Consider the following 57,671-nt stretch of genomic DNA (forward strand, 5'->3'; position numbering starts at 1 on the left):
TAAAGATGTCCGGATCAATCATTGCTTGGACGGCAAATGCCAATCGCACCACCATACCGCTTGAGTAACTTTTGACAGGCTGCTCGATAAATTCACCGATGTCCGCGAAAGCCGCGATTTCATCGAAACGTTGATCAATCTCTTCCCGCGCCAGCCCAAGGACTGCGGCATTCATGTAAACGTTGTCGCGTCCAGTGAACTCGGGATCGAAACCCGACCCCAACTCAAGCAAAGCAGCGATGCGCCCATGGGTTTTCACGGTGCCGGTCGTAGGGTTCAGCGTTCCACAAATCATCTGCAGAAGAGTGGACTTACCGCTGCCGTTACAACCGATTATTCCGACCGTTTCGCCTCTCTTCACTTCGAAGGAAACATCACGCAGTGCCCAAAACTCTCGGTAGAACCGACTAGGTTGCATACGTACCGTGGCCTGTAGGCGAGGCACAATAAATTGCTTGAGCCGATCACGCGGCTGATCGTAGATTTCGTAGCACTTGCTCAGGTTCTCAACCTTAATCGCGACTTCAGAGGACATCAGCAAATCCTTTACGTGTTTTCTGGAACCAGGCAAAACCCAACCAGGCAATGCAAGTAGTGGCGATCCAATAGATTCCCAATATTTCAAAATTCGGCAATTTTCCCCAGAACAAAACATCCCGGGTCATCTCGATCGCTGGCGTCAGCGGATTAAGGTACAGCAGATGACGGTACGCCTCGGGAAGCGCAGTCGCTGGATAGAAAATCGGACTCAGGAACATCAGAACAGTTGTCAAAATACCTATGAATTGAGACACGTCGCGCAGGTAAACGCCCAGCGAAGCCAATGCCCAACTGACGCCCATGATGAACATTATAAAAGGGATGACGATCAGCGGCAGGTAAAAAGCCGTTGCATGTGGCATGCCGAAAAATATCCCGTAGGCTATGAACCATACACCGAGACTGATGGCGGCATGAAACAACGCTGAACCCAACACGACCACCGGAAGGATCTCAAGCGGATAAACAACTTTTTTCACGAAATTGACCTTGCCAAGAATCAGGCCAGGAGCGCGGTTAATACACTCGGAAAAAAGGTTGAAAATGATCAACCCCGCAAACAGGATGAGGGCAAATTCGGTCTTCGAGTCACTGTCCACACTCCACCGGGCACGAAGCACGGCACTGAATACAAAAGTATAAACCGCGAGCATCAGCAACGGATTAAAAAACGACCAAAGCAACCCCATCGCAGAACCGCGGTACCTGCCGAGCACCTCCCGAATTGTCGACGCTTTGATCAGAGCAACGTTTCGCCAGAGACTGACGAACATTTCCAATGGGTTGGCAGAGAACTGGCGCATCAAGCAAAAACCTCAGCAAAAAAAAATGCAGGTCGGCACGCATACCGAGCGGCGAGCGTGGGGGTCATACCCAAGGAGAAAAAGCAGAAGCTTCGATGGAAAATACCGCGTTCCTCTGCGTACGGTTCGAGGTACGTCGGCGTGTAGCTGTACATAATCAGGGGATTCCATTCATGAGAGAAAACGATTCCTTGGGAAAAACAGTCCGCTCCACTGCTGCGCCGCAAATTAGACCAACTGACTCCAAGAGTACCGTTAGTCGCATAGAAAAGAGGGCGTGGCAAAACTGTTCCTTCCTCAAAACCGCATGACAGCGGGGCGGTGACAACCGTGGCCGGAATAAAAACCGGCTCTACCTTTCCAGGCAGCATGTCGGAGCGATGGCATGGTTTGAGCCCCTTGCCCTGCAGCCCTACGTGACAAATCCGACGACTGAAAATCAGACAACTGGCCCATGATCATGGAGGTCAATATTCTGTCGGATGATATCACTCAATACGACATAGAAACACGGGTTTTCCCTTGGCAATACGTATGCCGGATGTAGACACATGGCCCAAAGAAACGCGCAAATTTTACCCGATTGTTTATGGCGCAAAGCGAGGGAATCTCATAGGTAAACCACAAGCGTCTGCGCCATAACACAAGAAGACCAAACCCTATCGGCACCCAGTCAAAAAATTTAAATCGTGAGCGCCAAGCCATTCGCAAAAATAAAAAAGCTGCCTGAAAAGGCAGCTTCTCCTAGACACCAAGACTAACCAATCTAGAAAATCACTGGTAACGTTCGCAAGACTTCAGTGCGCGGCTCTTGGCGACAAGATAGGCATCATGAAGCTGCTTGTGGCGAGCAACCCTCACGTCCGACTGTGCAGGAGTTCGGAACAACGAGGTGGTCTTTGGAACATAGAAAAATTTATTCCTGTAAGCATAACGCAACCAGAGATTCCAGTCCTCAAGGTTGCTCATATCTGTTTCGAAGCCACCCCGCTCCAAATACAACTCACGCTCAAACATAATAGATTGAATCGGAATATAGTTATGATCCAGTAGCACCTCATAATCAAATGGCTGCTTAAACGAATCAGGCGTTTCATAACTAAGCTCTACATAACGCCCGCCACTGTCGTTGACCGTACCAACTTCCATAGCCAGCGAATAGGCCGCCACCGCTTCCTCATTCTGTAGCAGAGCCGCAACTAAAACTTCCACATGATCGGCAAACAGCAGATCGTCATCATCCAGAAAAATGCAGTATTTGCCTGATGCCATTTCCAGACCATAGTTTCCGGTTACCGAGCGTCCTACTTTTTCCAACCCGAAAAAACGTACATTGCGCCCTTCAGAAAACGGAGTATTTTCGACAAGCGACTTCATTGTCGCTCCTCCATCTTCAACTACAATCAGCTCAATATGAGGATACGTCTGATTGAGCACCGACATGATCGACTGCCTCAAAAACTCATCCCTCTTCTGATAAGTGCGCGTGACAATAGTGACTAACGGCTGCACGACAAAAGTTTCGCCAACATTCCAAAAAGCCCCTTCCCTGATCATTTCGTAGTCAAACCCCCGGAAGGGAAAGCTGACATTCTTTTGCAGTCCTTTTCCCGCCAGGAAACAAGGTGTCTTTTTTATCAAACGGAAGACACTGCCCACTACATCTCGACGGGATCCCGGATATACCTGCGGCCTGAGCAGCAATAAAAACTGCAATGCAATACCACCCACCTTGTCGATAAAATTGCCGTAACGCAGCCGCAGGTAAGCATTCGCCAAAGTGCTGCCGGTAAATTGAAGCGGCTTTATCTGATTCTCGTGCTCATAGGTGTAGTGATAAACCATCGCGCCAGGACAATATTTAAGTCGGTACCCGTAGGACCGGAATCGATAGGATAATTCGACATCCTCCCCGTACATAAATATCTGACGCTCATACCCTCCTACCTGAACATAAGCAGCACGACGAATCAATATACAAGCATGTGAGGACCAGTTGGTTTCGAGCGTTACCGGATCGTAATATTTTGGGTGTTCAAAAGGCGCCTGCCTTATCTCCCAAGACGCTACATCGTCCTGCCCTGACGCTAAAGCCATGCCGACAACTTTTTCTAGCGCATCCACCGAAAACTGAATATCGATATTGCTCACCAGAAAATAATCCGCCGACCCCAGGGAAATGGCTCGATCATGCCCGGCGCCAAACCCTATATTTTCTCCCTGTGTAATGCTGAAGCATCCAAAGAGGTCGGCACAACGAGTTTTCCAACCTTCAAGTTGAGCAACCGTATTATCCGAAGATCCGTTATCTACAAAAAACAGATTCAGCTTTTCACAAGGATAGTTTTGCGCTTTCAAAGACTCGAAGAAACCGTCAACCCATTTTCCGCTGTTGTAGGTAACGATTGATATATCGACAGCCGGTTGCTCGCCACTACCTAAGCGAGGTACGGCATACGAAAAACGACGCTCCGCTAATGCCTGGAGTGCCTCCAAATTGTTCTTGGAATCAATCACAGCAAAAAGACACGAACGAACCCTGCGCGAAAATAGCCCGACTCGCACTCGAAGACTCGCCAAAAAAGGAAATTTCTGATATAGCGGCCGAAGGGCCGCTTTTGGGTTCGAGAGTAACTGGCGCGACCCTGTCAGGAAGCAGCTGACAAACGATTTTTTCGAAGACCTCATACCGAGCAATTTATCCTATAAAACGACTTTTCAATTTTGAATATTTTGAACTGTATACCGCTTGACTGCGAAACTTCGAGTCTTTGATCCTGCGTAAAAACCGTCCATCAGTTTGAATAATTTCATTTATTCAACAGCGCTCAATCAGCATCCAATGCGTTATCTTTCAAGATAACCGGCAAATATACGACTGTCATCGATTACTTTCCAGACAGGACTGGCCCGGTTTACCTCCTTGAGGATTCGTCACCTACCCAACACGGAGGAGTCGCTCGGTTATCCTGGAACTTCCAACATGCCGGCGTTGTATTTTTTAGCAATGAACACCAGTGGAATATAAGCAACGAGAAGCGCCACGACACCAGGAAGCACACCGATTGCAGTCAAGAGAGCAAGCGGCGCTAGCCAAAGCAGATTGATCGCCAATACGCCATAGACGACTATCTTGTGGCTTCCATAGTGACGAGAGGCATATTGATAAGCGTGGCTTCGGTGCGCCTCGTAAATTTTATCCCCACGAAGCAGGCGCTGCGCGAGTGTCCATGTAGCATCTACAATGAACACCCCCAACAAAATCAGCCAGCACCAGAGTAATTCCGGGGCCTTAGCACACGCGATTATCGTCAGCAGCCCAATAATCAATCCAAGAAAGCCACTGCCGGCGTCCCCCATAAAAATCCTGGCGGGAGGAAAATTCCAACATAGAAAACCCCAGACAGCACCGGCCAACAACAAAGGCAACCACGCCAACTCTAGGTGCCCACTCACCCAGTAGACGAGACAAGCGGACAAGCAGACAGTGATAGCCTCTACACTTGCCAACCCATCAATTCCGTCCATGAAGTTGTACAGGTTGAGCATCCAGACGAGATAGATAGAAAAGAACAAACTGGTAAACCACGTCCAATCGAGCAGCCAACCGAGCAGTGATATTTGCACTTCCGAGCCTAACCAATACAAGGCCCAGCCAGCTGCCAGGAAATGTCCGAGAAGTCGCCATTTGGCCGCAACATGCCCATGATCATCAGTGAACCCCAAAATCGCGACCAAAGCGCCGGCTCCAGACAATCCGGCCATCGCGGGGAAGTCAATCAACTGCGTGTAATACGACACGGGCAGCATCACCAGAAAGGAAACAACTATTGCAACGCCCCCACCTCGCGGGGTGGGCAGAGTGTGAGAACTTCGTGAGTTTGGAACATCAATCAGGCTATTGGCCAAGGCATAGCGTCGCAAGACATATGTCAGCAAGAGCGAAACCACGAATACTGAAAGCAACAGCACACAAAACATCATTTTATTTGAGCATCCAGGTAGTGCCTGACCGTCTGAAGAATTGCACGATCCACACTCACTGGAGGCGACCATCCGAGAACCGAGCGGGTTCTGGCAATATCAACTTCGAGAGAATCAAAAAGGCGCTGAGCTATGAGATTCTTGCCGAGTAATATCAGCGAACCCTTCAGCATCCAGATCGGGACAGGGATCAACAATGTTGGGCGATTAAGCGACTTTTTTATCACTTTCAGCAACTGGGTAGTCGAAATAGTCACACCATCACTGACTAGAAAAGTATTACCCGGGGCAGCGGGATGATCAACGCAATGAACAATCAAATCCACCAGATTACCTAGCGAAACCAAGCTGCGGCTGTTGTCCACCCCCCCAATGGCAGCGGAAAACCCTTGTCCAACCAGCTCATCATGCTCAAGAAGTTGGCTTTCACCCCGGGACCGTATACCAGCGGCGGACGTATAATCACCAGCTCCATACCGGTATCCAGACTGATTTCTCGCAAGCGCTGCTCCGCCTCATGCTTGGAATGCGCGTATGGATCATGAGGAGCCGGAGCGTCGTCGTACTTGAAAGGAGCCCCACTCACGGTACGCTCACCGTTCACCTTTATCGAACTGATAAATATGAAGCGCTTGACACCCGCCGCAGCTGCTTTGAGCGCCAAAGCAACGGTGCCCTCCACATTTACTTTTCGAAACTCGGCCAATGCATCCTGCGCGACCTCGTTCATAACATGAACGCGAGCTGCGCAATGGATTACAACTTGAATTCCGTCCAGGGCCGGCAGCTGCGAATGCCCGCCTAACGGACAGTTCAATACTCGACAAAGCCCCGATAAGCGCGAGGCACGGCGAACGGCGGCAATGGGGGTAAACTTGCGATCGAGTAGCAGGCGCATCACTACCCCCTCACCAACGAAACCCGAAGCCCCTGTGACTAAAACATTCGGTGAGTTCATTTAACTTTTTTCCTGACGATCGCCGTTGTCCAGCAGATGAGGAAAAAAAATATCTTGTCACGAACGCGCCGCCGACAACGCCAAGCACTTAGAGAGAGCCTAAGCAACTGCCTGCGCCGCAAGCAAAACCATGACTGAACAAAGGGATCGGCGTACTTACCCACCAGCTCGGCGATGAGTTGTACCTGGGAAAACCACCAACCGTCATGAATCGTTTTATAGCGTACCGCGAGCGAATTGATGCCGATGTTTGCACCAACCTGATTGCGCTCATGCTGACGATATCGCATGGCAGGGACGGGATCAGTAAACCAACGAAAGCCATTACTTCTAGCAAATGCATAGCAGTACCAGTCATGTAGACTGACGCCCTGCAATGCTTGCCAATGAAGACATACCGCCGCTTTTAGATTCGTGGCCAGTCGATGATTGAGGACGTAAGTACAACCTGGCCCCGCAGCCTCGAACAGAAAATCCCAGGCAACTTGAGGCTGTGCCTTGTCAATCAGATGTGTTTTCCCACCCTCCCAGAACGCAACAACATTGCTCGAATAACCATCCACCTTCAATTCGTTGAGCTTTTCGTGCGCTCGGCGGAGCTTATTGTTATCCCAAATATCATCTTGATCTGCAAAGGCGATCAAATCGTAGCCGTCAAAATCTACGTCACGGATCAACCTGAAAAAATTACGCGAAGCACCGCCAAAGCTACCAGCTGGCGGCAAGACGATTACACGGGGGTGAACAAGACCATACTGAGCGCACCAAGCCTCAGTGCCGTCGGTTGAAGGGTCAATACTGACGAACACCTGCACATCGACCCCGGACTGCTCAAGAATCGAGGCCATCTGCTCCTCAATCCATTGCATACCATTAAAGGCAGCCAGCAAAACTGCAACCTTGGGATGTTTCACTGGCATACCGATCCTGTTAGAAGCTGTTCGAGCGTTGCCGCCGAAAAAGGCGAAGAACACCTTTTAGTGAGAAGGTGCATCCAGCAGCTTCTGCAGATACTGACCATAGCCAGTCTTTTTCAGCGCATCAGCCTGACGGGCTAATTGCTCTGTGGAGATCCAGCCGTTGTGAAAGGCAATTTCCTCGAGGCAAGCCACCTTCAGTCCTTGGCGCTGTTCGATCGTGTGCACGAAGTGACTTGCTTCCAGTAACGAGTCATGAGTACCCGTATCGAGCCATGCAAATCCACGCCCCAGCATCTCGACGCTCAGGGTCTTGCGTTCCAGATAGGCGCGGTTTACATCAGTGATTTCCAACTCACCGCGATCCGAAGGCTTAATATTTTTGGCTATTTCTACAACGTCATTGTCATAAAAATACAGGCCAGTGACTGCATAGTTAGACTTCGGCTTCAGTGGTTTTTCTTCGATACTCAAGGCGCGCCCGGAAGCGTCAAACTCTACAACGCCGAAACGCTCTGGATCGGACACGTGGTAACCGAATACGGTTGCACCTTGCTGCTGAGAACTTGCCGAACGCAGATTGTCCGAAAAGTGCTGACCGTAGAAAATATTGTCGCCCAAAATCAGGCAGCAAGGATCCTCGCCAATGAACTCCTCACCGATGATAAACGCTTGAGCGAGCCCGTCCGGGCTTGGTTGCTCGGCATACGCCAACTTGATGCCATAGAGGCTACCATCCCCCAGCAATTTGCGGAAACATGGAAGGTCTTCAGGCGTAGAGATAATCAAGATCTCGCGCATACCCGCCAGCATCAATACCGACAGCGGATAGAAAATCATCGGCTTGTCGTAGATTGGCAGCATCTGCTTGGACACGCCAAGAGTCAGCGGGTGCAGGCGCGTGCCCGAGCCGCCGGCGAGAATAATGCCTTTACGATTTTTCGTGGTCATTTGTTCAGAACTTCCCTAAGCATTCGGGTCACACCACTTTGCCAATCCGGCAAGTGTAGAGAAAAATTGTCGCGCAGCTTCTGGGTATTCAAGCGTGAATTTAAAGGCCGACGCGCGGGGGTAGGATAAGCGGTTGTATCGATCGCACTTATCGTGGTCACCGCAAGCTGCTCGCCATTGGCCTGAGCAAACTCGATAACGTAACTTGCGTAACCGTGCCACGACACCTCGCCAGCGGCGGCCAGATGATATAAACCTGACAGTTCCGGCCGTTGGAGCACTTGGCGAATCGTTAACGCAGTGACATCGGCAATCAGATCGGCACCCGTTGGCGCACCAATCTGATCAGCAATAACACTCAGTGTCTCGCGATCTTCTGCAAGACGCATCATGGTTTTGGCAAAGTTATTGCCTCGGGCGCCGTAGACCCAGCTTGTACGGAAGATCAAGTGCTTGCATCCCGACACTGTGATCGCCTGCTCACCTGCCAGCTTGCTCGCGCCATACCGATTGACCGGAGCGACCGCATCGGTCTCTTGCCAGGGGCGGTGGCCTTCGCCGCTGAAAACATAATCAGTGGAGTAATGAACCAGCAAGGCACCCAAAAGTGCGGCCTCTTCGCCCAAGAGCCGGCTTGCCTCACCATTCACACGATCGGCCAGCTCTACGTCGGACTCAGCCTTGTCGACTGCGGTGTATGCGGCGGCGTTGACGATGATATCGGGTTTAATCTGCCGAATCGTTGCCCGCAATGCTTCCAGATCGGACAAATCACCGCACAACCCATCGACAGAGTGACGATCCAGGGCGATCAACTCGCCAAGCGGCGCCAAGGACCGTTGCAACTCCCAGCCGACCTGGCCGTTCTTGCCCAGCAAAAGGATTCTCATGCCTTGCTCGAACGATCCGCATAGTTCTGATCAATCCACTGCTGGTAGCTACCGCTCTTAACGTGCTCAACCCACTCGGTGTTATTCAGATACCACTCAACAGTCTTGCGAATACCAGTCTCAAAAGTCTCTTCCGGAGTCCAACCCAGTTCACGCTGAATCTTGCTCGCATCGATTGCATAACGCACATCATGACCAGGACGGTCCTGAACATAGGTAATCAGGCTGGCATGCGGACGGTGAGCAGAATCAGGACGCAATTCATCGAGCAATGCACACAGTGTATGCACTACTTCGATGTTTTGTTTTTCGTTATGACCGCCAATGTTGTAAGTCTCGCCGATCACACCTTCGGTGACGACTTTGTATAGCGCGCGGGCGTGATCTTCGACGTACAGCCAGTCACGAACCTGGTTGCCTTTGCCGTACACCGGCAGGGGTTTGCCTTCCAGCGCATTGAGAATGATCAGCGGGATCAGCTTCTCAGGGAAGTGGCATGGGCCGTAGTTGTTCGAGCAGTTGGTGACCAGTGTCGGCAGGCCGTAAGTGCGGGCCCAGGCACGGACCAGATGGTCGGAGCTGGCCTTACTGGCCGAATATGGCGAGCTTGGCTGGTAAGGGGTGGTTTCGGTGAAGAGGTCTTCCGGACCTTCGAGGTCTCCGTAAACTTCGTCAGTCGAAATGTGGTGGAAGCGGAAATTGGCTTTGCGGGTGTCGTCCAGCGCAGCCCAGTAGTGGCGCGCTGCTTCTAGGAGTGTGTAAGTGCCAATGATGTTGGTCTGGATGAACTCGGACGGGCCGGAGATCGAGCGGTCGACGTGAGATTCAGCGGCCAGGTGCATGATTGCATCCGGTTGGTGCTCACGCAGAACGCGGTCGATCTGATCACGATCGCAGATATCGACGCGCTCGAAGGCGTATCGCGAATTCTGGCTGACTTCTGCCAGGGACTCCAGATTGCCGGCGTACGTCAGCTTGTCGACGTTAACGACTGCATCGGAAGTGTTGGAGATGATGTGACGGATGACTGCCGAGCCAATGAAGCCGGCACCGCCGGTAACTAGAATTTTCACGCGAAACGATACCCTTGAGCTGCGGACAGCGCTGCCAGCGAGCGCGGTCTAATCCATGAATGCAGAAGCCACTATCAGTTGGCATCCGTCAGAGTCAGTCTGAATCGACATGCATTAAGGCACGATCGAACAAGGGACGCATTTTACAGCTTAATGATGGTTTTACTAATGGATAAAGACAGGCTGAGGCGCAATTTCGACAGATGCCGTGCGCCTGTCGTTTTCAGACCAGTCGCTTGCGTGCAGCTCTGGACGAACGTCCAAGAAACCAGCCCAAAATTGGACCGATGAGCATACCAATCAGCAACGCCAACACTGCAACTACCGACACCGGCAACTGCGGGCCGGAAAAACCCAGAAACAAAAGCGAAACCGATTGCTGGTTTTCCAGCACAAACGCCAGAACAACCAGAACCATCAGCAGAAGAAAAACGCCAAGCAATATGCGTTTGAGGTTACGCATCCACGCCCCCTTGAATTTGAATAGCGAAGATCAAGCGCCCTCCTCCTCTTCCTCGTTCACGCGGTCACGCAATTCCTTGCCCGGTTTGAAATGCGGAACGAATTTACCGTCCAGACTGACAGACTGGCCGGTCTTTGGGTTGCGGCCGACACGTGGCGCGCGGTAATGCAGGGAGAAGCTGCCGAAACCACGGATCTCGATACGATCACCGGTGGCGAGGCACTGAGACATTTGTTCAAGCATGGTCTTGATGGCCAGCTCCACATCCTTGGATGAGAGTAGCCCTTGATGGGTGACAATTCGTTCGATCAACTCCGACTTCGTCATATTTTTCCCTTCTTTTTCAAGCAGCTAGATCAGCGCTTGAAAGGTTTTAGCATGCCCGGAAGATTTTGAACAGCCCAGGGATTGACATATCTTTCCCGGGGTCAAAACGCCCATTTTCAGGGCACTCCAGTGGCGAGCCGGATCGCCGCTACCCTAACGACACATCACCAGCATGGTCCGGGTCACGAAGCCCGCCGGATTAAAGCCAAACGGGTATTCGTCTTCATCTTTGGCATCGTCAGAACGGGTGATGACCTTATAGCCCTTGCCTTTACACTCCTTCGCTGCACGCTTCTGGCACTTTTCCCAACCGGAACCCAACCCGGAGCAATCAACCTCGATACCACTGACGCCGCGCACCGCATGGGTTTTCGCACTGGTGGTGCACCCTGCCAGCGCCAAGACCACTGCAATAACAAATAACTTGTTCATCCACTTCCTTATGCCAGGCAAGCCTGACGACTAATGCTCAAGATCAAGCTTAGTCGCGAATAGGCGATTGATCCGATTAAAGAAACAGACCCGCAGCCGAAGCCATTGGTTTCATGCACGGACGTACAAGAGCCAAATCGCAGGCACAAAAAAGGGCGACCGAAGTCGCCCTTTTTAATGATCAAGCAGAACTCAGTTCTGTTTGGCCATTGCTTGACGCAGCAGTGCCGCCATAGTGGTGTCAGCTGCTTCGCCTTCCGGAGCTGCTTTCAGGCTCTGGATGGCTTCTTTCTCTTCAGCATCGTCTTTCGACTTGATCGAGAGCTGGATTACGCGGCTCTTGCGATCAACGCTGATGATCTTGGCTTCAACTTCCTGGCCTTCTTTCAGGACGTTGCGCGCGTCTTCAACGCGGTCACGGCTGATTTCGGAGGCTTTCAGGGTAGCTTCGATGTCGTCGGCCAGAACGATGATGGCGCCTTTGGCGTCAACTTCTTTCACGGTACCGGTCACGATAGCGCCCTTGTCGTTAACCGAGACGTACTCGGAGAACGGATCGCTTTCCAGTTGCTTGATGCCCAGGGAGATGCGCTCGCGCTCTGGGTCAACCGACAGGATGACGGTGTCCAGCTCGTCGCCCTTCTTGAAACGACGTACGGCTTCTTCGCCCACTTCGTTCCAGGAGATGTCGGACAGGTGAACCAGACCGTCGATGCCGCCGTCCAGACCAATGAAGATACCGAAATCGGTGATCGACTTGATGGTGCCGGAGATCTTGTCGCCCTTGTTGAACTGGCCAGAGAAGTCTTCCCATGGGTTCGACTTGCACTGCTTGATGCCCAGGGAGATACGACGACGCTCTTCGTCGATGTCCAGAACCATGACTTCCACTTCGTCGCCGACTTGTACGACTTTCGAAGGGTGGATGTTCTTGTTGGTCCAGTCCATTTCCGAAACGTGTACCAGACCTTCAACGCCTTCTTCCAGCTCAGCGAAGCAGCCGTAGTCGGTCAGGTTGGTAACACGAGCGGTAACGCGAGTGCCTTCTGGGTAACGGGCTTTGATAGCAACCCATGGATCTTCGCCCAGTTGCTTCAGGCCCAGGGAAACACGGTTGCGTTCGCGATCGTATTTCAGAACCTTGACGTCGATTTCGTCACCAACGTTGACGATCTCGGAAGGATGCTTGATGCGCTTCCAGGCCATGTCGGTGATGTGCAGCAGGCCGTCCACGCCACCCAGATCGACGAATGCGCCGTAATCGGTGAGGTTTTTGACGATACCTTTGACTTGCTGGCCTTCCTGCAGGGATTCCAGCAGAGCTTCACGCTCGGCGGAGTTCTCGGCTTCGAGGACGCTGCGACGGGAAACGACAACGTTGTTGCGCTTCTGGTCCAGCTTGATGACCTTGAATTCCAGCTCTTTGCCTTCCAGGTGCGTGGTGTCGCGCACTGGACGGACGTCAACCAGGGAACCTGGCAGGAACGCACGGATGCCGTTAACGTCGACAGTGAAGCCGCCTTTAACCTTACCGTTGATAACGCCCTTGACCACTTCCTCGGCTGCGAAGGCTGCTTCCAGAACGATCCAGCATTCAGCGCGCTTGGCTTTTTCACGGGACAGCTTGGTTTCGCCAAAGCCGTCTTCAACCGAATCCAGAGCAACGTGAACTTCATCACCAACGTTGATGTTCAGTTCGCCAGCATCGTTGTAGAACTGCTCAAGCGGGATGAGTGCTTCAGACTTCAGACCAGCGTGAACGGTTACCCAGCGAGCCTGGTAATCGATATCAACGATAACACCGGTGATGATGGAGCCTGCCTGAAGGTTCAGGGTTTTCAGGCTTTCTTCAAAGAGTTCCGCAAAGCTTTCGCTCATTTTAATTCCTGTAGATGAGGGCGAAGTAAACGCCCATCTCCACACCCCAGACGGTGTGGGTTAGTTTCATTTAAAAGAAGCACCGCAGGACTATGACTGGTCCCCTGCGACCTTCTTGGTCACCCGGCGATATCGCGAATGGCGATCTCGCTCATGATGCGTTCAAGCACCTGATCGATGGAAAGCTCCGTTGAATCCAGCTGAATCGCGTCGGCCGCCGGCTTGAGCGGGGCTACTGCGCGCTGGGTGTCACGCTCATCGCGTGCACGGATCTCATCTAGCAGACTCGACAGACTAACACCCTCGACTTTGCCCTTCAACTGCAAATATCGACGGCGCGCCCGCTCCTCGGCACTGGCGGTGAGGAAAATCTTCAGCGGTGCATCCGGAAATACCACCGTGCCCATGTCGCGACCGTCCGCCACCAGACCCGGCGCTTCCTGAAACGCACGCTGGCGCTGCAGCAGCGCCTCGCGTACGGCGGGCAGCGCAGCCACTTGCGAGGCCCCGGAACCGACGCTTTCGGTGCGAATGACATCGCTGACTTCGTCGCCTTCGAGAATGATCCGCTGCAGCTGACCTTCGGTCGCGGCGATGAACTGCACATCCAGATGAGCGGCCAATGTCTTCAGCAGCTCTTCATTGGTCAGGTCGACGCCATGGTTATGCGCAGCAAACGCGAGCAAGCGATAAAGCGCACCGGAATCCAGCAGGTTCCAGCCCAGACGCTTGGCCAGAATCCCGGCGACCGTGCCTTTGCCGGAGCCGCTTGGCCCATCGATGGTGATGACCGGTGCAATGTTTTTCACGACTGTGCCTCTTGTGCCACACGAATGCCGACTTGCCCGCACAGCGCGAGGAAGTTGGGGAACGAGGTCGCGACGTTGGCGCAATCATGGATGCGGATCGGTGCGGTAGCGCGCAACGAGGCAACGCTGAAGGCCATGGCGATACGGTGGTCGCCGTGACCGTGCACTTCACCGCCGCCGATCTGGCCGCCGTCGATGATGATGCCGTCCGGGGTCGGTTCGCACTTGACGCCCAGCGCCAGCAAGCCGTCCGCCATGACCTGAATCCGGTCGGATTCCTTGACTCGCAGCTCTTCGGCGCCGGTCAGCACGGTCCGCCCTTCGGCGCACGCAGCCGCGACGAACAGTACCGGGAATTCGTCGATGGCCAGCGGCACCAGTTCCTCCGGAATCTCGATACCTTTGAGTTTAGCTGCGCGCACGCGCAAGTCAGCCACTGGTTCGCCACCGACCTCACGCTGGTTTTCCAGAGTGATATCGGCACCCATCAGCCGCAGGATGTCGATCACGCCAGTACGGGTCGGATTGATGCCGACGTGCTCAAGCACCAGCTCGGAGCCCTCGGCGATTGAGGCTGCGACCAGGAAGAACGCCGACGACGAGATATCGCCCGGCACTTCGATGTGAGTCGCGGTGAGCTTGCCGCCGGACTCGACCGAAGCCGTGGCGCCGTCGACGCTGACCGGGTAGCCGAAGCCACGCAGCATGCGTTCGGTGTGATCGCGGGTCGGTGCTGGCTCGGTCACCGTGGTCTTGCCTTCAGCATAGAGACCGGCAAGCAGCAGGCAGGATTTCACCTGAGCACTGGCCATCGGCATGGTGTAGGTCAGGCCCTTGAGCTTATGGCCACCGCGAATGGTCATCGGTGGACGACCTTCGGCAGCGGTTTCGATCACGGCGCCCATTTCTCGCAAAGGATTAGCCACGCGATTCATCGGACGCTTGGACAGCGAAGCGTCGCCGGTCAAGGTGCTGTCGAAGTTCTGCGCCGCCAGCAGGCCAGAGAGCAGACGCATCGAGGTGCCAGAGTTGCCCAGATAGATTGGGCCCGGCGCAGGTTTCAGGCCGTGCAGGCCGACACCGTGGATGGTAACGCGGCCGTGGTGCGGGCCTTCGATGACCACGCCCATGTCGCGGAATGCCTGCAAGGTCGCCAGGGCGTCTTCGCCCTCAAGGAAGCCTTCGACTTCGGTGACGCCTTCGGCCAGCGAGCCGAGCATGATCGAACGGTGGGAAATCGATTTGTCACCCGGTACGCGAATCCGACCGGACAGGCGGCCACCAGGTTGAGCCAGGAAGATCAGATCGTTGGAATTCATAGCGTCCACATAGGCCCTGCGGGCCAGGATTTTACTGAAATGCTCGCGGGCAACCCGGGCGCGCGTGAAAACGCCCAACAATTGGTGCCCATCCCCTGCATCGACCGCGTCGCGCAAGGCGTCGAGGTCGCTGCGAAATGTATCGAGTGTGCGCAGGACAGCCTCGCGATTGGCGAGGAAGATGTCGTGCCACATCACCGGGTCGCTTCCGGCGATTCTTGTGAAATCGCGAAAACCACCGGCAGCGTAACGGAAGATCTCCAGATTTTCATTGCGCTTGGCCAACGAATCGACCAGACCGAAGGCCAGCAGGTGCGGCAGATGGCTGGTCGCGGCCAGCACTTCATCGTGACGCTCGACCTGCATGTGCTCGACATCGGCGCCCAGTTCGCGCCACAGGCGATCGACCAGCGCCAGCGCGGCAGGATCGGTCTGCTCGAGCGGCGTCAGGATCACCTTGTGCCGGCGGAACAGCTCGGCATTCGAGGCTTCCACCCCGCTCTGCTCGGAACCGGCAATCGGGTGCCCGGGGACGAAGCGCGCCGGCATGCCGCCGAACGCCTCGGTCGCCGCGCGCACCACGTTGCCTTTGGCGCTGCCGACATCCGTAAGAATCGCCTGCCCCAGATCCATGACAGCCAGACGCGCGAGCAGCTTTTCCATGGCCAGAATCGGCACCGCCAGCTGAATCACATCGGCACCGACGCAAGCCGCCGCCAAATCGTCTTCGCAGCGATCAACCACACCCAATTCGACCGCGAGCTTGCGCGATTGCGGGTCGAGATCAACACCGACCACCTCACGGCACAGGCCGCTTTCACGCAAACCTTTGGCAAACGAACCACCGATCAACCCCAGACCGACCACCACAAGGCGACCGATCATAGGTGCAACAGGTTGCAGCGCAGTGACATCAACCACGAGCCAGAACCTTGCGCAGCGCCTCGAGGAAACGGCTGTTTTCCGCCGGCAGACCGATGGTCACCCGCAGGTGGTCCGGCATGCCGTAATTGGCCACCGGACGCACGATCACGCCTTCGCGCAGCAAGCCCTGGAAAATCGGCGCCGCGACCTGGCCGAGATCGACACAAATGAAGTTGCCTTTGGACTCGATCCAGCTCAGCCCCAGCTCACGGAAACCCGCCTGCAACTGCTGCATGCCGGCTTCGTTGAGCTGACGGCTTTGCGCCAGATATTCATCATCTTTCAATGCCGCACAGGCCGCCGCCAAGGCGAGGCTGTTGACATTGAACGGCTGGCGAACGCGGTTCAGCACGTCTGCCACCACAGGCGTCGACAAGCCATAACCGACGCGCAGCGCGGCCAGACCATAGGCCTTGGAGAAGGTGCGCGACACCAGCAGGTTCGGGTACGCCGCGAGGAAGTCGAGACCGTCCGGCAAATCACTGCCTTCGGCGTACTCGATGTAAGCCTCGTCGAGGACTACCAGCACATGCTCGGGAACGTCCTGCAGGAATTCGTCCAGCGCTTCGGCGCCGAACCAGGTACCGGTCGGGTTGTTCGGGTTGGCGATGAACACCACGCGGGTGTTGGCATCGATGGCCGCAAGCATCGCCGGCAGGTCATGGCCCCAGTCTTTGGCTGGAACGACTTTGGCCTGCGCACCGACAGCTTGGGTAGCAATCGGATACACAGCGAATGCATGTTCGCTGAATACCGCGTTCAGGCCCGGCGCCAGATAGGCACGCGCAACCAGCTCAAGAATGTCGTTGGAGCCATTGCCCAGCGTGACCTGATTCAGCTCGACGCGGCACTGTTCGGCGAGCAGCGACTTCAGGGCGAAACCATTACCGTCCGGGTAGCGGGTCAGCTCGGCCAGCTCTTCGCGGATCGCCGCCAATGCCTTCGGGCTGGCGCCCAATGGGTTTTCGTTGCTCGCCAGTTTGACGATTTTTGCCGGATCCAGATCCAGCTCGCGCGCCAGTTCGTCCACAGGCTTGCCCGGAACGTACGGCGAAAGTTGTTGCACGCCCGGCTGTGCCAGAGCGAGGAAGTTGCCACTCATTTGCTACCGCCCCTTAGAGAACTGCTTTCGGGTAGGAACCCAGCACTTTGAGTGCTACTGCTTCCTGACTGATCTTTTCCAGCACACCTTTGATCAACGGATCACGGTGGTGGCCGACAAAGTCGATGAAGAACACGTAGGTCCATTTGCCGCTGCGCGACGGACGGGTTTCGATGCGGGTCAGGTCGATGCCATTGTCGTGGAACGGCACCAGCAGCTCATGGAGCGCGCCGGGCTTGTTGCTCATCGACACGATGATCGAGGTCTTGTCGTCGCCGGTCGGCGGCACTTCCTGATTACCGATCATCAGGAAGCGGGTCGAGTTGTCCGGGCGATCTTCGATCTTCTCGGCCAGACGCGTCAGGCCATATAGCCCTGCCGCCATGTCGCCAGCGATCGCTGCCGAATTCCACTCACCCTTGACCCGTTTGGCCGCTTCGGCGTTGCTCGACACCGCGACGCGTTCGACATTCGGGTAATGCGCGTCCAGCCACTTGCGGCACTGAGCCAGCGACTGCGCGTGGGAGTAGATGCGGCTGATACTGTCGGTCTTGGTATTTTCGCCGACCAGCAGATGATGGTGGATGCGCAGCTCGACTTCGCCACAGATCACCATGTCGTGCTCGAGGAAGCTGTCCAGCGTGTGGTTGACCGCGCCTTCGGTGGAGTTTTCCACCGGCACCACGCCGAAATTCACCGCACCGGCGGCGACTTCGCGGAACACTTCGTCGATTGCCGCCATCGGCTTGCTGATCACAGCGTGGCCGAAGTGTTTCATCGCTGCCGCTTGGGTGAACGTACCTTCAGGGCCGAGATACGCCACTTTCAGCGGCTGCTCCAGCGCCAGGCACGACGACATGATTTCGCGGAACAGCCGCGCCATTTCTTCGTTGCCCAGTGGCCCCTGGTTGCGCTCCATCACGCGCTTGAGCACCTGAGCTTCGCGCTCGGGACGATAGAACACCGGCACTTCGCCTTCGGCCAGCGAGGCCATCTTCACGCGGGCGACTTCCTGGGCGCAACGCGCACGCTCACTGATCAGCTCGAGGACTTTGGTGTCCAGAGCGTCGATGCGAACGCGCAGTGCCTTGAGTTCTTGCTCGGACATCAGCCGTGTTCCTTCTCGAATTCCGCCATGTACGCCACCAGCGCGTTGACCGCAGTGATGTCGACGGCGTTGTAGATGGAGGCGCGCATGCCGCCCACCGAGCGGTGGCCCTTGAGATTGAGCAGGCCGCGCTCGTCGGCACCGGCGAGGAACGGCTTGTCCAGACGATCATCAGCCAGACGGAACGGTACGTTCATCCACGAGCGATCCGACTTGTTGATCGGGTTGCTGTAGAGGCCACTGGCGTCGATGAAGTCGTACAGGGTGCGCTGCTTGACGTCGTTGAGCCTGGCGATCGCTTCGACGCCGCCCTGCTCTTTCAGCCATTGGAACACCAGACCGGACAGGTACCAGGCCAGCGTCGGCGGGGTGTTGTACATCGAGCCGTTATCGGCCGCGACCTTGTAGTTGAGCATGGTCGGGCACAGCGAGCGGGCCTTGCCGAGCAGGTCTTCGCGAATGATGTTGACGACGATGCCGCTCGGGCCGATGTTCTTCTGCGCGCCGGCGTAGATCATGCCGAAACGCGAAATATCGACCGGGCGCGAGAGGATGTCCGAAGACATGTCGGCCACCAGCGGTACGTCACCGGTTTGCGGGATCCATTGAAATTCCAGACCACCGATGGTTTCGTTCGGCGCGTAGTGAACGTACGCGGCGTCTTTCGACAGATTCCACTCGTTCTGGCCCGGGATGGCGAAATAGTCGTAAGGCTTGGCAGTGGCAGCAACGTTGACGTGGCCATAGCGCGAGGCTTCTTCGATGGCTTTCTGCGACCAGATACCGGTGTCGATGTAGTCGGCCGAGCCGCCTTCAGGCAACAGGTTCAGCGGGATCTGCGCAAACTGCTGACTGGCGCCGCCCTGCAGAAACAGCACTTTGTAGTTCGACGGGATATTCAGCAGGTCACGCAGATCCTGCTCGGCCTGGGTGGCGATGGACACGAACTCATCGCTGCGATGGCTCATTTCCATGACCGACAGACCCTTGCCGTGCCAATCAAGGAGTTCACCCTGGGCGCGCTGCAGGACAGCTTCAGGCAGCGCCGCCGGACCGGCGCAGAAGTTATAGGCTCGCTTGCTCACATCCAATCTCGCTCTGATTTGGTGGTATCACGCAATAAATCACACTACCGATCAACATGGCCCTGTGGGAGCGAGCCTGCTCGCGAATGCATCACCGCGGTGCTTCAGAGGTACCGCAGCGCCTGCTTTCGCGAGCAGGCTCGCTCCCACAGGGGATCTCCATGATGTCGAAAATTCATACCGGACAAATAACAAGGGGGCGAATTCTCATCCGCCCCCTCGTTTGTCCGCTTATTCCTGCGGTTCTTCGTCTGCTGCGGCGTCGAGTTGCTGGTCTTCACCTGCTTCGTCGATACCGACGGTGCCTGCGATTTCCTCGCCCTCTTCACCTTCGAGCTCTTCGCCTTCGATTTCCGAAGGTTCCTGAACCCTCTCCAGGCCGACCAGGGTTTCATCCTTGGCCAGCTTGATCAGCGTCACGCCCTGAGTGTTACGGCCCAGGCTCGACACTTCGCCGACACGGGTACGTACCAGGGTGCCCTGATCGGAGATCAGCATGATTTCTTCGCCGTCGAGCACCTGTACCGCGCCGACCAGACGGCCGTTACGCTCGTTGCTGACCATGGCGATCACGCCCTGACCGCCACGCTTGTACTCAGGGAACTCGGTGATCGCGGTGCGCTTGCCATAACCACGCTCGGAAGCGGTGAGGATCTGACTGCCTTCTTCCGGGATCAGCATGGAAATCAGCTTCTGCCCTTCCGGCAGACGCATGCCGCGCACGCCGCGAGCGGTACGGCCCATGGCACGTACGTCGGACTCTTTGAAACGGGTGACCTTGCCGCCGTCGGAGAACAGCATCACTTCGCGCTCGCCATCGGTGATGGCCGCAGAGATCAGCACGTCGCCTTCGTCCAGCTCCAGCGCGATCAGACCGACGCTGCGCTGACGACTGAAGGATTCCAGCGGGGTCTTCTTCACGGTGCCGTTGGCGGTGGCCATGAAGATGTAGTGACCTTCGGTGTATTCCTCGACCGGCAGCATGGTGGTGATGTATTCACCGTCATCCAGCGGCAGCAGGTTGACCAGCGGACGACCACGGGCCGCGCGGGAGGCTTCCGGAATTTCGTAGGTCTTGAGCCAGTACACCTTGCCCTTGCTGGAGAACAGCAGCAGCGTGGTGTGGCTGTTGGCAACCAGCAGGTGAGCGATGTAGTCCTCGTCCTTGACGCCGGTGGCCGACTTGCCTTTGCCGCCACGACGCTGAGCCTGGTACGCAGCCAGCGGCTGGGTCTTGGCGTAGCCACCGTGAGAGATGGTCACGACGCGCTCTTCTTCCGGGATCATGTCACCCAGGGTCAGGTCGAGACGGGCATCGAGAATTTCGGTGCGGCGCACATCGCCGTATTCGGCGCGGATCACTTCCAGTTCTTCGCGGATCACTTCCATCAGGCGCACAGCGCTGTTGAGGATGCGGATCAGCTCGCCGATCTGGTTGAGGATCTCCTGGTACTCGGCCAGCAGCTTCTCGTGCTCCAGACCGGTCAGACGGTGCAGGCGCAGTTCGAGGATCGCTTGCGCCTGTTCTGGCGAGAGGAAGTACTTGCCTTCGCGCAGACCGTATTGCGGATCGAGGTTTTCCGGACGGCACGAATCTGCACCGGCACGTTCAACCATCGCCACCACAGCCGAGGATTCCCAAGGCGTGCTGATCAGCGCTTCCTTGGCTTCCGACGGCGTTGGCGACGCCTTGATCAGGGCGATCACCGGGTCGATGTTCGACAGGGCAACGGCCTGGCCTTCGAGAATGTGCCCACGCTCGCGCGCCTTGCGCAGTTCGAACACGGTACGACGGGTAACCACTTCGCGACGGTGACGGACGAAGGCTTCCAGCAGATCCTTGAGGTTGAGGATGCGTGGGCGGCCGTCGATCAGCGCGACGATGTTGATACCGAACACCGATTGCAGCTGGGTCTGGGCGTAGAGGTTGTTGAGGATTACCTCAGGCACTTCGCCGCGACGCAGCTCGATCACGACACGCATACCGTCCTTGTCGGACTCGTCGCGCAGCTCGGTGATGCCCTCGAGCTTCTTCTCTTTGACCAGCTCGGCGATCTTCTCGATCAGACGCGCCTTGTTCAGCTGGTAAGGCAGCTCGGTGATAACGATCTGCTGACGGCCACCGACCTTGTCGATGTCTTCGATGATCGAGCGGGCACGCATGTAAATGCGCCCGCGACCGGTGCGGTAGGCTTCGATGATGCCGGCACGACCGTTGATGATCGCGGCCGTCGGGAAGTCCGGACCGGGAATGTATTGCATCAGCTCATCGACGGTCAGCTCGGGATTGTCGATGAGGGCCAGGCAACCGTCGATGACTTCACCGAGGTTGTGCGGCGGAATGTTGGTCGCCATGCCCACGGCGATACCGCTGGAACCGTTGACCAGCAGGTTCGGTACGCGGGTCGGCATGACCGCCGGGATCAGTTCGGTGCCGTCGTAGTTCGGCACCCAGTCCACGGTTTCCTTGTGCAGGTCAGCCAGCAGCTCGTGCGCCAGCTTGGTCATGCGCACTTCGGTGTATCGCATGGCCGCAGCGTTGTCGCCGTCGACCGACCCGAAGTTGCCCTGGCCGTCGACCAGCAGGTAGCGCAGGGAGAAAGGCTGGGCCATACGAACGATGGTGTCGTATACGGCAGTGTCACCGTGCGGGTGATACTTACCGATCACGTCGCCGACGACACGGGCAGATTTCTTGTACGGCTTGTTGTAGTCGTTGCCCAGCTCGCTCATCGCGAACAGCACGCGACGGTGCACGGGCTTGAGGCCATCGCGCGCATCCGGCAGTGCACGGCCGACGATCACGCTCATTGCGTAGTCGAGGTAGGACTGTTTCAGCTCGTCTTCGATATTGACCGGGAGGATTTCTTTGGCCAGTTCGCCCATGAGAAGCTTGATTCCTTTTTCTGGTGAAACTTCGTCATATCCATGTGGGAGCAACGAAGCTCGTCGGGGCGGGCCGAGTGCCATGCGCCGACTTACGACAAATCAACATTGGATCGCGGATTTGCGCAGTAAAGACAGCTCCCTGGAGCCGCCTCGGAAAACGCCGGATGTTATCACAAAGGCCGCCACGCACCTATCCCTCCAGAGCCTGCCGAAACCATTAATCTGACACAAAATCGCCTCAGAACGCCTTCTGCGCCGTTTTCAGTGATCCAAAGACATTTTTTACCTCTCGAAAAACGCCCGTCCGCTCCGTTTTCAGCGCCGAGATGACTTCAGATAAGCAAAAATGAATTTTGAGTGGCTCTTGTAGCGCCATAAAAAGTGTGACGGTGAAGTCTTTTTTTGCTCAAATGCGCAGCTCGATTATACGCATCGCAATAAGTGTCTGACTGAAATGCTCTAGCGAGCCCAATCGGCCGACTCGCCATATGGCAAAGAAGCGTAGTTTTATTTCTTAGGGATAAGCTTTCGTGACATCCAATGCCCCCCCGCTCGTCGTAGACCTAGACGGCACTCTCCTTCGTTCGGACCTCTTGCTTGAGACAGGCATTGCTTTTCTAAGAAGCAACCCTCTCCAACTGTTGAAACCATTCATCTGGTTATTGAAAGGCAAAGCCTCGCTCAAGGAAGGCCTTGCCAAGGACAGCCACGTTGACGTTACGGTATTGCCGTATGACCCTGCCGTAATAACGCTGATCGAACAGGCGCGCGCGAGCGGTCGCAGCATCGTTTTGGCGACTGCAAGTCATATCAGCCTGGCGAACAGAGTCGCCGACCACTTGCAAATTTTCGATAAGGTAGTGGCGACCAATGGCAGTCTTAATCTCTCGTCACATCTCAAACGTGACGTGCTGGTTGAGCAGTATGGAAATGAAGGATTCGATTACATCGGCAACTCTCTGGATGACATCGTCGTCTGGGCCAGCGCGCGTAAAGCTTATGTCGTCAATCCGGAGCGCGGCGTCGAGAAACGCGCAGCGGCTCAGGGGAATGTTGAGGAAATCATTCGCTCCAACACCACCAGACCCAAGGACTGGATAAAAGCCCTGCGCCTTCACCAGTGGATGAAGAACATACTTATCTTCGTGCCGCTGCTGACTGCGCACCTACTGACCAACATTCCGTTCGTCCTGCAAGGTCTACTGGCCTTCCTGTTCTTCGGCCTTTGCGCATCCAGCGTCTATCTGCTGAACGACCTCCTGGATCTCAATGATGACCGCCATCATAAATCCAAACGGAACCGGCCCTTTGCATCCGGAAAATTGAGCATACGCGTAGGACTGCTGGCCTTTCCTTCGTTATTGGGAATCGCCTTCATCGGCTCTGCGGTCCTTTTGCCCTGGGAGTTCACAGCAACCCTGATCGGATACTACATATTGACGCTGGCCTACTCGCTTTCCATGAAGCGCAAAATGGTCGTGGATGTCATTTCGCTCGCATTGCTTTACACCATTCGGATCATTGCGGGTGCCTGCGCATTGAACCTGGAGCTCACATTCTGGATTCTTGCGTTCTCGATGTTCATGTTCCTGAGCCTGGCATTGGTCAAACGCTATGCCGAACTGCGTGAAGCCAAGCACAGTGGCCGCACGGAAAAAACCCGAGGCCGAGGGTATTATCCTGACGACCTTGAAATGATTTCCTCTCTGGGAGCCGCTTCCGGCTATCTGGCTGTAATGGTATTGGCAATGTACATTCACGACCCCGCCACCACTCGCCTGTATTCACACCCGCAGATCATCTGGCTTGCCTGCCCGATTCTATTGTTCTGGATTTCCCGGATATGGATGCTGACGCATCGTGGAAAAATGCATGATGACCCTGTCATGTTCGCCGTGTCTGACCGCACCAGCATCGTTGCGGGCCTCTTGATGGGCCTGGTGTTCTGGGTGGCCGCGTGAATACCGACCTCTTATCCTGGGGGCGATACCCCCGCCTGCCTCAATCGGGACATAGCGCCAACTGGCGAATGGATCTGCCCGCACTGATAGAAAGTGTCAGCCGCACCCACGGCAGCACACTCCCGTTCGGCAACGGACGCAGCTATGGAGACAGCTGCCTGGCCGCCAGTGGCCATGTGCTGAATATTCGTGCACTTGATCGCTTCATTGAGGTGGACTGGCAAAACGGCAGGATCACGGCTGAAGCCGGCGTAACACTCGCGCAAATCCTTGAGATATCCATCCCTAACGGCTGGTTCCTCGCGGTGACGCCCGGCACGCAATTCGTGACACTGGGAGGCGCGATAGCCAACGACGTGCATGGCAAGAATCACCACGTACGCGGCACCTTTGGCAATCACGTCACGGAGTTTGGCCTGCTGCATAAAAACGAAACGCTCATCTGCAGCCCGACACAAAACCAAGCACTGTTTCGTGCCACGATTGGCGGCCTGGGCCTCACCGGGGTAGTGAGCTGGGCGCAGATACAGCTGATTCCAATCCAGTCGAGTCAGATCGACAGCACCCTTGTACGTTTCAACAATCTTAGTGAGTTCTTCGAGCTTTCCAGTCAGTTGGACCACCAGCATGAATACAGCGTTGCCTGGATCGACTGCCTCGCCAAGGGAGAACAACTTGGACGAGGTATTTTCATCGTCGGCGACCATGCGCCTTATGGCTCATTGACCCTGAACAAGCGGAACAAACTGACGGTCCCGCTGACGCCACCGGTTTCCCTTATCAATAATCTGTCTTTGCGCGGTTTCAACGAAGCTTACTGGCGCAAGAGCCCGGTCAAGCGAACCCGCATTCGTAGCGAGTATGAGCCCTTCTTCTATCCGCTCGACAGAGTGCTGCACTGGAACCGAATTTACGGCAACGCCGGGTTTCAGCAATTTCAATGCGTCATTCCCGACGCCAACGCTCAAATCGCCATGGCTCAGCTACTCAAGACCATTGCGGACTCCGGTAACGGTTCTTTTCTGGCTGTGCTCAAACGCTGCGGCGAATGCAATTCACCCGGTCTCCTCTCTTTTCCGTTACCTGGCGCCTCTCTTGCGCTGGATTTCCCGCAATCAGCAAGCCTGGAAAAGCTCTTCGCACGTCTGGACGTCATTGTCAGAGAGGCCGGAGGCCGGATCTATCCAGCCAAGGATGCACATATGAGCGGTAGCGATTTCCGCACCGCTTACCCTGAGTGGGAGCAGGTTGAAGCCTTGCGTGACCCGTCTATGAATTCCCGCTTTTGGAAAAGGGTAACTGAATGAAACGAGTTTTGATCATTGGCGCAACCTCAGCGATCGCTACGGCATGCGCACGCCGCTGGGCCGCGGAAGGTAGTGAGTTTTTTCTGGTCGGCAGAAACCTTGAAAAACTTCAACAAACCGCCGCCGACCTTGAGAGCCGAGGGGCCAAAGCGACGGCTTTGCACACCATGGACGCTACTGACACAGGTACCCATGCCGCGATGCTTGAACACTGCATTGACGCCATGCGCCAGATCGATGTTGCCTTGATCGCACACGGCACCCTCCCCGATCAGCAGCAATGCGAGCAAGACCCTGCAGTAGCGCTCCATGAGTTCATCAATAACGGAACATCCGTCATTGCATTACTGACATTGCTGTCGAACCAGTTTGAAACGCAGCGCTGCGGTACTCTCGCGGTGATTTCTTCAGTAGCCGGTGATCGCGGCCGCCCCTCCAATTATCTGTATGGCGCTGCCAAGGCTGCCGTCTCGACATTCTGCGAAGGATTGCGCGCCCGCATGTTCAAAGTCGGTGTTCACGTGATCACCATCAAACCCGGCTTCGTCGATACGCCAATGACACAAGGCTTAAAACTGCCGAAGGCACTGGTAGCCCAACCTGACCAAGTTGCAAAGAGAATTGCAGACGGCATAGATCGGAAAAAAGATGTGCTTTATGCACCTGGTTTCTGGGCGCTGATCATGCTGATCATTCGCTCGATTCCAAGTTTTGTGTTCAAAAGAATAAATCTCTGAATTCAGTTAATTTTTTTCGAAATGGGGTGACACCTTGAAGTTTTATAAACTTTCAAGTCAATATTTATCGTCAATACGCGGCATACAGTTAATCAGCCTGGCAACGCTAGTCTATGCATTTTACATAGCCCTGAATTACGCCGGACAACCGCTGATTGAGCTCTTTGGCTTCAGACAAACACAAACAGCCTTGACCTCTTTCTGGTTTATTCAGGAAGGCTACAAACTTGCCTATGAAACTCCGGTTTCCGGTGCACCCTGGTCGATCCCTTTCGAATTCCCGCTCTACCAAGCGATCGTTGCGTTTATTTCTCAGCTGCTTGACAGTGATCTTGGCAAAACCGGAAGACTGGTTTCTTTTGCCTTCCTGGTCCTTTGTCTCTACCCCGTCAACGAAATTTGCAAATCGCTCAAGCTGAGCCGAAGCAGCTTCTATCTATTTGTTGGCCTGCTTTTTTCCAGCCCCATCTATCTGTTCTGGGGCAGAACATTCATGATCGAGACAATGGCGCTGTTCTTTGCCGTTCTTGCGATCAAGTACTTTCTGGACTTCCTCAACGCAAAAGGAAAATGGGCGGCAGCAGGCTTTTTCGTCTGCATTTCGCTGGCCATTCTTCAGAAAGCGACAACCGGTTTGCCGGTGCTCGCGGTGCTTGCCTTCGTCTTCCTGTTTTACGAAATTGACAGAAACAAGAGCATCATCGGCGCAATTTCCGTCAAAAATATTATCTGGGCGGTCACCCTGTTCGCGCTGCCGATTGTCATTGGCTACGGTTGGACGTTCTACACCGATATCATTAAATCCAAAAATGAATTCGGGATGAGCATTACCTCTCAAAGCCTGTCTGCGTGGAACTGGGGAACACTGACACAGCGCCTCTCCATGCCGCTCTACTCTGATGTCATCTGGTCGAGAATTATCAAGGGTAACCTGTCGGGCATATTCGGCATTGCAATCATCCTGGGCGCTTTGCTTCTGTCGAAAAGCAATAAGCTGAAATTCATTATCGTTGCAGCCTGTGCACTGGGCATATTGCCTCTGTTTATCTTCACCAATCTCCACCTTGTGCACACCTACTACCAGTCCGCCAATGTCATTTTCCTCATATTCGCTCTGGCAGTCGCCGTTGCCGAGGGTCTGGAGGGAGCACGCCGGACAGTGATCTCGGCAATTGTTTTCCTCGCCTTGGTACTGAACAACTACGGCGCCTTCGCCAATGACTATTTCAATAAGGTTCATGAAGATCTCAACATCGGCAACTCTCGGGATCTGATGCTGGGTGAGGCGCTTAAAAGGAACATGTCTCATGACGAAGGGCTTGTGGTGTATGGCAATGACTGGAGTTCCTCGATCGCCTACTATGCCGAACATAAATCCTTCACCGTACCGGATCGGTTCCGCAACCTGAACAAAGTCATCAATACGCCAGAAGCCTATCTGGGCGGCCTGCCTCTGGGCGCGATTTCCTCCTGTCCCGAAGCGCCGGTACCCACCGTGCGCCAACTGGTTGACTGGAAGCACAACGGCACTCAATGGAAAGCTGCTGAAGTCTGGAACTGCATTGTCGCCTTCCCCGAGAAAACCATCGGCCTTGATTTGCCGAAGGTAAAGACAGACTGCCAAGGTAATCTGGACTATGTAGGCGATACGACGAGCAAGACGCCTGACACTGTTCAGTTCAAAGGCTGGACAACGATTGATGGTTCGCAGAATACAATCCCGTCGCAGGTCTACATAACGCTGACCGACGCGAATGGAGCCGTGAAGTACTACAACGCGGTGCAATCCTACTACTACGGTGTGGGCGACCTGTTCAACCGCCGAGACATAGTCAATGCGGGTTTTGGAAGAATCATCGACACCTCGACCTTGTCCGGAAAATATACCGTTGGTGTCGAACGAGTCGTGGATCAACAAATGCAGGTTTGCCAATTCAGCAAAGAACTTCAGGTTAATAAAAAATGACCAGTATTAATCTCAAAGAGCGGATCATCCTTCCGGGCGGCGCTGGCCTCGTTGGGCAAAACCTGGTCGCACGCCTGAAAGCGAAGGGCTACGAAAATATCGTGGTCATCGACAAACATGTCAAGAACCTGGAAATCCTCAAACAGGTACAGCCGGAAATCACCACGGTACTTGCCGACCTTTCCACGCCAGGAGACTGGCAAGAGTATTTTATCGGGGCAGATGTAGTGGTCATGCTGCAAGCACAGATCGGCGGCAACGACTACAGCGACTTCGTCCACAATAATGTGGACGCAACACGCCTGATCCTTGACGCGATCAAGACCAACAGCATCCCGTACCTGGTACATATCAGCTCCTCGGTCGTTGAATCCGTGGCTGATGATTTTTATACCAATACAAAGAAAGACCAGGAACAAATGGTTCTGGCCAGCGGCATTGCGTGCCCGATACTTCGGCCGACGCTGATGTTTGGCTGGTTTGACCGCAAGCATCTGGGCTGGCTGTCCCGCTTCATGAAAAAGGTTCCGGTATTTCCGATCCCGGGCCACGGCCGTTATATGCGCCAGCCCCTGTATGTGGGTGACTTCTGCAATGTCATCATCAGTTGCATCGAACAGCGAGTTCATGACGGAATATTCAATATCTCTGGCCATGAGAAAATTGATTACATCGATATCATCCGTGAAATAAAGCGCGCCACACACGCTAAAACCATTATTGCGAAAATACCTTACAGCATTTTTTACGGCCTTATCTGGACGTGGAGCCTGTTTGACAAAAACCCACCGTTTACCACACAGCAGCTGGCATCTCTCAGCGCGAAAGACGAGTTCGAAGTCAACGATTGGCCCGGTACGTTTAACGTGCCCTATACCCCATTCGCTGCGGCCGTGAACGAAACCTTCAATGATCCGAAGTACAGCAAAGTTGTTTTGGAGTTTTAAGCATGGCGCAACGAATTGCCGTTCTTGGTGCAGGCCCAATGGGATTGGCCGTGGCCTATCAGTTGGCACGCGATGGCCATACACCCGTCATTTTCGAAGCCGATGACCGTGTAGGCGGGATGACCGCGCCCTTCGATTTTTCGGGCCTGAGTATTGAGCGCTACTATCACTTCCACTGCATTTCCGACCACGCCTTTCTTAAAGTTCTGGACGAACTGGGCCTGGCTGGGGAAATGCGCTGGACCGAAACCAAAATGGGCTACTGGTATCAGAACCGACTTCAGGCCTGGGGCAACCCAATCGCGCTGCTGAAGTTCAAAGGACTGAGCCTGACAGCCAAATTCCGTTACGGTCTGCATGCGTTTCTGTCAACCAAGCGCAACGACTGGAAGCCGCTGGACAATGTTGAAGCGACTGGCTGGATCAAGCGCTGGGTGGGTAACGAAGCGTGGGAAGTGCTTTGGCGTCGCCTGTTCGACTATAAGTTCTATGACCACACTGGCAACCTCTCCGCGGCTTGGATCTGGAGCCGCATTCGCCGCATTGGCAGATCCCGGTACAGCCTTTTCAAGGAGAAACTGGGCTATCTGGAGGGCGGATCGGAAACACTGCTGAATGCGCTGGCACAGGATATTCGCCAACACGGTGGTGAAATCCGCTTGAAAGCCCCAGTCACTCGAGTAGTGATCGAAAATGGCGCGGTAAAAGGCGTCGAGGTTGAGGGCATGGTCGAGCCATTCGACAAAGTCATCAGCACCATTCCGCTACCTTACGTGCCAAAAGTCATGCCCGATCTGCCTGACGAGATATTGCAGCGTTTCAAGGCGCTGAAAAATATCGCGGTAGTGTGTGTCATTGTAAAATTGCGCAAGGCATTGACAGAGAACTTCTGGCTAAACACCAATGACCCTGAAATGGATATTCCAGGGCTGGTCGAATACAGCAACTTACGTCCGATGGAAGAACACATTGTCTATGTGCCTTTCTACGTACCGGGCGAGCATCCAAAATTTCAGGAACCTAACGAAGTGTTCCTGGATAAAGTTCGTCGATATCTAAAGAAAATCAATCCGGCACTGACCGATGATGACTTCATTGATATTTATGCCAGCCGCTACCGTTACGCCCAACCCATCTGTGATCCTGGCTATCTCGATCGGTTGCCACCGGTACAGTTACCGGTAACGGGTCTATGGGTCGCGGACACGTCTTATTACTACCCTGAAGATCGAGGCATCTCTGAAAGTATCGATTTCGGGCGAAAAATGGCCAAGGATGCTGCAGAGTGAAAGAAACACTGATGAGCCGGCAGTTCCTGGCGTTTCTTGTGACGGGCGGCACCGCTGCCGCCGTCAACTTTTGCTCCAGACTGCTCTACAGCCTTTGGTTCGACTTTTCGACAGCTGTCATTCTGGCTTACATCACCGGGATGATTACGGCGTTTGTACTGGCCAGGCTTTTTGTGTTCCGCGACAGTAGCCAATCAACGCACCGATCGGCGTTTTTTTTCATACTGGTGAATCTCGTCGCGGTGGCACAAACCTGGTTGATCAGCCTGGGGCTTGCACACTATTTACTTCCCGCGATGGGAATCACACTTTTTGCCAACGAGATCGCTCATGCGGTCGGCATCATAGTTCCAGTGTTTACCAGCTATTTGGGACATAAACGCTGGTCGTTCAAGTAATGCGCTGACGGCTGCAAAAAATGTCAGCCGACGCGTCTGCACCTCCCTATTCATGACAGTACTGGCTGCGATCCGAAGCCCGTACTGTCATGACCAGGTTTTCTTCCATCCTTTCAATGCAAACGCTTGCGGCACATCAGCTGGGCCATTTTCGCGGTGTCCGGGCGCTCGACGATGCCTTTCTCGGTGACGATCGCATCGATCAGATCCGCCGGGGTGACATCAAACACCGGGTTGAACGCTTCAACATCGGCACCGACGCGTTTACCGCCAACTTCAAGCAGTTCGGCGCCATCACGCTCTTCGATCGGGATGTCATCGCCGCTGGCGAGGTTCATGTCGATGGTCGAACTCGGCGCCACCACCATGAAGCGCACGCCGTGGTGCATGGCGTTGACCGCCAGTTGATAGGTGCCGATCTTGTTCGCCACGTCGCCATTGGCGGTGATGCGGTCAGCGCCGACGATCACCCAGGTCACGCCTTTGGTTTTCATGATGTGCGCGGCGGCGGAGTCGGCATTCAGGGTCACCGGGATGCCTTCGTTGGCCAGTTCCCACGCGGTCAGCCGCGAGCCCTGCAGCCACGGCCGAGTCTCGTCGGCATAGACGCGTTCGACCATGCCTTCTATATAAGCCGCGCGGATCACTCCCAGCGCAGTTCCGAACCCACCGGTGGCCAGCGCGCCGGTGTTGCAGTGGGTCAGGATGGCTTGAGCGTTGCCCTGATGCTTGCGAATCAGATCGACGCCAAGCTGCGCCATGGTCAGGTTGGCCTCGCGGTCGCTTTCATGAATGGCGATAGCTTCGGCTTCCAGCGCCGCCAGCGGATCGGCGTTGCTTTTCAGGCGATCCAGGCGATCGTGCATGCGGCCCAGCGCCCAGAACAGATTGACCGCGGTCGGACGCGAATCTGCCAACAGCGCGAAATCCTCTTCCAGTGCCGTGTACCAGTCGCCGCCCTCGGCAATCCGCGCCCGCGCCGCGAGGACGATGCCATAGGCCGCACTGATGCCAATAGCCGGCGCGCCACGCACGACCATCGAGCGAATCGCTTCGGCCACGCCGGCGGCGCTGGTGTAGGCGATCCAGTTTTCCTCGAACGGCAAAATACGCTGATCCAGCAGGTGCAGCGCGCCATCACGCCAATCGATGGCCTTTACTTTCTCCGCAGCCAACAGTCGATCGCGCATCCCACACCCCGCACTCATGAACAAAAGCCGCCGATTATAGCGATCCCCCCGCGAAGACGCTCGGGTATACTTCGCCATCCTTTACAAAAGCACTGGAACCGACCCTCGATGCCGAAACCTGCCATTGCGCTCGACCTGTTATTGCTGCCGACCTGGCTGGTCCCCGTCGAACCTGCAGGCGTGGTGCTCAAGGAGCACGGCCTGGGCATCCGTGACGGTTGCATCGTGTTTATCGGCCCGCGCGCCGAAGCGTTGAAGTGTAACGCGACAGAAATCCGTGAACTGCCGGATGTTCTGTTGGCGCCGGGACTGATCAATGCCCACGGCCACGCGGCGATGACAGTGTTCCGTGGCCTGGCTGACGATCTGCCGCTGATGACCTGGCTGGAAAACCACATCTGGCCGGCCGAAGGCAAATGGGTCGATGAGGATTTCGTCCGCGACGGCACCGATCTGGCCATCGCCGAGCAGATCAAGGGCGGCATCACCTGCTTCTCTGACATGTATTTCTTCCCGAAAGTCGCCAGCGAGCGCGTACACAACAGCGGTATCCGCGCGCAGATCGCCATTCCGATCCTCGATTTCCCGATCCCCGGCGCCAGCAGTGCCGACGAAGCCATTCGTCAGGGCGTCGAATTGTTCGGGGATCTCAAGCATCACGAACGCATCAAGATTACTTTCGGCCCTCACGCACCCTACACCGTCGGTGATGAGAACCTGGAGAAAATCAGGGTGATCGCCGAGGAGCTGGACGCTTCGATCCATATGCATGTGCATGAAACCGCATTCGAAGTGCAGCAGGCCGTCGAGCAGACCGGCGAACGGCCACTGGCGCGCCTGGGCCGCCTTGGCCTGCTCGGCCCGCGCTTCCAGGCGGTGCACATGACCCAGATCAGCGATGACGACCTCGCGCTGCTGGTAGAAAGCAACAGCAGCGTGATCCACTGCCCGGAATCCAACCTCAAACTGGCCAGCGGCTTCTGCCCGGTCGAACGTTTGTGGCAGGCTGGGGTGAACGTTGCCGTCGGCACCGATGGCGCGGCGAGCAACAATGATCTGGACCTGCTCGGCGAAACCCGCACCGCCGCCCTGCTGGCCAAAGCCGTCGCCGGCTCTGCCACCGCGCTGGACGCTCATCGCGCCTTGCGCATGGCCACCCTCAATGGCGCCCGTGCGCTGGGGATCGAGGCGCAGGTCGGCTCGCTGGAGATCGGCAAAGCCGCAGACATCGTCGCTTTCGACCTGTCCGGCCTGGCGCAGCAACCGGTGTATGACCCGGTGTCGCAGCTGATCTATGCGACCGGGCGTGATTGCGTGAAACACCTGTGGGTTGCCGGCAAGCAACTGCTCGACGACCGGCGCCTGACCCGCATGGACGAACAACAGCTGGGCGAGACCGCCCGCCACTGGGGCCAGCGCATCAGCGGCCACACCGAATCGTAAACACCGCGGCGCAATATCCGCGGCTACAGCCTTTTTCAAGTTTTAGAGGATTTAACATGAGCAACGTCGACCACGCCGAAATCGCCAAATTCGAGGCCCTTGCCCATCGCTGGTGGGACCGTGAAAGCGAATTCAAGCCGCTGCACGACATCAACCCGCTGCGGGTCAACTGGATCGACGAACGAGTCAATCTGGCCGGCAAGAAAGTCCTCGACGTCGGTTGCGGCGGCGGCATCCTCAGCGAAGCCATGGCTCAGCGCGGCGCCACCGTGATGGGCATCGACATGGGCGAAGCGCCGCTGGCGGTCGCACAACTGCATCAGCTGGAATCCGGGGTCAGCGTCGAATACCGGCAGATCACCGCCGAAGCCCTCGCCGACGAAATGCCCGAGCAGTTTGACGTGGTCACCTGCCTGGAAATGCTCGAGCACGTGCCGGATCCATCCTCGGTGATCCGCGCCTGCTTCCGCATGGTCAAGCCGGGCGGCCAGGTGTTCTTCTCGACCATCAACCGCAACCCGAAGGCGTATCTGTTCGCGATCATCGGCGCCGAATACATCATGAAGCTGCTGCCGCGCGGCACCCACGACTTCAAGAAATTCATCCGCCCCTCCGAGCTCGGCGCGTGGAGCCGCATGGCTGGCCTGACCGTCAAGGACATCATCGGCCTGACCTACAACCCGCTGACCAAGCACTACAAGCTGGCCAACGACGTTGACGTCAACTACATGATCCAGACCCTGCGCGAGGAATAAGCCGATGGCCATCAGAGCGGTACTTTTCGACATGGACGGCACCCTGCTCGACACCGCGCCGGACTTCATCGCCATCTGCCAGGCGATGCGCGTCGATCGCGGTCTGCCGCCGATCAACGACAAGCACATCCGCGACGAAATTTCCGGCGGCGCCAAGGCCATGGTCGCGGTGACGTTCTCGATGGATCCGGAATCGCCGGGCTTTGAGGAGCTGCGTCTGGAGTTTCTCGAGCGCTATCTGGTCGGCTGCGCAGTGCACAGCAAGCTGTTCGACGGCATGGGCGAACTGCTCGCTGACATCGAAAAGGCCAACCTGATCTGGGGCGTGGTCACCAACAAACCGTTGCGTTTCGCCGAGCCGATCATGCAGCGTCTGGGGCTGGCCGAGCGTTCGGCGCTGCTGATCTGCCCGGATCATGTGAAGAACAGCAAGCCGGATCCGGAGCCGCTGATCCTCGCCTGCAAGATGCTTGATCTGGATCCGTCGACCGTGCTGTTTATCGGCGATGATCTGCGCGATATCGAATCGGGCCGCGATGCCGGCACCAAAACCGCTGCGGTGACCTACGGCTACATCCACCCGGACGACAACCCACGGCACTGGGGCGCGGACGTTGTGGTAGATCACCCGCTGGAGTTGCGCAAGGTGCTCGATAGCGCGCTGTGCAGTTGCTGACCTGACTGTTGCAAATTCCCTGTGTGGCGAGGGGATTTATCCCCGCTGGGCTGCGAAGCGGCCCCCGCTTTTATCCAGGCGATGTGACACACAGGTTTTGCGACGGCTTCGCCGCCGAACGGGGATAAATCCCCTCGCCACTGGGTGAAGCAGGTCTTCATGAAATGGACTATGAGGTTTTTATGTTTGATTACACCGCTCGCCCTGAATTGCTCAAGGATCGGGTCATTCTGGTCACCGGTGCCGGGCGTGGCATCGGCGCGGCTGCGGCGAAGACCTATGCCGCACACGGCGCCACTGTGCTGCTGCTGGGCAAGACCGAAGCCAATCTGACGGAGGTCTACGACGAAATCGAGGCTGCCGGTCATCCGCAACCAGCGGTGATCCCGTTCAACCTCGAGACCGCCCTGCCCCATCAGTACGATGAGCTGGCGGCGATGATCGAAACCGAGTTCGGCCATCTTGACGGCCTGCTGCACAACGCTTCGATCATCGGCCCGCGCACGCCGATCGAGCAACTGTCCGGCGAAAACTTCATGCGTGTCATGCAGGTCAACGTCAACGCGATGTTCATGTTGACCAGCACCCTGCTGCCGTTGCTCAAGCTGTCCCAGGATGCTTCGGTGGTGTTCACCTCCAGCAGCGTCGGGCGCAAGGGTCGCGCATACTGGGGCGCCTACGGTGTGTCGAAATTTGCCACCGAGGGCCTGATGCAAACCCTGGCCGATGAAGTGGAAGGCGTTGCGCCGGTACGCTCCAACAGCATCAACCCGGGCGGCACGCGCACCAGCATGCGCGCGCAGGCGTATCCGGGGGAAAATCCGCTGAACAACCCGACACCGGAAGAGATCATGCCTGTGTATCTGTACCTGATGGGCCCCGACAGCGCAGGCGTTAATGGCCAGGCGTTCAACGCCCAATAACGCCATACGTCGCATTTGTTGCCGCGGCAGAATGCTGTCGCGGCAAGCCATTGCCGCTCATAACCGTCACACAGCCGCCAAAAACCCAGCGCGGCTGCTTGGCATTCGCCAGCAAGTCATTGATTCGAAAAGCTTTAAATAAAATCGAACCGAATGGCACGCCTTTCGCTCTAAATTCCCTCAAAACATGCCGTGTGATGGCCATGGGGCAAACGCCGATTTCGATAGCTGACTGATCGTCTTGCGGCAGACTAAACTTACGCCAAACGTCCTACGGGACTGATGGATCAGTACGACGCGCAGCCCATAGCCGCTCTCACCCAGCCTGTAAGACAGACTTACTGCTTAGGGGCTCACGCCATATGAAATCTCCTTCCCAGACCCATGCAATTGACTTTGACAGTGCCAAATTGCAGCGCCTGGGCTTCGGTCAACTACCGGCGCTGATCGAGCGCCCGACCAGCCTGGCGCAACTGCGTCAGCAAATGAGCCTGCAACTGCAAACCAGCCTTGAGCCACAGCGCATCCTTGGCCTGTTCTTTCGCGAAATTCAACGCCTGGTGCCGCTGGACGCGCTCAGCTATGTGCATCAGGCCAGTGACTTGCGCCTGGAGTTCGGCACACGCGGCCACCACTCGGTCAGCTACACCCTGAGCCACGAAGGCGAGCACATGGGCGAGCTGGTCTTCCGCCGCAATCAGCGTTTCAACAACAAGGAACAGGGCGACCTCGAGTCGCTGCTGTCCTGCCTGCTGTACCCGATGCGCAACGCCCTGCTCTATCGCGCCGCGACCCAGAGTGCCTTGCGCGACCCGTTGACCGGTGCTGGCAACCGGGTAGCCATGGAGCAGACCTTGCAGCGCGAGATCGACATGTCGCGCCGCCATGCGCAACCGCTGTCGGTGCTGATGCTCGATATCGACCACTTCAAACGCGTCAATGATGACCACGGGCATGGCGCCGGTGATGACGTGCTCAGAGCCATTGCCGCGTCGATCAAGGCGCAACTGCGCAATGTCGACATGGTGTTCCGTTATGGCGGCGAAGAGTTTCTGATCCTGCTGTCCAACACCGGTCGCGAAGCGGCGGCGATGGTCGGCGAGCGTTTGCGCCAGGCGACGCAGTCAGAGGAATATTTTGCCGATGGCCAGTTGATCGAGATCACCGTGAGCCTGGGATGCTCGACGTTGTTGCCGGGCGAGTCGGCAGACAGCTTGCTGCGCCGGGCCGACAGTGCGTTATATGTCGCAAAGCGCGAGGGGCGGAACCGGCTGGCGATGGCCGGCTAAAAATCATTGTGGGAGCGAGCCTGCTCGCGAAGAGGGAGGGTCAGACAACGATTCGTTGAATGACCCATCGCTTTCGCGAGCAGGCTCGCTCCCACAGTTCGATCAGCTTTCGGCTACGGTCCTGCGCTCGCGGTTGACCAGCAAGCGCTCCGAAGTTTCAAGCTGCATGCACCGCTCCAGAAACAGGTACATGTAGTCATAACTCTTGCAGATCGCCTGCCGCAGCTCGGCCTGCAACGCCTTGCTCGGGCTCATGCCGGCCAGGGTGCAGATGATTTCCAGCGCTTCCCACGGATGGGCATCGTCGTACTGGGCATGCATCTTCAACCACTTCATCGCGCGCTTGCGATCTTCTTCCGGAAACGCCGCCGCGTAGACCCCGGTCGAGCAGACCACCGCTGACCACTCCCCGGTCGCCCCTTCGATCGCATAGTTGGTCGCGGCAATCGCCACGATCAGCGAATCCGCCGAGCTGGTGTGCCAGCACCAGTGACTCAGAGCATGCAGCTCCGGCGGCACTTGCTGGGCCTGGAGATCTTCGAGACTGACGCCATGGGCGCGACTCCAGTGCATCCAGTAGTCGGCGTGATTGAGTTCGACGCGGATGTTGCGCATCAGCCAGCGCCGCGCCATGTCTTCGCCGGGATGGCGGGCAAAGCGGGTCTTGGTGAGGTTCTGCGCCATGTACAAGGCAAACTGCTCGACCACCGGCCAGCCGCCGATGAGGTACTGGCGCATGGTTTTCGCGCTGAGTCTGTTGTCACGCATGCGCTGATAAAGTTCATGTTCGACAACCCGGCGCTTGCTCTCGCTGCAATCCTTGATGAGCTGTTGCGCCCAGGCAGGATAACTTGCAGCTTCCATGAGGGGTCCGGTTCGGTTGAATGTGTCGATCACTGTTCGGCTCCTTTTGAGTTGTGATGGCAAGGATCGGCGAGAGACTTCAACGGAACGTGCCAGGCGCTTTGAACAACAACGGCTGCGGTCTGGCAGGACGACTTTGCAAACTGTCACAGGTAAACAACTGCGGACGCTCGATGACATACCCCTGAGCGTAATCCACACCTATTTCAAGCAATGCCTGTTCGATCTGGTTAGTTTCAACAAACTCGGCAATTGTCTGCTTACCCATAACATGACCGATGTGATTGATCACTTCGACCATTGCCCGATTAATCGGGTCGTCCAGCATATCCTTTACGAAACTCCCGTCGATCTTCAGGAAGTCTACAGGCAAATGTTTCAAGTAAGCGAATGAAGACATTCCGGCACAAAAGTCATCCAGAGAAAAGTGACAACCTAAGCCTTTGAGTTCATTGATAAAACGAATTGCACTACCAAGATTTGCAATTGCACTGGTTTCGGTAATTTCAAAACAAATCATTTCAGGCGGTATAGCGTAGTTAACAAACTGTTCCCGCAGGAAGTGCAAAAACGCGTCATCTCCTATAGTAATGCCTGACAGATTAATCGCACACATTGCCAAAGGAAGTTCATGTTCCTGTTCAATACACTGGGCAATAACCTTGAAAACGTTTTGAACTACCCAGCGATCTAACTGGGTCATCAAACCATAACGCTCCGCCGCCGGAATAAAGCTGTCAGGCAAAATCATTCGTCCGGATTCATCATGCAGGCGCAGGAGAATTTCGATGTGTCCGGCCTGGCCGGGTTGCGGCTTGAGCGGCGCGATCTGCTGGGCATAAAGGCAGAAGCGGTTTTCTTCGAGCGCCATGTGCAGCCTTTGCACCCAAGCCATTTCACCGAAGCGCATGGACAGTTCGGAGTCGTCCGCATGATAGACCTGCACGCGGTTGCGGCCCTTTTCCTTGGCCATGTAGCAAGCCATGTCCGCCGCACGCAGGGAGGCTTCCAGGGTGGTCGGATTCTGCGCGACATGTACCAGACCAATACTGACGGTGGTCAGGAACGGCCGTCCTTTCCAGACAAAATGCAGATTCTGCACGGTCTGACGCAGGCTTTCGGCAATCTTCTCCGCGATGTCCGGCGGGCAGTTCTCGAGCAAAATCCCGAATTCGTCGCCGCCCAGTCGCGCCAGGGTGTCGCCCTCGCGCAGGTCTGATTGCAACAGCGTGCAGATATGCCGCAGCAGTTCATCGCCCGCCGCGTGCCCGCAGGTGTCGTTGACCAGTTTGAACTGGTCCAGATCGAGGAACATCAGTGCATGCCGGCCGGGCTGGCGTGTCAGGTTGTGCAAGGCCTGTTCGAGGCGATATTCGAATTCGCGGCGGTTCGCCAGACCGGTCAGCGCATCGTGAGTCGCCTGCCAGGAGAGATTGGCGATGTATTGCCGCTCCTGAGTCATGTCGTGCAGCACCAGCACCGTGCCGCTGACGTTGCCGGCATTGCGGATCGGCGCTCCGACCAGGGTCACCGACAGGGTGCTGCCGTCCAGCCGCTGGATCAGCTTGGAATGTTCGCTGCCGCCGCTGAGCTGGCCGCTGAGAATGTGCTCGATCAACGTCAGCCCTTCGGTCTGGGCGTTATCGTCGAGCAGGTTGAACAGCGCCGACAACGGCAGCCCCGCCGCCTGCTCGGCCTTCCAGTGCGTCATGGCCTCGGCGGCGGGGTTCATGTAATCGATCGCGCCGTTGACGTCGGTGGTGATCACGCCATCGCCAATCGATTGCAAGGTGATGTGCGCGCGATCCTTCTCCAGTTGCAGCGCCTGGGCAAATTCATGCCGTTGCCTGAGCAGTTTGTGCGTGCGCCACAGCGCCAGCGCGATCAGACCCAGCGCGGTGGCCAGGTTGGTGAACAACAGCAGGCGCATGATCACCCGCGAGCCTTCGCCCAAGGCATCGCTGAAAGCCCTGGCCGCTGGGGTGACTGCATCGTTGATGGCGAAGATCTGTAACTTCCAGCGCTGCACATCGCCCGGGCTGGCCTGGTTCTGCGCAATGCCCTGGTGCATCTCCTGCGCGACTTCGTGCAATCGGTCGAGATAGGCATCGCCAATCGTCCAGCGATCGATCGCGGTTTCCAGATAACTGTAGTGGCGAAAATTGAGGTACAGCCAGATGACGCTGGAGACATCGTCCGGATGATTACCGCCCTTGAGAATGCCTTCGCGCGCCGCTTGCAGATCCGGCGGCTGACGATCCAGTGCCAGGCGCAATTGGTGCCCGCCCTGGGGCACGGCGATCGCCGTCAGGTATTTGCGGTAGATCGCCTCGTCGCGGCTGTCGGCGTAGAGGTTGAGGTAATAGATGGCGTCTTTCTGGCCCTTGGACCACAGGCTTTCGCCAGCGACGTAGCCTCGCACGGCCGAAAGCACGTAAAGGCTCACGCCCCCCAGTAATGCCTGGAACACCACGACAGCAATAAAGGGCCAGACGATACCCAACAACCGTGGTGTTCCCAGAGTCTGCTTTTGCTTCATGAGATTCCTTGCATGAGCACTGCCCGCTCGCCTTCCGGGCGAATTCGCTATGACGAGACTAGGTGGGGTTCTCGTTCAAGGCAAGGCGCGGCGTTACACCGCGCGCAGAACCTCTGACAGGTCGGCAAGGGTTTCGATCAGTGCTGTTGCAAGTTGCCGTAGAGCTTGGCGTACAGACCGCCGTCGGCGATCAGTTGGCGATGGTCGCCGTCCTCGGCGATCTGCCCGCCGTCGAACACCAGTACGCGGTCGGCCTGCTTCACCGCCGACAGGCGATGGGCAATGATCAGCGTGGTGCGGCCATGGAGAAACTTCGCCATCGCCTGGTGCAGGTTGTACTCGGTGGCAGCGTCGAGGGCCGAGGTGGCTTCGTCGAGAATCACCACTTTCGGCTCGGCGAGAATCATCCGCGCAATCGCCAGACGCTGGCGCTGGCCGCCGGACAAACGCACGCCGGAACGCCCGACGATGCTGTCGAGGCCATCGGGCAGCGCGCGGATGGTCGCGGCCATTTGCGCGATTTCCAGCGCCTGCCAGCAGGCTTCGTCGCTACGCATGCGGCCCATGGTCAGGTTGGCGCGCACGCTGTCGTTGAACAGCGCCGGATGCTGCAGCACCACCGCGACGTTCTCGCGTACCGTCTCCAGGCCAATCTCCTGCTGGGTCGATCCGCCGAAGCGGATGGTCCCGGCCGCTGGCGTGTACAGACCCAGCAGCAACTGCACCAAGGTGCTTTTGCCGCCGCCGCTCGCCCCGACAATCGCGACTTTTTCGCCGGGCAGGATCGACAGGTTCATCTGATCCAGCACCAGCTCGTCGCCATAACCGAAGCTCAGGCCTTGCACCTCGATGCCGACGGTGTCGCGCCCCTTGAACGGATCGACGCCGCCGGGATACTGCGGCTCGTCGGCACGCGCCAGCAGTTCATTGATCCGCGTCAGCGCACCGCCCGCCGCGTAGTAGGCGTATTGCAGATTGAGCAGTTGTTCGACCGGGCCGATCATGAACCACAGGTAGCTGAACACCGCGAGCATCTGCCCGATCGACAGGTCGGAAAACAGCACGGTGAGCATCGCCGCCGCGCGGAAGATGTCGATGCCGAACTGGAACAGCAAACCACTGGCGCGGTTCGAGGCGTCGGTTTTCCACTGCGAGTTGACTGCGTAGTTGCGTACTTCCTGCGCGCGCACACCGAGGCGCCCGAGGAAATAGCCCTGACGATTGCCCGCGCGCACTTCCTGAATCGCATCGAGGGTTTCGCTCAGGGCCTGGGTGAAACGCGAGGTGCTGTCGTTTTCCAGCTTCTTCAGATGCTTGACGCGTTTGCCCAACTGCACCGTGGCATAGATCACCAACGGGTTGAACAGCAGAATCAGCAGCGCCAGCTTCCAGTGCATCCACATGAGGATGCTGGCGGTGCCGACCAGGGTCAGCATCGCGACGAGGAAGCGGCTGAGGGTTTCGCCGACGAATTTGTCGAGGGTATCCAGATCGGTGACCAAATGCGTGGTTACTGTGCCGCTGCCGAGGCTTTCGTATTCGCCGAGGGAAATGCGCTTGAGCCGCTCGATCAGGCGTACGCGAATGCGGTAGACGATGTCCTTGGCCAGGCGCGCGAACAGCCGCGATTGCAACACGCCAAAACACAGGGCGCTGCAACGCAAGGTCAGGGTCACCACCAACATCAGGCCGATATAACCCGCCGCCTGCTGCCACATGCTCGGCAGAAAATGATTCATGACTTTCAGTGCGGCATCGCCGTGGCCGAGCAGCACTTCGTCGACCAGCAACGGCAGCAGCAACGGGATCGGCACGCTGCACAGCGTCGCCAGCACGGCCACGCCGTTGGCGATCCACAGGGATTTCTTGTGATGCAGTGCCAGACGCCGGACTTCAGCCCAGCTCAGCCGGTCGACACGCTCTACGGCTGGCGTGTCATCGGCGCGGTCAGACACAGGCCGCGCGCTCCAGCCAGCGGCCGAGCAACGGCGACAGCTCGCTGAGCGGTTGATAGCCGTTGGTCAGCAGCGCCAGTTGCCCGTTGCGCTCGGCCAGCAGGGTCGGAAAACCGGCGATGCCCAAGTCCTGCACCCAGGTGAAGTCGGCTTGGGTCGCCCTGTGCTGATCGGCATGATCGAACAACGCCGCGAATTCGATACGCGGCACACCGGCCTGCTCCGCCAACTCGACCAGCACGCTGGCCTGGGTGACATCGCGACCTTCGGCGTAAAACGCCTGCTGGATCAGCCCGACCAATGTCCACGCGCAATCCGGCGCCAGACTGCGCGCGGTGACAATGGCGCGACAGGCAGGCTCGGTGTCGTAGACAAAACCGTCAGGCAACGCGCCGTCGAACTTGAACGGCTGGCCGGTGGCCTCGGTGACCGCTTGCCAGTGCTCGAGAATGTAGCGCCGCGTGGTCGGCTCCAGCGCCGAACCGCTGCCGGTGCGCAGACCGCCGACCACCAGATGCAGCTCGACCCCGGCTGCCTGCGCCTGCTCGACCAGTGCCTTGGCCACCGGAGCAAACCCCCAGCACCATGAACACATCGGATCCATCACATAGAGCAGGCGCGCAGACATGATTAAGCCTCGGAAGATGCTTGCTTATAGTTGTAGCCGATCGGGTGCGGCTGATTGCGTGCCTTGGCCAGTTCGATCTGCTTTTGCCGATCGATGGCGCTGCGCCGGGTTTTCTCGCTGAGCTTGTCCCAGCAATGCGGGCAACTGATGCCGGCGACGTAGTGCTCGGAGGCGCGATCTTCAACGCTGACCGGCGTGCGGCAGGCATGACATTGATCGTAGTCGCCTTCCGTCAGGTCGTGACGCACGGTGACGCGGTTGTCGAAGACGAAGCAGTCGCCGCGCCATTTGGTTTCTTCCTGCGGCACCTCTTCGAGGTACTTCAGGATGCCGCCCTTGAGGTGGTAGACCTCTTCGAAGCCTTCGCCGAGCATGTAGCTCGAGGCTTTCTCGCAGCGAATGCCGCCGGTGCAGAACATCGCGACCTTCTTGTGCACGGCCGGGTCGAAGTGTTCTTTGATGTAGTCGGGAAACTCGCGAAAACTGGTGGTTTTCGGATCGATGGCGCCTTCGAAGGTACCGATCGACACTTCGTAGTCGTTGCGCGTGTCGATCAGCAGCACTTCCGGGTCGCTGATCAGCGCGTTCCAGTCTTGCGGCTCGACGTAAGTGCCGACCTTTTTGTTCGGGTCAACGCCTTCGACACCGAGGGTGACGATCTCTTTCTTCAGCTTGACCTTGGTGCGATAGAACGGCTGTTCGTCGCAGTACGATTCCTTGTGGTCAATGTCGACCATGCGCGGATCGTTCTTGAGCCAGGCGAGCAGACCGTCAATGCCTTCGCGGCTGCCGGAAACCGTACCGTTGATGCCTTCTTCGGCGATCAGCAGAGTGCCTTTGATGCCGTTGTCGACCATCGCTTGCAGCAGTGGCTCGCGCAGGTCAACGTAATCTTCGAGGGTGACGAACTTATACAGTGCCGCCACGACAATCGGTTGTGTCATGGGTATTTCTCCAGGTGGCTACCCTCGCAAAGGGTGAACCGGATTCAATAAAAAACGCGCCGGCTAAGCGGCGCGTTGCGGATTCTAGCAAAAAACATCACCGCCTGCGGCTGTGCCCTGTAGGAGCTGCCGAAGGCTGCGATCTTTTGATCTTAATGTTTGCTACCGCCGGCACAGGTCGGCGACGCCGGAGCGCCGTCGATCTCTGCCCATTCCTGCGGGGTGTAGGTGTGCAGCGCCAACGCATGGAACTCGCCCATCAGCTCGCCGAGCGTGCCGTAGACTTTCTGGTGGCGCTTGACCCGGTTCAGGCCTTCGAACTGCGCGCTGACCACCACCGCCTTGTAGTGGGTCTGTGACCCGCGACTGTGCATGTGGCTTTCGTCCAGCACTTGCAGGTGCTCAGGCTGTAACAGAGCCAGCGTCGATTCGATGCGTTGTTGCATGGTCATCACGAACTCCGCTTACTTCTTCTTGGCTGGCGCCGCGGCCGGGGTCAGCTCTTTGGTCATGTCGTCGAGCAGCTTGTTGACCACTGGCACCGCGCTTTCCAGTTTGCCCTGGGTCATCTGCGCCGACTGCTGGGTCAGCTGCGGCATTTTTTCCAGGACTTTCTTGCCCAGTGGCGACTGGTAGAAGGCAACCAGATCTTTCAGCTCGGATTCGCTGAAGTTGCTGGTGTAGAGCTTGACCATGTCGGGCTTGAGCTTGTTCCAGCCGATGGCCTGGTCCAGCGCGGCGTTGGCCTTGGCCTGGTAGGTTTCGAGCACGGCTTTCTTCGACTCAGGGGCTTTGGTCTGTTCAAAGCGCTGGGCGAACATTTGCTGCACTTGCATGTACACCGGGGTACCCAGCTTGTCAGCGTGAGCCAGCGTCAGGAAAGCTTCGGCACTGGCGTTGTGGCTGGCGGTATCGGCAAGCACCTGGCCGCTGGCGCAAACCAGTGCAACCGCGGTACAGATGGCGCGAAGACGAGTCATCGAGTTTCCTTTAAGCAAAGCGAGGTCGAACCCCAAGGGCGACCATTCTGCGCCTAACAATCGCTATGGCTCAACCCCCGGCCCTTGCCGCGCTTGATTGGCGGGGTTTTGCGGTCAACAATCGAGCCGATGGAACCACCCGGGCCGATGCCGGCCTAAATTGCGCCAACAGACCAACAGGAGTGTGCACGATGAGCCGTATCGAAACCGACAGCCTGGGCCAGATCGAGGTCCCGGACGACGCTTACTGGGGTGCTCAGACGCAACGCTCGCTGATCAACTTCGCAATCGGTCAGGAACGCATGCCGCTACCGGTGCTGCACGCCCTGGCGCTGATCAAGAAAGCCGCCGCACGGGTCAACGACCGCAACGGCGACCTGCCCGCCGACATCGCTCGCCTGATCGAACAGGCCGCCGATGAAGTGCTCGCCGGCGAGCATGACGAGCAGTTCCCGCTGGTGGTCTGGCAGACCGGCAGCGGTACCCAGAGCAACATGAACGTCAACGAAGTGATCGCCGGTCGCGCCAACGAACTGGCCGGCAACCCGCGCGGCGGCAAGTCGCCGGTGCACCCGAACGATCACGTCAATCGCTCGCAAAGTTCCAACGACTGCTTCCCCACCGCCATGAGCATCGCCACCGCCAAAGCGGTGCAGGAACAACTGCTGCCGGCGATTGCCGAGCTGTCCGGCGGCCTCGCTGAACTGGCGGCACGGCACATGAAACTGGTGAAGACCGGGCGCACGCACATGATGGACGCGACGCCGATCACCTTCGGTCAGGAATTGTCCGGCTTCATCGCGCAACTGGATTACGCCGAGCGCGCCATCCGCGCCGCGCTGCCGGCGGTCTGCGAACTGGCGCAGGGCGGCACTGCGGTCGGCACCGGGCTGAATTCGCCGCACGGCTTCGGTGAGGCGATTGCCGCTGAACTCGCAGCACTGTCCGGTCTGCCGTTCGTCACCGCGCCGAACAAGTTCGCTGCACTGGCCGGCCATGAGCCGCTGGTGACCCTGTCCGGCGCACTGAAAACCCTCGCCGTGGCCTTGATGAAAATCGCCAACGACTTGCGTCTGCTGGGCTCAGGTCCTCGCGCAGGTTTTGCTGAAGTGAAGCTGCCGGCCAACGAACCGGGCAGTTCGATCATGCCCGGCAAGGTCAACCCGACCCAGTGCGAAGCGCTGTCGATGCTCGCCTGCCAGGTGCTCGGCAATGACGTGGCGATCGGTTTTGCCGCCAGTCAGGGGCACTTGCAGTTGAACGTGTTCAAACCGGTGATCATTCACAATCTGCTGCAATCGATCCGTCTGCTCGGCGACGGTTGCAGCAACTTCCAGCAGCACTGCATCGCCGGGCTCGAGCCGGATGCGGAGGTCATGGCCAGGCATCTGGAACGTGGGCTGATGCTGGTGACCGCGCTGAACCCGCACATCGGTTATGACAAGTCGGCGGAGATCGCCAAGAAGGCTTACAGCGAAGGGCTGACTTTGCGTGAGGCGGCGTTGCAGCTGGGTTATCTGACTGATGAAGAGTTCGATGCCTGGGTGCGCCCGGAGAACATGATCGAGGCCGGGGCCAAGGGCTGAGTCATGTAGCGCCTGAAAGTCCGTCTTCGCGAGCAGGCTCGCTCCCACAGGAAAATTGCATTGCAAAGTGGGAGCGAGCCTGCTCGCGAATACAGGCGCCGCCGATCGTCAGCCTGGCACAACCCTGGCCCGCCGCGCCCTGAGCCCGGCAATCAACGATGGCCCCAACGCCACCAGCGCCGAACCCAGCACCACCAGCACCGCCCCGCCATAGCCCAGCGCATTGATCTGCTCGGCATGCACAAAGTCCGGCCAGATCCGCGCCGCAATCGCCACCGCAACAAACGTCACCAGCGGCGTGATCGCCAGCGTCGCACTGACCCGCGAGGCTTCCCAGTGCGCCAGCGCTTCGGCGAATGCGCCGTAGGCGATCAAGGTGTTCATGCAGCACGCCAGCAACAGCCAGCCCTGCAACGGGCTCAAGTTGAGCGCTTCAAGTGGATGTACCCACGGCGTCAGCAAGAGCCCGCAGAACAGGTAGATCACCATCATCACCTGCAACGAATTCCACACCGTGAGCAATTGCTTCTGGCCCAGCGCATAGAAGGTCCAGACCGTCGACGCCAGCAGCACCAAGAGCACGCCGGCGGTGTAATCAGACAGCGAAGTCAGCAGCTCGGCCAGGCGCTGATTGAAGAACAGGCCAAAGCCGATCAGCAACACCAGCAAGCCGATGCCCTGACCGATGCTGAAGCGTTCCCTGAACACGAAAAGACTAGCGATCAGCAGCATGATCGGACCCATTTGCACCACAAGTTGCGCGGTGCCGGGGCTGAGCAGATTGAGGCCCATCAGGTACAGCACGTAATTGCCGACCAGCCCCAACACCGCCATCAGCACCAGCCAGCCGCCCTTTGGCCCGAGCACCTTGCGACTCGGCAGGCGCTTGACCGAAGCCAGATAAATGAACAGGCAGCCGCCGGAAACCATCAGACGAAACCAGGTCACCGTGACCGGATCCATCACCAGCAACACCTGTTTGAGCTTGATCGGCAGGATGCCCCACAGAAACGCGGTCAGCAGCGCCAGGAACAGTCCGTACACCCAGCGCCCCGATGAAATGTGCATGCGAACCCCAAAAGCCTGCTGACAAGAGCCTGCATTCTAGGCGCCCTGTCCCGTGCAACACAGGGACAGTTGCCGCCAGGCCGCGAATGAAACTGTGCAGGTCGCAGCAGTAAACCGGCGCGCCGCCGTTGATCGGCCGGGCAGGCGCGCCAAGTGCTTCAGGCATAAGCTGATTGCAGACTTTTCAACACATATCAGGGAGACCGACATGTACGCCATGCGCGCCGAGGACAGCGCCCCCGCCACCCGTTTTCGCAGCGACCGCGTGTGCCGGGTCAATGGCGAGCTGTATTTCAGCACCCGGGAAAATACCCTTGAGGGGCCGTTTGACGGTCAGGTGATCGAGCGGGAGATTCAGGCTTATATAGCGCGGATGCAGCGGCGGGATTCCAGCCGCTGAACCGTGGCGCTGCCTTCGCGAGCAGGCTCGCTCCCACAGGGGAATGCGATCACCTGTGGGAGCGAGCCTGCTCGCGAAGGGGCCTGAACGGGCAACCAATCCTTTAGCGCACCGCCTCAAACAACCCACTCGCCCCCATCCCGCCACCCACGCACATGGTGACGATGCCGTAGCGCAGATTGCGCCGCTGCAATTCCCGGATCAGATGCCCTACCTGGCGCGAGCCGGTCATGCCGAACGGGTGGCCGATGGAAATCGAGCCGCCGTTGATGTTGTATTTGTCGTTGTCGATCTCCAGCCGGTCGCGGCTGTACAGGCACTGCGAAGCAAACGCCTCGTTCAATTCCCACAGATCGATATCCGCCACTTGCAGGCCCTTGGCCTTGAGCAGTTTCGGCACCGAGAACACCGGGCCGATGCCCATTTCGTCCGGCTCGCAACCGGCGACGGTGAAGCCACGGAAAAACGCCTTCGGCTTGAGCCCCAGCTCCAGCGCTTTGTCCAGACTCATCACCAGTGTCATCGACGCACCGTCGGACAGCTGCGAGGAATTGCCCGCCGTCACCGAACCGTCGTCGGCGAACACCGGTTTCAGTCCGGCAAGGCTTTCGTAGGTGGTGTCCGGGCGGTTGCAGTCGTCGCGCTCGACGACGCCGTCGACAATCCGCACTTCACCGCTGTTCTTGTCCTCGACCCGATATTTCACCGCCATCGGCACGATTTCATCGTCGAACAGACCGGCAGCCTGGGCCTGCGCGGTACGGATCTGGCTTTGCAGCGCATAGCGATCCTGCGCCTCACGACTGACATCGTAACGGCGCGCCACTACTTCGGCGGTCTGGCCCATGGTGTAGTAGATGCCGGGAGTCTGTTGCTTGAGCAGCGGGTTGATCAGGTGATCGGTGTTGACGCTCTTCAGGGTCAGGCTGATCGACTCGACGCCGCCGGCGACGATGATGTCGCTGCAACCGGAGGCGACCTGGTTGGCGGCAATCGCGATCGCCTGTAAACCCGACGAGCAGAAACGGTTGAGGGTCATGCCGGCAGTGCCGGTGCCCAGGCGCGACAGTACCGCGACGTTGCGGCCGATGTTGTAGCCCTGCGCGCCCTCGTTGGAGCCGGCGCCGACGATGCAGTCCTCAACGCTGGCCGGGTCGATATCGTTGCGGGTCAGCAGCGCATTGACGCAGTGGGCCGCCATGTCATCGGGGCGGGTCTGGTTGAACTTGCCGCGAAAGGATTTGGCCAGGCCGGTCCGCACGCTGTCGACGATCACCACTTCACGCATGGCATACCTCATTGTTGTTGTCGGTTGAGAGTGGACCTGAGCATAAGTCCACCTTCTTGCCGACCGCGAGGATCATTCACCCGGCATATGCGCAGCCATCGCTTCAGTCCTTGTGCTTTTTGGCCTTCTTGTCGGATTTCTCGAACGCGTCTTCCAGCGCGCGGTTGATCGTGCGCAATACTTTCACCCGTGCCCAGCGTTTGTCGTTAGCCTCGACCAGCGTCCACGGCGCGATCTCTGTGCTGGTGCGATCGACCATGTCGCCGACCGCCCGGCGATAGTCGTCCCACTTTTCCCGATTGCGCCAGTCGTCCTCGGTGATCTTGAAACGCTTGAAGGAAATCTCCTCGCGCTCCTGAAAGCGCTCCATCTGCGTGTCCTTGTCGATCGCCAGCCAGAACTTGACCACGATGACGCCGGCATCGGCCAGTTGCTCTTCGAAGTCATTGATTTCGCCGTAGGCGCGCAGCCAGTCGGCCGGGGTGCAGAAGCCCTCGATCCGCTCGACCAGCACCCGCCCGTACCACGAGCGGTCGAACACGGTGAATTTGCCCCGCGCCGGAAGGTGTCGCCAGAACCGCCACAGATACGGTTGTGCTCGCTCTTCTTCGGTCGGTGCGGCAATCGGGACGATGCTGTACTGACGCGGATCGAGCGCCGCTGCCACGCGGCGAATCGCCCCGCCCTTGCCCGCCGCGTCGTTACCCTCGAACACCGCGATCAGCGCATGGCGACGCATGCGTTTGTCGCGCATCAGCCCGGACAGGCGCGCCTGCTCGGTGATCAGTTGCTCTTCATAGTCTTTCTTGTCCAGACGCTGCGTCAGGTCGAGGCTGTCGAGCAGGTTCAACTGATCGACCGGCGTACCCAGCGGCGCGGCACTGACTTCGTGAGGATTGACGTCGGCACGCTTGAGCGCGTTTTGCAGACCTTCGAGGAGAATCTTGCCCACCGCCAGGCTGCGGTAATTGGCATCGACGCCTTCGATGACATGCCACGGCGCGTAATCGCGGCTGGTGCGGCGCAGCACCCGCTCGCCGTATTTGACGAACTTGTCGTAGGTCTGCGATTGCTGCCAGTCCAGCGGACTGATGCGCCAACTGTGCAACGGGTCGTCGGCCAGCGATTTGAGCCGCGCTTTCATCTGCTTCTTGGACAGATGAAACCAGAACTTGAAGATCAACGCGCCTTCATCGCAGAGCATCTTTTCCAGACGCTCAGCGCCGGCGATGGCCTGGTCCAGACGCGGATCCTTGAACAGTCCGTGCACCCGGCCCTGGAGCATCTGGCTGTACCAGTTGCCGAAGAAAACGCCCATCCGCCCCTTGGCCGGCAGCATCCGCCAGTAGCGCCAGGCCGGTGGCCGCGCCAGTTCTTCATCGGTCTGCTGGTCGAAGGTGCGCACTTCGATCAGGCGCGGATCCATCCATTCATTGAGCAGCTTGACCGTCTCGCCCTTGCCCGCCCCTTCGATGCCGTTGATCAGGATGATCACCGGAAAGCGTTTCTGCTGCTGCAACTCGAACTGCGCTTCCAGCAAGGCTTCACGCAGCGCAGGGACGGCCGCCTCGTAAGTGTCTTTGTCGATGGCGTGACCGATTTCAGCGGATTCAAACATTGGACGGCTCCTTCCAGGGTTCAGCAAGACTAGCGGATTGGGCACGGGCGCAGGGCAGAAATTCCCACGAACTCAGGACGGGATGAGAACTTTGTGGTGAGGGGATTTATCCCCGACCGGCTGCGCAGCAGTCGTAAATCCCGGAAGCACGGTTTAACTCGGGAAAACGGGGTGGTTGGTTCTGGGACTGCTTCGCAGTCCAGCGGGGATAAATCCCCTCGCCACAGGGTTCTTTTCACCGCGAGTCTTGTGCTGGATCGGTAGTATCGGCGCGATCGGCTAGAATGGCCGCCTTGTGTTTGCCGAGCCTGCCATGAAAGCCGAAATGCCCCACGCCCAACTCGACTGGGACGACCAGGGACGCCCACGTTCGCGGGTGTTCGATGACGTGTATTTTTCCGACCAGTCGGGGCTGGAGGAAACCCGTTACGTGTTTCTCGAACAGAACCGTCTGGCCGAGCGTTTCGCTGCGCTGCCGGCGGATGGACGTCTGGTGATTGGCGAAACCGGTTTCGGCACCGGGTTGAATTTTCTCTGTGCCTGGCAGTTGTTCGAACAGCACGCGGTGGCCGGCGCGCGCTTGCATTTTGTCAGCGTCGAGAAGTACCCGCTGGCGCCTGCGGATCTGCGCCGAGCCTTGGCACTGTGGCCAGAACTCATGCCGTTGGCGGATCAGTTGCTCAGGCATTACGTGGCGATTCATCAAGGCTTTCAACGCATCACTCTGGCCAACGGCCGCGTGACGCTGACCTTGCTGATCGGCGATGCACTGGAGCAACTGCCGCAACTCGATGCGCAGATTGACGCGTGGTTTCTCGACGGTTTTGCGCCGGCAAAAAATCCGGACATGTGGACCGCTGAACTGTTCGTCGAACTGGCGCGGCTGGCTGCGCCGGGCTCCACCATCAGCACCTTCACCAGCACCGGTTGGGTCCGCCGTCTGCTCAATGCTGCCGGGTTCAAGATGAAGCGCACGCCGGGCATCGGCCACAAGTGGGAAATCCTGCGTGGCGAATTTCTCGGCTGGCCCGCCGAGGTGGCGGCGCCGCTACCGGCGAAACCCTGGTTCGCCCGCCCTGCTCCGTTGCGCGGTGAACGCCGGGCGCTGGTGATCGGCGCCGGCCTGGCTGGCTGCGCGACAGCGTCGAGCCTGGCGGCGCGCGGCTGGCAGGTGAGTCTGCTGGAGCGTCACGCGGCCGTCGCGCAAGAAGCCTCGGGCAACCCGCAAGGTGTGCTCTATCTCAAGCTGTCCGCCCATGGCACGGCGTTGTCGCAGTTGATCGTCAGCGGCTTCGGTTACACCCGGCGCCTGCTGGAAAGCCTGCAACGCGGCAGCGACTGGGATGACTGCGGCGTGCTGCAACTGGCGTTCAACGCCAAGGAAGCCGAGCGCCACGCGCAACTGACGGCGGCGTTTCCTGAAGATCTCTTGCAGTGGCTGGAACAGCCGCAAGCGCAGGATCGCGCCGGTGTCGGCGTGGCCCACGGCGGCTTGTTCTACCCCGAAGGCGGCTGGGTGCATCCGCCGGCGTTGTGTCAGGCCCAGGCGACCCACACCAACATTGAGTTGCTCAGCCATCACGAAGCTTTGGAACTGCGCAAAGTCGCAGACCTGTGGCAAGCCTTCGACGGCGAACGTTTGCTCGCCAGTGCGCCGGTGGTGATCCTGGCCGGAGCCGCCGAAATCAAACGTTTTGCCCAGAGCGCCGAATTGCCGCTCAAGCGCATTCGCGGGCAGATCACGCGCCTGCCTGAAAACGCAGAGAGTCATGCGCTGGCCACCGTGGTGTGCGCCGAGGGCTACGTCGCCCCGGCGCGTCTGGGCGAGCACACCTTGGGCGCCAGTTTCGACTTCAACAATGACGATCTGACGCCCACGACTGCCGAGCACCAAGGCAATCTGGCGATGCTCGAAGAAATTTCCAGCGACCTGCTGACACGCCTCAACATCAGCGAGCAGCCACTTGCGAACCTTGAGGGCCGGGCAGCTTTCCGCTGCACCAGCCCCGATTACCTGCCGATTGTCGGCCCGCTCGCTGATCTGCAAACCTTCAATCAGACCTACGCAGCGTTGAGCAAAGACGCCCGGCAAGTGCCGGACCTCGCCTGCCCGTGGCTCGATGGTCTGTACGTCAACAGCGGCCACGGTTCTCGCGGGCTGATCACCGCGCCGCTGTCCGGCGAGCTGCTTGCCGCGTGGCTGGACAACGAGCCGCTGCCATTGCCACGCAGTGTGGCCGAAGCCTGCCATCCCAATCGTTTCGCCTTACGGCAGTTGATTCGCGGCAAGTGAATTTCACGTATCGGGCATTTCGCAGATGCCCAGATCCATCAGCCGTATCGCGTCTTCCGTCAGGCTCTTGAACAGCACGTCTTCAGCCTGGTCCTTTTCAAGCTTGAGTGCCTGGTTCTGACTCAAATAATCGCCAGAGGGCAGCGTGTCCTTCTTGTCGAACAGTGCGCTCATTTGCGGGTCGTACAGGTCATCGATCAGCGCAAACTTGCGGACAAATATGCGTCGCAGATAGTCACGCCAGAACGTTCGCCCCTGCATGTATTCCAGCCATTGCGGGGAGAGTTCAGCGGTGAAGACGCGATTTTTTGCGACCTCAAGATCAGCGGCCGTCACGCCACTCTGGGCACTGAACAGCATATCTTTCGGTTGACCGCGCAGTCCCAGCGCATCGGTGAGACCGATGCGGTAAGCGAGGTTCATTTCCAGCGCATCGACCTTTGGCGCCCGGAGCGAATGCTCCCGGGCGATTTCTTCCAGCCTGTCCAGCCTGAACAGGCTGCGGCCCAGTTCCAACAACGCCTTGGCAGTACCCCTGCTCCCGCTTGCAGCCCTGCTCACCCGCTCGACTTCCACTGCGACTTCAAGGCGACTGAAAACCAGCGCCGCGTTATCGGTGCAGTGCAGCGGATCGGCCGCGATGTCGAGCAGTTGACGGCCCAGCGGCTCGTCAGCTTCCGCCGCCTTCAGTACCGCCCAGACGCGTCGCTGCATGTCAGCGCTGCCCTGTTTGCCGTCTGCGGTATCGCCCAGTTGCGCCAGCAAAGTGAACAAGCCATCGGCCGTCCGCTCGCTGCGCAATGCCGCCCAGATGCGCGACTGCTCTGCCCACTCTTCGCCACTGACCTTCGTCAACCAGAGCGAGCGCGCCGTTTGCTCGTTCAGCCGTGCGATGTCATCGGCGACATAGTCCATCCCAACGCCGAAATTATCGCGATAGTTCTCCAGATGCGTTTTGGCCGCTTCCGAAAAGGGGTTCAGCCCAAGCTTGAGTGCGCCGGTGAAACGTCGTGTTTTCTCGAATAACCACTCGGGCAGTTCTGTGATTTTGTTGGCGCTCAGATCCATCAGTTCAATGTGCGCAGAATGGTCGAGGCCTTCTGGCAGTTCGGTGATGCCGGTATCGTTCAGCGACAAGCGACGCAGTTGCGACATTCGGCTGAAATCAGGGGTGGCACCCAACGGATTCTTGTCCAGATTCAGGTAGCGTAAAGTGCTCAGCCTGTTCAGCTTCGCCAGGGTCTGCTCGGTGAGCTTGAGCTGATTGTTTGCCAGGCTCAGCCGTTGCAGACGCGGCATGTGCGACAACATTTCAGGCAGCCGGGTGATCGCGTTGCTGCCCAGTTCCAGCGAGTCGAGCTGTTTGAAGGACTTGAGGAAGTACGCCACATCATCCCCCAGCGCCATGTTCCGCATCGACAATTGCTCGACATGGTCGAAGCTCACCGACGACGGTAACGTCGGCACCTTGCCGATGCGCATGCCGTCAAGGTCGAGGGTACAGAGGTTTTTTCCCTCTTCGTTGGTGGCCCAATGAAAGCGTCGAAACGCTTCTTCGATCAGCTCGGCGGCCATTTTCCGACTGTGCCGCGCTTCAGCCAGATCGCCCCCCATGGCTTGCAGCGCGGCGGCATCTTCACTCCAGACAAACAGCGCGTCACGCAGGGTTTGCAGATCCTGACGCAGGGCTTTGATGCGGGTCGCACGGCTCAACGGATCATCACCCAGTTCGTTGAGCAATTGATTGAGCTGCGGCTCGCTCAGACGCGGATAAAGCCTGCGCGCTTTGCGCAGCAGTATGCGTGAATGAGCTGTCGCGGGGACCTGATCACCTTGCACACAGGCCGGCTCGACGGGAAGTGATTCCGTACTGCCGCCGCGCAATGCCCGCGCAGTGACCTCGCGTTCGTCGAGGGCAACGTTGAGCAGCTTTTTGCGTAACTGTTGCGTACTGAGCTGTCCGGCATCGGCAAACCCGAGTGCGGTCCGCTGACGTGGCGGCAATGCCTTGAGGATGGCCATGTACAAAGCGTCTGGGCCGGATGCCACCTTGCCCAAGGATTTTTTGTCGCCGCCAAACGCCTCATAGCCCTGCGTGGACTTCACCAGATAGCCGGTATTTTCCGAGGTCGCCGACCCATCGCCGATGTCTTCGAGTATCGGTCCGGTCAAGGCCTTGTCGCGTACTTGCAGACGCAGCTGTGCGTTCCAGCCGCTGAGGCGCGGCAGTAATTTCATGGCCAGCCTGTCGGTGTCGGCATTGGCCAGCCACGACCAGTGCAACCCGCTCAGCGCCCGGTCAAGCCGCACCTCGGCAATACCGGCCCGAGCCCGCTGTCCCAACCGCAAGGGCGCGCTCCCGGTCGAGCGCAAGTGCAGGCGCTCGACACTCGAAGCGCGGTCGATCAGCCTTTGACCATCGCGCGCCGGAATGTCGGCGAAGACCTGGCGTAATTTACCCAGATCCTGCGCGTCACTGTGGTCATAGCGCTTGTACATCCGCTCGAACGCCGCGCGGTAATCGGATTTGAGCGCAGCACCCAGTTTTCTTGCCAGCCCGGTGGCTTGCGTGCTTTTCGCGACTTTGCCGCCGAGCAAGGCCTCGACTTCATGCTCGTAGAGGCCATCGATGACGGTTTGCAGCAAGCGCCCGAGTGCCAACTGGCCTTGGGTGACCGGCACTCCCAGGGTTTCGTCGAGCGTGCTGTTTGCAGGATAAGTGGTTTCGACGTCTCCTTCATGACCGATGACCTCAAGGTATCGGTCAGTCGGCCAGCCCGGCAGTTGCGTCAAGGCGTGCATCTGTTCTTCAAGAGGTTGCTCGGAGTGGATCTCGCCGTTTTCCAGTTCCGTGGTCAACTCACGCAGCTGGCGCTCGATGCGCACGCGCTCGACGGTATCGCGCAGGCGTACCGGCAGGCTCAGATTGTCGTTGAAGGTCTCCAGCAAGGTCTGCTGCGAGGTGTTGCTCAGCCGGCGAAGGATGTCCAGGTCGCTGTCGGCAAATTCGCTCAACTGCGGATCGATGCGCTTGAGCGTATAGGCGCTGCTGCCCCATTCTTCGGGCTGTTCAGCGGGGAACCGCCAGCCGCCCTCGACGTGGCGGATCAGTTCCGGAGCATAGGCTTGCGCGCGTGCGGGGTGTTCCAGGCGCCAGTGCTGAGTGTCGATATCAAAGTTGCCAGCCAACAGGCGGTGCTCAAAGCGGGCGATGGTCTTGTTGCCGATCTGGTAGAACTCCTTTGAACCGGCACCGATGGTGAATCCGGCCGGCAAAGCATGCTCGTACGGGCTCAAATCGGACTTCCACAGGCGTGGCTTGCCGGCCCGATCGAGTATCGCGGTGAACTGCGCGAAGAACTCCGGATGCGTGCGCAGCAGTTTTTTGCCCACAGTTCCCAGCACCTTCTGACCGCCGGCGAAAACGCCCATCAATGCGATGTTCTCTACCACACTGAGCAGATGTGACAGTGCTTCCTGATGATCACCGCGGCGCCAGTCCGCGACGCCGTCATACACTTCACTGAGCAATTGCCCGACCGCGACGCCCATCATCAATTGCCCCAGGACCGGCACGAACAGCCCCGCCACCGATGCCACAGTCACCCCGCGCTGAACGAAATCCAACAGGCGTTTCTGTCGGATCTCTTCATCGATATCAGCGGTTGGCACCGCCAGTTTGCGCGCGTCGATCTGCAACTTCCCAACATGGCTTTGCACCATGAAATCAAAAAGCTCCACATTGATCGGCCACTGTTCGACGACGCCCAGATCGGGTTTCTCAGCCAACGCCTTGAAGAAGTCCGCCTTGTCATCTTCATCGAGGCTGCCGGCGAAATACCCCTGATATTCCGTGCTCTTGAGTTGTTGCGCGAGGTAGCGCTTGAACGCATTGAAACTCGGGTACTCATACACGGCGCGCTCGGGCTCGCCGGGCATATACACCATGCATCCGTCCTCAGGGTGTTGTTCCACGGAGCGTTTGGAAAATACCACCACGCCCCAAACGCAACTGTCGAGAATTCTGATGCCCTGCATGATCATCGGGTCTTTGCCGTAGCGCAGGTGCTGCGCCGAAGCGACGCCTTCGGCCAGCATCAGATCCTGCAGCATGCGCAAACCAGCTGCGGTGATATCGCCCTTGAGCTCCGCAAGATGAGCGTCCAGCTCCAGCA

46 protein-coding genes and 1 pseudogene (2 of these 47 only partly in view) are annotated in these 57,671 nt (G+C 57.7%); 15 read left to right on the top strand and 32 right to left on the bottom strand.

From position 1 onward, the window contains the following. The 19 genes and pseudogenes from AB4N85_RS13700 to gyrA all read right to left on the bottom strand — a co-directional run. Positions 1 to 535, bottom strand: the 5' portion of a protein-coding gene (locus AB4N85_RS13700) for an ABC transporter ATP-binding protein (RefSeq protein WP_150637726.1). 839 nt of this gene lie to the left of the window's left edge; 535 of the gene's 1,374 nt are visible here — the first part of the coding sequence; the start codon lies at positions 533 to 535; the stop codon falls past the left edge of the window. Beyond that, positions 525 to 1,343 (bottom strand): ABC transporter permease, encoded by an 819-nt coding sequence (locus tag AB4N85_RS13705; RefSeq protein WP_252868062.1) that lies wholly within the window; start codon positions 1,341 to 1,343, stop codon positions 525 to 527. The genes AB4N85_RS13700 and AB4N85_RS13705 overlap by 11 nt, the downstream gene beginning before the upstream one ends. A gap of 774 nt (positions 1,344 to 2,117) precedes the next feature. Next, positions 2,118 to 3,860 (bottom strand): glycosyltransferase family 2 protein, encoded by a 1,743-nt coding sequence (locus AB4N85_RS13710; RefSeq protein WP_191636999.1) that lies wholly within the window; start codon positions 3,858 to 3,860, stop codon positions 2,118 to 2,120. 447 nt (positions 3,861 to 4,307) lie between these two features. Next, positions 4,308 to 5,327 (bottom strand): MraY family glycosyltransferase, encoded by a 1,020-nt coding sequence (locus AB4N85_RS13715; RefSeq protein ID WP_150637720.1) that lies wholly within the window; start codon positions 5,325 to 5,327, stop codon positions 4,308 to 4,310. Further along, a pseudogene (locus tag AB4N85_RS13720) lies at positions 5,324 to 6,285 on the bottom strand (UDP-glucose 4-epimerase family protein). Before AB4N85_RS13720 ends, AB4N85_RS13715 begins: the two are co-directional and overlap by 4 nt. Beyond that, a complete protein-coding gene (locus AB4N85_RS13725; protein ID WP_252868064.1) occupies positions 6,282 to 7,205 on the bottom strand; it encodes a glycosyltransferase in 924 nt (307 codons plus the stop codon). The pseudogene AB4N85_RS13720 and the gene AB4N85_RS13725 overlap by 4 nt, the downstream one beginning before the upstream one ends. A 57-nt stretch (positions 7,206 to 7,262) precedes the next feature. Continuing rightward, complete coding sequence (gene rfbA, locus AB4N85_RS13730; protein WP_150637714.1) at positions 7,263 to 8,153, bottom strand: glucose-1-phosphate thymidylyltransferase RfbA; 891 nt, start codon at positions 8,151 to 8,153, stop codon at positions 7,263 to 7,265. Then, a complete protein-coding gene (gene rfbD / locus AB4N85_RS13735) occupies positions 8,150 to 9,043 on the bottom strand; it encodes a dTDP-4-dehydrorhamnose reductase (RefSeq protein ID WP_150637712.1) in 894 nt (297 codons plus the stop codon). The genes rfbA and rfbD overlap by 4 nt, the downstream gene beginning before the upstream one ends. After that, complete coding sequence (gene rfbB, locus AB4N85_RS13740; protein ID WP_101155399.1) at positions 9,040 to 10,116, bottom strand: dTDP-glucose 4,6-dehydratase; 1,077 nt, start codon at positions 10,114 to 10,116, stop codon at positions 9,040 to 9,042. Before rfbB ends, rfbD begins: the two co-directional genes overlap by 4 nt. 223 nt (positions 10,117 to 10,339) lie before the next feature. Then, complete coding sequence (locus tag AB4N85_RS13745) at positions 10,340 to 10,579, bottom strand: LapA family protein (protein WP_076563762.1); 240 nt, start codon at positions 10,577 to 10,579, stop codon at positions 10,340 to 10,342. A 30-nt stretch (positions 10,580 to 10,609) separates the two neighbouring features. Beyond that, on the bottom strand, positions 10,610 to 10,906 hold the full coding sequence (gene ihfB, locus AB4N85_RS13750) for an integration host factor subunit beta (RefSeq protein WP_007950920.1): 297 nt from the start codon (positions 10,904 to 10,906) through the stop codon (positions 10,610 to 10,612). Positions 10,907 to 11,059: 153 nt separating this feature from the next. Beyond that, a complete protein-coding gene (locus tag AB4N85_RS13755) occupies positions 11,060 to 11,338 on the bottom strand; it encodes a hypothetical protein (protein WP_122700170.1) in 279 nt (92 codons plus the stop codon). A gap of 192 nt (positions 11,339 to 11,530) precedes the next feature. Next, entirely contained in the window at positions 11,531 to 13,216 is a 1,686-nt protein-coding gene (rpsA, locus tag AB4N85_RS13760) for a 30S ribosomal protein S1 (protein WP_016770920.1), read from the bottom strand. Positions 13,217 to 13,335: 119 nt separating this feature from the next. Beyond that, positions 13,336 to 14,025, bottom strand: a complete 690-nt coding sequence (gene cmk / locus AB4N85_RS13765; RefSeq protein WP_024013869.1) for a (d)CMP kinase — start codon at positions 14,023 to 14,025, stop codon at positions 13,336 to 13,338. Then, complete coding sequence (locus AB4N85_RS13770; protein ID WP_236168542.1) at positions 14,022 to 16,229, bottom strand: bifunctional prephenate dehydrogenase/3-phosphoshikimate 1-carboxyvinyltransferase; 2,208 nt, start codon at positions 16,227 to 16,229, stop codon at positions 14,022 to 14,024. Before AB4N85_RS13770 ends, cmk begins: the two co-directional genes overlap by 4 nt. A 28-nt stretch (positions 16,230 to 16,257) precedes the next feature. After that, entirely contained in the window at positions 16,258 to 17,370 is a 1,113-nt protein-coding gene (gene hisC / locus AB4N85_RS13775; protein ID WP_252868065.1) for a histidinol-phosphate transaminase, read from the bottom strand. A 13-nt stretch (positions 17,371 to 17,383) separates the two neighbouring features. After that, positions 17,384 to 18,478, bottom strand: coding sequence for a prephenate dehydratase (gene pheA, locus AB4N85_RS13780; RefSeq protein WP_016770924.1), 1,095 nt, complete (start codon positions 18,476 to 18,478; stop codon positions 17,384 to 17,386). Then, positions 18,478 to 19,563, bottom strand: coding sequence for a 3-phosphoserine/phosphohydroxythreonine transaminase (serC, locus tag AB4N85_RS13785; protein WP_039760041.1), 1,086 nt, complete (start codon positions 19,561 to 19,563; stop codon positions 18,478 to 18,480). Before serC ends, pheA begins: the two co-directional genes overlap by 1 nt. A gap of 231 nt (positions 19,564 to 19,794) precedes the next feature. Beyond that, the gene (gene gyrA / locus AB4N85_RS13790) at positions 19,795 to 22,449 is read right to left on the bottom strand and encodes a DNA gyrase subunit A (protein WP_252868066.1); all 2,655 of its coding nucleotides are present in this window, start codon (positions 22,447 to 22,449) and stop codon (positions 19,795 to 19,797) included. Positions 22,450 to 22,982: 533 nt separating this feature from the next. Between gyrA and AB4N85_RS13795 the strand changes: the two genes are divergently transcribed. Genes AB4N85_RS13795 through AB4N85_RS13825 form a run of 7 tightly spaced genes read left to right on the top strand, consistent with a single transcriptional unit; the run spans position 22,983 to position 31,057 of the window. Then, entirely contained in the window at positions 22,983 to 24,413 is a 1,431-nt protein-coding gene (locus tag AB4N85_RS13795; RefSeq protein ID WP_150637706.1) for a UbiA family prenyltransferase, read from the top strand. Continuing rightward, positions 24,410 to 25,720 (top strand): FAD-binding oxidoreductase, encoded by a 1,311-nt coding sequence (locus tag AB4N85_RS13800; protein ID WP_150637705.1) that lies wholly within the window; start codon positions 24,410 to 24,412, stop codon positions 25,718 to 25,720. The genes AB4N85_RS13795 and AB4N85_RS13800 overlap by 4 nt, the downstream gene beginning before the upstream one ends. Continuing rightward, positions 25,717 to 26,457: an SDR family oxidoreductase gene (locus AB4N85_RS13805; protein ID WP_150637703.1), complete on the top strand. Its 741-nt coding sequence runs from the start codon at positions 25,717 to 25,719 to the stop codon at positions 26,455 to 26,457. Before AB4N85_RS13800 ends, AB4N85_RS13805 begins: the two co-directional genes overlap by 4 nt. Before the next feature lie 34 nt (positions 26,458 to 26,491). Next, positions 26,492 to 28,423: a phospholipid carrier-dependent glycosyltransferase gene (locus AB4N85_RS13810; protein WP_150637701.1), complete on the top strand. Its 1,932-nt coding sequence runs from the start codon at positions 26,492 to 26,494 to the stop codon at positions 28,421 to 28,423. Then, on the top strand, positions 28,420 to 29,370 hold the full coding sequence (locus AB4N85_RS13815; RefSeq protein ID WP_150637699.1) for an NAD-dependent epimerase/dehydratase family protein: 951 nt from the start codon (positions 28,420 to 28,422) through the stop codon (positions 29,368 to 29,370). Before AB4N85_RS13810 ends, AB4N85_RS13815 begins: the two co-directional genes overlap by 4 nt. Positions 29,371 to 29,372: 2 nt before the next feature. Further along, positions 29,373 to 30,659 (top strand): NAD(P)/FAD-dependent oxidoreductase, encoded by a 1,287-nt coding sequence (locus tag AB4N85_RS13820; protein WP_150637697.1) that lies wholly within the window; start codon positions 29,373 to 29,375, stop codon positions 30,657 to 30,659. After that, the gene (locus AB4N85_RS13825) at positions 30,656 to 31,057 is read left to right on the top strand and encodes a GtrA family protein (RefSeq protein ID WP_224787285.1); all 402 of its coding nucleotides are present in this window, start codon (positions 30,656 to 30,658) and stop codon (positions 31,055 to 31,057) included. The genes AB4N85_RS13820 and AB4N85_RS13825 overlap by 4 nt, the downstream gene beginning before the upstream one ends. A gap of 113 nt (positions 31,058 to 31,170) precedes the next feature. Here AB4N85_RS13825 and mtnA read toward each other — a convergent pair whose 3' ends face one another. Continuing rightward, a complete protein-coding gene (gene mtnA / locus AB4N85_RS13830) occupies positions 31,171 to 32,247 on the bottom strand; it encodes an S-methyl-5-thioribose-1-phosphate isomerase (RefSeq protein ID WP_236168428.1) in 1,077 nt (358 codons plus the stop codon). 108 nt (positions 32,248 to 32,355) lie between these two features. Between mtnA and AB4N85_RS13835 the strand changes: the two genes are divergently transcribed. The 4 genes from AB4N85_RS13835 (at position 32,356) to AB4N85_RS13850 (ending at position 36,044) form a co-directional block, all read left to right on the top strand. Beyond that, positions 32,356 to 33,690: a TRZ/ATZ family hydrolase gene (locus AB4N85_RS13835; protein ID WP_460064737.1), complete on the top strand. Its 1,335-nt coding sequence runs from the start codon at positions 32,356 to 32,358 to the stop codon at positions 33,688 to 33,690. Positions 33,691 to 33,746: 56 nt separating this feature from the next. After that, positions 33,747 to 34,445 (top strand): bifunctional 2-polyprenyl-6-hydroxyphenol methylase/3-demethylubiquinol 3-O-methyltransferase UbiG, encoded by a 699-nt coding sequence (gene ubiG / locus AB4N85_RS13840; RefSeq protein WP_024013875.1) that lies wholly within the window; start codon positions 33,747 to 33,749, stop codon positions 34,443 to 34,445. A gap of 4 nt (positions 34,446 to 34,449) precedes the next feature. After that, a complete protein-coding gene (gene mupP / locus AB4N85_RS13845) occupies positions 34,450 to 35,121 on the top strand; it encodes an N-acetylmuramic acid 6-phosphate phosphatase MupP (RefSeq protein ID WP_056788340.1) in 672 nt (223 codons plus the stop codon). A 182-nt stretch (positions 35,122 to 35,303) separates the two neighbouring features. Further along, complete coding sequence (locus AB4N85_RS13850) at positions 35,304 to 36,044, top strand: YciK family oxidoreductase (protein ID WP_024013876.1); 741 nt, start codon at positions 35,304 to 35,306, stop codon at positions 36,042 to 36,044. Here AB4N85_RS13850 and AB4N85_RS13855 read toward each other — a convergent pair. Beyond that, a complete protein-coding gene (locus AB4N85_RS13855; protein ID WP_156388199.1) occupies positions 36,031 to 36,249 on the bottom strand; it encodes a hypothetical protein in 219 nt (72 codons plus the stop codon). The two genes, AB4N85_RS13850 and AB4N85_RS13855, sit on opposite strands and share 14 nt — an antisense overlap. A 157-nt stretch (positions 36,250 to 36,406) precedes the next feature. Between AB4N85_RS13855 and AB4N85_RS13860 the strand changes: the two genes are divergently transcribed. Beyond that, positions 36,407 to 37,333, top strand: coding sequence for a GGDEF domain-containing protein (locus AB4N85_RS13860; protein ID WP_150742552.1), 927 nt, complete (start codon positions 36,407 to 36,409; stop codon positions 37,331 to 37,333). A gap of 102 nt (positions 37,334 to 37,435) precedes the next feature. On the opposite strand, the gene AB4N85_RS13865 is transcribed toward AB4N85_RS13860, so the two are convergent. The 7 genes from AB4N85_RS13865 to AB4N85_RS13895 form a co-directional block, all read right to left on the bottom strand. Beyond that, the gene (locus AB4N85_RS13865; protein ID WP_460064744.1) at positions 37,436 to 38,197 is read right to left on the bottom strand and encodes a TenA family transcriptional regulator; all 762 of its coding nucleotides are present in this window, start codon (positions 38,195 to 38,197) and stop codon (positions 37,436 to 37,438) included. A gap of 79 nt (positions 38,198 to 38,276) precedes the next feature. Further along, on the bottom strand, positions 38,277 to 40,736 hold the full coding sequence (locus AB4N85_RS13870) for an EAL domain-containing protein (protein WP_041478266.1): 2,460 nt from the start codon (positions 40,734 to 40,736) through the stop codon (positions 38,277 to 38,279). Between the two features lie 137 nt (positions 40,737 to 40,873). Continuing rightward, positions 40,874 to 42,691, bottom strand: a complete 1,818-nt coding sequence (locus AB4N85_RS13875; protein WP_252882471.1) for an ABC transporter ATP-binding protein — start codon at positions 42,689 to 42,691, stop codon at positions 40,874 to 40,876. After that, entirely contained in the window at positions 42,684 to 43,286 is a 603-nt protein-coding gene (locus AB4N85_RS13880) for a DsbA family protein (RefSeq protein WP_178372427.1), read from the bottom strand. The genes AB4N85_RS13875 and AB4N85_RS13880 overlap by 8 nt, the downstream gene beginning before the upstream one ends. A gap of 35 nt (positions 43,287 to 43,321) precedes the next feature. Next, positions 43,322 to 44,263: an oxygen-dependent tRNA uridine(34) hydroxylase TrhO gene (trhO, locus tag AB4N85_RS13885; protein WP_041478261.1), complete on the bottom strand. Its 942-nt coding sequence runs from the start codon at positions 44,261 to 44,263 to the stop codon at positions 43,322 to 43,324. A gap of 152 nt (positions 44,264 to 44,415) precedes the next feature. Beyond that, the gene (locus AB4N85_RS13890) at positions 44,416 to 44,715 is read right to left on the bottom strand and encodes a BolA family protein (protein WP_016770935.1); all 300 of its coding nucleotides are present in this window, start codon (positions 44,713 to 44,715) and stop codon (positions 44,416 to 44,418) included. 12 nt (positions 44,716 to 44,727) lie between these two features. Beyond that, positions 44,728 to 45,243, bottom strand: coding sequence for a DUF2059 domain-containing protein (locus tag AB4N85_RS13895; protein WP_016770936.1), 516 nt, complete (start codon positions 45,241 to 45,243; stop codon positions 44,728 to 44,730). A gap of 191 nt (positions 45,244 to 45,434) precedes the next feature. Here AB4N85_RS13895 and AB4N85_RS13900 point away from each other — a divergent pair, with 191 nt between their 5' ends. Then, positions 45,435 to 46,829: a class II fumarate hydratase gene (locus tag AB4N85_RS13900; protein WP_056788329.1), complete on the top strand. Its 1,395-nt coding sequence runs from the start codon at positions 45,435 to 45,437 to the stop codon at positions 46,827 to 46,829. A gap of 108 nt (positions 46,830 to 46,937) precedes the next feature. Here the strand turns inward: AB4N85_RS13900 and AB4N85_RS13905 are convergent, their stop codons facing one another. After that, on the bottom strand, positions 46,938 to 47,897 hold the full coding sequence (locus AB4N85_RS13905; protein ID WP_460064750.1) for a DMT family transporter: 960 nt from the start codon (positions 47,895 to 47,897) through the stop codon (positions 46,938 to 46,940). A gap of 208 nt (positions 47,898 to 48,105) precedes the next feature. Between AB4N85_RS13905 and AB4N85_RS13910 the strand changes: the two genes are divergently transcribed. Next, a complete protein-coding gene (locus AB4N85_RS13910) occupies positions 48,106 to 48,297 on the top strand; it encodes a DUF6316 family protein (protein WP_130902159.1) in 192 nt (63 codons plus the stop codon). 103 nt (positions 48,298 to 48,400) lie between these two features. Here AB4N85_RS13910 and AB4N85_RS13915 read toward each other — a convergent pair whose 3' ends face one another. Both AB4N85_RS13915 and pap read right to left on the bottom strand, forming a co-directional pair. After that, positions 48,401 to 49,585: a thiolase family protein gene (locus AB4N85_RS13915; protein WP_460064752.1), complete on the bottom strand. Its 1,185-nt coding sequence runs from the start codon at positions 49,583 to 49,585 to the stop codon at positions 48,401 to 48,403. A gap of 103 nt (positions 49,586 to 49,688) precedes the next feature. Then, positions 49,689 to 51,203 (bottom strand): polyphosphate:AMP phosphotransferase, encoded by a 1,515-nt coding sequence (gene pap / locus AB4N85_RS13920; RefSeq protein WP_041478254.1) that lies wholly within the window; start codon positions 51,201 to 51,203, stop codon positions 49,689 to 49,691. A 313-nt stretch (positions 51,204 to 51,516) separates the two neighbouring features. Between pap and mnmC the strand changes: the two genes are divergently transcribed. Beyond that, positions 51,517 to 53,496, top strand: a complete 1,980-nt coding sequence (gene mnmC / locus AB4N85_RS13925; RefSeq protein ID WP_460064755.1) for a bifunctional tRNA (5-methylaminomethyl-2-thiouridine)(34)-methyltransferase MnmD/FAD-dependent 5-carboxymethylaminomethyl-2-thiouridine(34) oxidoreductase MnmC — start codon at positions 51,517 to 51,519, stop codon at positions 53,494 to 53,496. A 3-nt stretch (positions 53,497 to 53,499) separates the two neighbouring features. Here mnmC and AB4N85_RS13930 read toward each other — a convergent pair whose 3' ends face one another. Further along, positions 53,500 to 57,671, bottom strand: partial view of an NEL-type E3 ubiquitin ligase domain-containing protein gene (locus AB4N85_RS13930; RefSeq protein ID WP_460064758.1) — the 3' portion only. The gene runs 655 nt beyond the window's last position; 4,172 of the gene's 4,827 nt are visible here — the last part of the coding sequence; its start codon lies beyond the right edge, outside the window — the gene reads right to left on this strand; it ends in the stop codon at positions 53,500 to 53,502.

The sequence above is a fragment of the Pseudomonas sp. H1_G08 genome, from assembly GCF_054681355.1.

Bases quoted from the DNA above. Each gene is read 5' to 3' on its own strand.
- ubiG (WP_024013875.1), top strand. From the start codon at position 33,747: ATGAGCAACGTCGACCACGCCGAAATCGCCAAATTCGAGGCCCTTGCC.
- AB4N85_RS13915 (WP_460064752.1), bottom strand. From the start codon at position 49,585: ATGCGTGAAGTGGTGATCGTCGACAGCGTGCGGACCGGCCTGGCCAAA.
- AB4N85_RS13705 (WP_252868062.1), bottom strand. From the start codon at position 1,343: ATGCGCCAGTTCTCTGCCAACCCATTGGAAATGTTCGTCAGTCTCTGG.
- rfbA (WP_150637714.1), bottom strand. From the start codon at position 8,153: ATGACCACGAAAAATCGTAAAGGCATTATTCTCGCCGGCGGCTCGGGC.
- AB4N85_RS13910 (WP_130902159.1), top strand. From the start codon at position 48,106: ATGTACGCCATGCGCGCCGAGGACAGCGCCCCCGCCACCCGTTTTCGC.
- AB4N85_RS13835 (WP_460064737.1), top strand. From the start codon at position 32,356: ATGCCGAAACCTGCCATTGCGCTCGACCTGTTATTGCTGCCGACCTGG.
- AB4N85_RS13900 (WP_056788329.1), top strand. From the start codon at position 45,435: ATGAGCCGTATCGAAACCGACAGCCTGGGCCAGATCGAGGTCCCGGAC.
- AB4N85_RS13850 (WP_024013876.1), top strand. From the start codon at position 35,304: ATGTTTGATTACACCGCTCGCCCTGAATTGCTCAAGGATCGGGTCATT.
- AB4N85_RS13870 (WP_041478266.1), bottom strand. From the start codon at position 40,736: ATGAAGCAAAAGCAGACTCTGGGAACACCACGGTTGTTGGGTATCGTC.
- AB4N85_RS13880 (WP_178372427.1), bottom strand. From the start codon at position 43,286: ATGTGTTCATGGTGCTGGGGGTTTGCTCCGGTGGCCAAGGCACTGGTC.
- pheA (WP_016770924.1), bottom strand. From the start codon at position 18,478: ATGTCCGAGCAAGAACTCAAGGCACTGCGCGTTCGCATCGACGCTCTG.
- gyrA (WP_252868066.1), bottom strand. From the start codon at position 22,449: ATGGGCGAACTGGCCAAAGAAATCCTCCCGGTCAATATCGAAGACGAG.
- mtnA (WP_236168428.1), bottom strand. From the start codon at position 32,247: ATGCGCGATCGACTGTTGGCTGCGGAGAAAGTAAAGGCCATCGATTGG.
- AB4N85_RS13805 (WP_150637703.1), top strand. From the start codon at position 25,717: ATGAAACGAGTTTTGATCATTGGCGCAACCTCAGCGATCGCTACGGCA.
- AB4N85_RS13815 (WP_150637699.1), top strand. From the start codon at position 28,420: ATGACCAGTATTAATCTCAAAGAGCGGATCATCCTTCCGGGCGGCGCT.
- AB4N85_RS13860 (WP_150742552.1), top strand. From the start codon at position 36,407: ATGAAATCTCCTTCCCAGACCCATGCAATTGACTTTGACAGTGCCAAA.
- pap (WP_041478254.1), bottom strand. From the start codon at position 51,203: ATGTTTGAATCCGCTGAAATCGGTCACGCCATCGACAAAGACACTTAC.
- mupP (WP_056788340.1), top strand. From the start codon at position 34,450: ATGGCCATCAGAGCGGTACTTTTCGACATGGACGGCACCCTGCTCGAC.
- AB4N85_RS13890 (WP_016770935.1), bottom strand. From the start codon at position 44,715: ATGACCATGCAACAACGCATCGAATCGACGCTGGCTCTGTTACAGCCT.
- AB4N85_RS13905 (WP_460064750.1), bottom strand. From the start codon at position 47,897: ATGCACATTTCATCGGGGCGCTGGGTGTACGGACTGTTCCTGGCGCTG.
- AB4N85_RS13865 (WP_460064744.1), bottom strand. From the start codon at position 38,197: ATGGAAGCTGCAAGTTATCCTGCCTGGGCGCAACAGCTCATCAAGGAT.
- AB4N85_RS13855 (WP_156388199.1), bottom strand. From the start codon at position 36,249: ATGGCCATCACACGGCATGTTTTGAGGGAATTTAGAGCGAAAGGCGTG.
- AB4N85_RS13820 (WP_150637697.1), top strand. From the start codon at position 29,373: ATGGCGCAACGAATTGCCGTTCTTGGTGCAGGCCCAATGGGATTGGCC.
- AB4N85_RS13745 (WP_076563762.1), bottom strand. From the start codon at position 10,579: ATGCGTAACCTCAAACGCATATTGCTTGGCGTTTTTCTTCTGCTGATG.
- hisC (WP_252868065.1), bottom strand. From the start codon at position 17,370: ATGAGTGGCAACTTCCTCGCTCTGGCACAGCCGGGCGTGCAACAACTT.
- rfbD (WP_150637712.1), bottom strand. From the start codon at position 9,043: ATGAGAATCCTTTTGCTGGGCAAGAACGGCCAGGTCGGCTGGGAGTTG.
- trhO (WP_041478261.1), bottom strand. From the start codon at position 44,263: ATGACACAACCGATTGTCGTGGCGGCACTGTATAAGTTCGTCACCCTC.
- AB4N85_RS13755 (WP_122700170.1), bottom strand. From the start codon at position 11,338: ATGAACAAGTTATTTGTTATTGCAGTGGTCTTGGCGCTGGCAGGGTGC.
- mnmC (WP_460064755.1), top strand. From the start codon at position 51,517: ATGAAAGCCGAAATGCCCCACGCCCAACTCGACTGGGACGACCAGGGA.
- rpsA (WP_016770920.1), bottom strand. From the start codon at position 13,216: ATGAGCGAAAGCTTTGCGGAACTCTTTGAAGAAAGCCTGAAAACCCTG.
- AB4N85_RS13715 (WP_150637720.1), bottom strand. From the start codon at position 5,327: ATGATGTTTTGTGTGCTGTTGCTTTCAGTATTCGTGGTTTCGCTCTTG.
- ihfB (WP_007950920.1), bottom strand. From the start codon at position 10,906: ATGACGAAGTCGGAGTTGATCGAACGAATTGTCACCCATCAAGGGCTA.
- AB4N85_RS13895 (WP_016770936.1), bottom strand. From the start codon at position 45,243: ATGACTCGTCTTCGCGCCATCTGTACCGCGGTTGCACTGGTTTGCGCC.
- AB4N85_RS13770 (WP_236168542.1), bottom strand. From the start codon at position 16,229: ATGATCGGTCGCCTTGTGGTGGTCGGTCTGGGGTTGATCGGTGGTTCG.
- AB4N85_RS13725 (WP_252868064.1), bottom strand. From the start codon at position 7,205: ATGCCAGTGAAACATCCCAAGGTTGCAGTTTTGCTGGCTGCCTTTAAT.